This is a genomic window from Tsukamurella spumae (genome assembly GCF_012396015.1).
Lineage (GTDB): Bacteria > Actinomycetota > Actinomycetes > Mycobacteriales > Mycobacteriaceae > Tsukamurella > Tsukamurella spumae.
On record NZ_JAAXOQ010000015.1, the window covers coordinates 1 to 56,543 of the forward strand.

Here is a 56,543-nt window from a genome sequence, read left to right on the forward strand (position 1 = left end):
GGCCCCGGCGCGGCGAGCCCCGGCATCGCGAGGGCCGCGAGCTCCGGCACCGCGCCGACGCCCTCCTCGCTCTGGCCGGGGGACACCGTCGCCGTGGGCGTCGCGACGCCGGGGATCGGGACGCGCACGAGGACCCGGCCGATCCGGTCGAGCGATCCGAGCCGGGTCCACAGGTCGTCGGCGGACCACGGGGCGGCCGGCGAGACCAGCGCCCAGCGGCGCTCGCCCGCGGGGGCCGCGGCCAGCGACGCCCGGGCCTCCCCCAGGTACTCCGCGACCGCCTGGCCGGACTGCGGCCCGAGGCGGTCACCGTCGGGCCGCACGGACGGGTTCGGCGTGGCGGAGCCGAGCCAGAACGCGAGGCCCAGCGCGACCGCCACCAGCGCGACCCAGCCGGTCAGGGACCTGATCACGCGTCGCGCAGGACGTCCAGGGCGTGCTGCAGGTCGTCCGGGTAGGGCGAGGTGAACTCCACGTACTCCCCCTTGGTGGGGTGCGTGAAGCCCAGCGTGCGGGCGTGCAGCCACTGCCGGTCGAGCCCCAGCTTCTTCGCGAGCACGGGATCGGAGCCGTAGGTCTGGTCGCCGCAGCAGGGGTGGTGCAGCGCCGCGAAGTGCACCCGGATCTGGTGCGTGCGCCCCGTCTCGAGGTGCACGTCGAGCAGCGTCGCGGCCTGGAAGGCCTCGATCGTGTCGTAGTGCGTGATCGAGGGCTTACCGTCCTTGGTGACCGCGAACTTCCAGTCCGAGCTGCGGTGCCGGCCGATCGGGGCGTCGATGGTGCCGGACATCGGGTCGGGATGGCCCTGCACCAGCGCGTGGTACCGCTTGTCGACGGTGCGCTGCTTGAACGCCCGCTTGAGCACGGTGTACGCGCGCTCGGACACGGCCACCACCATCACGCCGGAGGTGCCCACGTCGAGGCGGTGCACGATCCCCTGCCGCTCGGGCGCGCCCGAGGTGGAGATCCGGAAGCCGGCGGCGGCGAGGCCGCCGATCACCGTCGGACCGGTCCAGCCGACGGAGGCGTGCGCGGCGACGCCCACGGGCTTGTCGACGACGACGATGTCCTCGTCCGAGTAGATGATGTTCATGCCGGGGACGGGCTCGGCCACGATCTCCAGCGGCCGCGCGGGCTCGGGCAGGGTCACGTCGAGGAGCGCGCCCGCGCGGAGCTTGTCGGACTTGCCGACGACGGCTCCGTCGAGCGTGACGGAGCCCTCGGCCACCAGATCGGTGACGACGGTGCGCGAGAGGCCCAGCAGGCGGGCGACGCCCGCGTCCACCCGGAGCCCATCGAGGCCGTCGGGGACGGGCATGGTGCGGGACTCACGCATCGCGGGTCTCCTCGCTGTGCGCGACCGACTCGGCGGCGGGGTCGCGCTCGGGACGCTTCTGGCCGAAGCCCTCGTACGGGTCCTTGCCGAACAGGGTCAGCGCGATCAGCAGCACCGCGGCGCAGCTGATCGCCGAATCGGCGGTGTTGAACACCGGGAACCAGTCGCCGACGGAGAGGAAGTCGATGACGTGGCCGCGGAAGACGCCGGGCGCGCGGAAGATCCGGTCGGAGAGGTTGCCGAGCGCGCCGCCCAGCACCAGCCCGAGGCCGATGGCCCACGGGATCGAGGTGAGCTTGCCGCCCATCCGCACGATCCACGCCACCACGCACACGGCGATGATCGTCAGGATCCACGTGTAGCCGGTGGCCATCGAGAAGGCGGCTCCCGGGTTCTTGACGAAGATCAGGCTGAAGGGCCCCAGGACCTCGATCTTCTCGCCGAGGCTCATGTTCCGCACGACCCAGGTCTTGGCGCCGAGATCGATGAGCAGCACTGCGACCGCGACCACCGCCAACAGGATGCGCGGGTTCCGATACCAGCTCGGCCGTGCGGTTGCGGGAGAATCCATGCCCTCCATCATCCACTACGGTGGCGGTGTGCATGGCAGACGGTTGCGGCTGGTCCCGGTGGTGTTGAGCTCGACGGTGGCGCTGGGCGCCGCGTTGGCGGGGTGCGGCGGCACCGATTCCGGGGGCGGCGCGGCGTCCTCGTCCGCCGCTGCCGCCCGGCAATCGATCGCCGCGCCGGCCACGACCGCCGGGTGCACGAACACCCCGCCGACGCTGCCGGGGACCGCAGTCACCGTCGACGTCCCGCAGGCGAGGGTCGTGCTCGGCGGGGCCGGTACGGGCGCACCGAGCGCGCTGACGGTGCGTCCCACGGCCGTCGCCCGGTACTCGCTGTTCACCAATTCGCTGCAGGTGTCGCAGGTGTCCGGCGAGCAGCCCTCGGGCGGCAACCGCGACGTGACGCTGCCGATGGTCGTGCAGCCCACGTGCGCCGACCCACTCGATGCCTATGTCTTCTTCGGGGCCCCGACCTCCACCGACCCCGCGACGACCAAGGCACTCGAGGTGGAGGCCGGCACCGTCGGACGGGTGCGGTTCGCGCCGAACGGCGAGGTGCGATCGTTCGTCATCGCGGCGCCGCCCGGGGTGTCCAACGACGCGCAGTCCGCCTTCGAGCAGGCCCTGCTGCAGACCTTCCTGCGCCTCGTCCCGCTCCCCGCCGAACCCGTGGGGATCGGCGCCACCTGGACGGCGACGAGGACCATCCGCGCCGACAGCAACCTCACCCAGACCATGACCGTGACGCTGGGCGGCACGCTCGAGCGGCCGGAGCTCAAGGCGAAGGTCGACGAGTCCCCCGACGATTCGGTGTTCCGCGTGCCCGACAGCGGCACCACGCTGACCGTCGAGAGCTACACCTCCGAGGGCAACGGCACGATGGTGCTCGATCCGGCCCGGGCGTTCGGCGCGGGCGGCGTGCAGTTGGAGGGCGGCCGGACGCTGGTCGGCGACGATCCCGCGAAGAAGCTGGTCCAGAAGACGGGCAGCGTGTACCGCTTCGACCCGAAGTAGTCGTCAGTGGCAGGAGGGCGAGTCGCGCCCGACCTGCGTGATCATCTGGCAGGCGTAGGACTTCTGCAGCTTCCACCGGCCGTCGTCGAAGACGAGCGTGGCGTAGGCCAGCTGGTTGGTGCCACCCATGAGCACGGAGAACTGGGCCTTCGCGACCCCCGGCTGCTCCAGCACCGGCTTGCTGATGTGCCAGCTGACGGTGGGATTGTCGGCCCGGAGCTTGACCAGCTCGTCGAACAGCGGGGCGTCCGCGGGCGCGGCACCCTGGACCAGCAGGATCTTCTGATCCAGCGGCACCTTCGGGTCGATCGCGCGGGAGAGCATCTCCTCCAGCTGCTGGGTCGACGGTGCGCGGTCCGGCGTGCTCGACGGTGCCTCGGTCACCTCGACCGAGGCGACCGACGGTCCGCTCGACCGCGATTCGGTGTTCTGCCCTCCGCACGCACCGCAGGCCAGGCCCACGAGTACCGCGACGGGGGCCATGAGGACCCGTTCGCGCATCGAGAAGTTCACCTCCGTTCGGCCGCTGCTTCGCCGCCTCCACTATGCCAAACGATGCGCGGTCCGGCGCCGCGCCCTGCGCGGAGCGTGCAATGCTGCAGGCATGCCTGACGTGATCGTGCTCGCCACGGGCGGCACCATCGCCAGCCGCCACGACGACTCCGGCGCCGCGGTCGCCGCCGACTCCGGTGCGGACCTGCTCTCCTCCGTGGGGCGGATCGCGGGCGTCACGGTGACGGTGCGCGACGTGGTCCGCGCCGACTCCTCGGCGCTGACGCTGGAACAGCTCGACGCCATCCGCGCGGGCGTCGCGGACGCGCTGGCCTCGCCCGACGTGGCCGGGGTCGTGGTGACCCACGGCACCGACACCATGGAGGAGACTTCCCTCCTGGTCGACCTCGCGCACGCGGACCCGCGGCCCGTGGTCTTCACGGGCGCACAGCACCCGGCGGACTCGCCGGACGCCGACGGTCCGTCGAACCTCGCGGGCGCGATCGCCGTGGCCGCCGACCCCGCCTACCGCGGCCTCGGGGTGCTGCTGTCCTTCGCCGGTCAGGTGCAGACGGTGCGCGGTCTCGCCAAGGTCTCGACGACGGCGCCCCAGCCCTTCTCCGGCGGCCTGCCCGTCGCGGAGCTGGCCGGGTCCGCGCCGCACCGACTGCTGGCCCGGAGCGCGCCGATCGCGGACGTGCGGGTCGACGTCGTCGCCTCCTATCCGGGCGCCGATGGTGCCCTGGTCGACGCGGCGGTCGACGCGGGCGCCCGGGGGATCGTGCTGGTGGGCACGGGCAGCGGCAACACGACGGTGGCACTCGCCGATGCCGTGCGTCGCGCGCTCGACGCCGGGGTCGTCGTGGTGGTGTCGACCAGGATCGTCGCCGGCCCCCTCGACGCGGCGTACGGCGGCGGTGGCGGCGCGGCGGACCTGGTGGCGGCCGGCGCGATCCTCTCCCGGCGGTTGCGACCGGGCCAGGCCCGGATCGTGTTGCTCGCCCTGCTCGCGAGCGGCGTGGCGCCGCGGTGGATCGAGGCGTACCTGGGGCGGTAGCGGGCACCGTCCGCACCCGCCACCGTGCGATCAGCGGAAGGCCGGGATCCCGGTCATCGTCTGGCCGATGACGAGGGTGTGCATCTCGACGGTGCCCTCGTAGGTGAGCACGGACTCCAGGTTGTTCATGTGCCGGATGACCGGGAACTCCAGGGAGATGCCGTTGGCGCCCAGGATCGTTCGCGCGGTGCGGCAGATCTCCAGGGCCTCGCGGACATTGTTCAGCTTGCCGAGGCTGACCTGCGACGGGTGCAGCGTGCCCGCGTCCTTGCGCCGGCCCAGGTGCAGCGCCAGGAGCAGCCCCTTCGTGTACTCGAGATTCATGTCCGCCAGCTTCTGCTGCGTCAGCTGGAATCCCGCGAGCGGGCGGCCGAACTGCTCCCGCTCGATCGAGTAGGTCAACGCGGCCTCCAGGCAGGAGCGCGCCGCGCCGAGCGCGCCCCAGATGATGCCGTAGCGCGCCTCGTTCAGGCAGCTGAGCGGCCCGCGCAGGCCGCGGACCTCCGGGAAGGCGAAGGCGTTCGGGACGCGGACATCGTCGAGGACGAGCTCGCTGGTGACCGAGGCGCGCAGCGAGAGCTTGTGCTTGATCTCGGGCGCGGAGAAGCCCGGTGTGTCCGTCGGGACGACGAAGCCGCGGATCCCCTCGTCGGTCTGGGCCCAGACGACGGCGACATCGGCGATGGAACCGTTGGTGATCCACATCTTCCGGCCCGTGATCACCCAGTCGTCGCCGTCGCGGCGGGCCCGGGTGCGCATGTTCGCGGGGTCCGAGCCGTGGTCGGGTTCGGTGAGTCCGAAACAGCCGATCGCCTCGCCGGCCGCCATCCGCGGCAGCCACTCCTGCTTGATCTCCTCGCTCGCCCAGCGCCAGAGGGCGAACATGGCGAGCGATCCCTGCACCGACACCATGGAGCGCAGCCCGGAGTCCACCGCCTCCAGTTCGAGGCAGGCGAGGCCGTAGTGGGTGGCGGACATGCCCGCGCAGCCGTAGCCCTCGAGGTGCATGCCGAGCACGCCCATCGAACCGAGATCCCGCATCAGGGCCCGCGGGTCGTCGATCGCGCCCGCCTCGAACCACTCGGCCACGTGCGGCAGGACGCGCTCGGTGCAGGCCCGCCGCACGGACGCGCGCACGGCCCTCTCGTCGTCGGACAGGAGGTCGTCGATGCCGGCCAGGTCGAGGGGTGCGGGCGTGCTCATCAGTGGTTCCTGCTCTCGTCGGGGTTCTGCAGTCGTGCGCGGACGGCGACGTTGTGCTCGCCGAGCGTCGGCGGCCGGCGGTAGTCGGTCACGGGCGTGCGCGAGAAGCCGATCGGGTTGCGCACCTGGTCTATCGCACCGTCGCCCATCGGGATCCGCGGGGCGAGTCCGAGCCCTTCGGCGAGCGCGAAACCGGACGCGATGTCGCCGACGGTGCCGGCGGGCACCCCCGCGGCGGTCAGCCGCCGGACCCACTCCTGCGCGTCCTCGGCCGCCAGGCGCTCCTCCAGGGCGCGGACCAGGTCCGCGCGGTACCGCACGCGCTCCGGGTTGGTCGCGAACCGGGGGTCCCGGGCCAGTCCGGCGGCTCCGACGGCGGCCGCGAGCCGACCGAACTGGCCGTCGTTCCCGCACGCCACGGCGAGCAGTCCGTCGCGGCAGCGCAGTGTCTCGTAGGGCGTGATCGACGGGTGCGTGTTGCCCAGCCGCGTCGGCGACTCTCCCGTCGCGAGGAAGTTCGCGCCCTGGTTCGCGAGCGAACCGAGCAGGGAGGACAGGAGATTGACCTCGACGTGTTGCCCGAGCCCCGACCGCTCACGCTCGTACAGGGCGGCGAGGATGCCCGCCACGGCGTCCTTCGCGGTGAGCACGTCGACCAGGGCGACGCCGACCTTCATCGGGTCGCCGTCGGGGGCGCCGGTGATGCTCATCAGGCCGCCCACGGCCTGCACCAGGAAGTCGTAGCCCGGCAGCGCCGCGCCACCGTCGGACCCGAAACCGGTCACCGAGCAGTAGACGAGGCGAGGGTTGAGCGCCGCGAGCTCGTCGTAGCCGAATCCCTTGGCGCCGAGGGCCCCGGTGCGGAAGTTCTCGACGAGGACATCGGCGCGGCGGACCAGTTCCCGGGCGGCGGCGCGGTCGTCCGGATCGTCCAGATCGAACTCGACGCTGCGCTTCGAGCGGTTCGCCGACTCGAAGTACGCGCTCGTCGACGCGGTCCACGGCGGGCCCCACCGGCGCGTGTCGTCCCCCGCGCCCGGTCGCTCGACCTTGATCACGTCCGCGCCGAGATCGGCCAGCATCACCGTGGCCAGCGGCCCCGCGAGCACACGGCTGAAGTCCGCTACCACGATGCCGTCGAGTATCGGTGCCGCTGTCATCGAGTCCCCATGCCTGCACGATATCCCCCGCGGTGTCCGGCTCGGGGCCGGACGTCAGCGGCCGGACGTCAGCGGGCGGCGGACCGTCGAGCGAGGATCGTCTGCAACACGACCACCACGGCGAGGAACCCACCCGACACGACCAACTGCACGGACGTGGTGAGCGAGCCGATCTGGTTGATCAGGTTCTGGATCACGCCGAGCAGCAGCACGCCCGCCAGGGTCCCGATCATGTTGCCGGCGCCGCCGGCGAGGAGGGTGCCGCCGATGACGACCGCCGAGATCACCGTCAGCTCCATGCCCACGCCCACGGTGGGCACGCCCGACGACGAGTACCACGCGCTCAGCGCGCCCGCGAGCCCGGCGCAGGTTCCGCTGAGCAGGTACACGCCGGCCTGCACGCGAGCGACCGGCACGCCCATCAGCGCGGCGGCGCTCTCCGACCCGCCGACGGCCAGCACCGACTGGCCCGCGCCCGTCCGGGTGACCGCGATCGCCCCCAGGACGAGGATCAGGACCGCCACCGCGGTCGCGAGCCGGAAGCCGAGCACGGTCTCCTGGCCGAGGGCGATCGTCAGCCGATCGGTGATGATGGGCGTCTTCCCGCCACCGTCGGTGATGGCGAGGACGATGCCGCGGGCGCCGAGGAGGCCGGCGAGCGTGACGATGAACGCCGGCATCCGCCCGTAGGCGATGAGAAAGCCCTGGAACAGCCCTATTCCGGCGCACACGATCACCGGCAGCAGCAGCGCCCCGGCGACGCCCCAGCGAGAGCCGTAGGCGGCCAGGACGCCGCCGAGCGCGAAGACGGATCCGACGGACAGGTCGATGCCGCCGGTCATGATCACGAAGGTCATGCCCACCGCGATGATGAGGAGGAAGGACGACTGGATCGCGATGTTCTGGAAGTTGCCGACCGAGGCGAAGGACGCGAACGCGAACGTGCCCACCACGACCACGACGAGCAGGACGATGGCAGCGCCGTAGCTCTGCACCGCGGAGGCCAGTCGCGCGGCGCCGCCGCCGCCGGGCCGGACGGATGCCGGTGCGCTCATCGGGCCCTCCCCCGCTGCAGGAACACCGCGATCAGGATGATCGCCGCCTGGGTGAGTTGGGCGTAGGCGTCCGGGACGTCGTGCATGACCAGAGTGGCCGTGATCAGTTGCAGCAGCAGCGCTCCGGCGATCGTGCCGAGCACCCGCACCCGGCCGCCGGTCAGCGGCGTACCGCCGATGACCACCGCGGTGATCGCGGAGAGCTCGATGAGATTGCCGAGCGTCGAGGGAACGGACGCCCCGAGCCGCGCGGTGCTGATCACTCCCGCCACGGCCGCCAGGACCGCCGACACCACGTAGACGGTGAACAACACCCGTCGGACCGGGAGACCCGCCAGGCGCGCGGCGGTACGGTTGCCGCCGACCGCAGCGAGTTGCTTGCCGAAGGTCGTCGTGTTGACCAGGACGAACACCCCCACCGCCAGGACGGCCGCGATCAGGACCGGCACGGGGATCCCGGCGATCGAGCCCTGCCCCAGCCGCAACAGGCCCGGATCCTCGATGGACGTGAGCTTCTCCCCGGACACGAGCAGGGCGATGCCGCGCCCGGCGACCATGAGCGAGAGCGTCGCGACGATCGCCTGGACGCCGACGAGCGCGACCATGGCGCCGTTCGCCGCGCCGACGAGGAGGCCGGCGGCGAGTGCGAATCCCACTGCGACAACGGGTCCGTAGCCGATGTAGAGAGGGATCACGGCCGCGGCGAGCGCCATCACCGCGCCCACGGACAGGTCGATGCCACCTGTGCCGATCACGATCGCCATGCCGAGCGCGACGAGAAGCACGGGCACCACCTGGATCAGCTGGGTCCGCAGGTTCCCCGTCGCGAAGAAGGCCGGCGTGAAGATCAGGTTGCCCAGGAGCAGTACGACGATCGCGAGGTACACGCCGTAGCTCTGCAGCCACGGCATGACCTTCTCCGCCCCGCGCCGCCGGGAGATCGCGACCGCTGCCGTCATGCGTCCGCCTCCAGATCGATCGCCAGCGCCGCCAGCACGGATTCCGTGGTGACCTCGGCACCGTCGAGCTCGGTGACGCGCCGGCCGTCCGCGAGGACGACGACCCGGTCGGCACCCTCGACGAGTTCCTCGAGCTCGGAGGACACCAGCACGATCGACAGGCCGTTCCCCGCGAGCTCGTCGACGAGCGCCTGGACCTCCGCCTTGGCTCCGACGTCGATGCCCCGGGTGGGCTCGTCGAGCAGCAGTACGGTGGGGCTCATCGCGAGCCACCGAGCGATCATCACCTTCTGCTGGTTGCCGCCGGAGAGCTCGGAGACGGGTTGATCGGGACTCGACGCCTTGATCCGCAGCCGCTCGACGAAGGTGCTCACGACCGCGTCCTGTCGTTTGCGGGAGGTGAAGCCGAAGCGGGAGAGCCGGGGCAGCGCGGCGAGGACGATGTTGTCGCGGACGGAGAGCTGCGGAATGATGCCCTCCACCTTGCGGTCCTCCGGCACCATGACGATGCCGGCACGGATGGCCCCCGGGACGGATCCCGTGGCGATCGGACGGCCCTCGAGCTCGACGGTGCCGCCGTCGAGCGGGAGCGCACCCGAGAGCGCCTGCAGAGTCTCGGACCTCCCCGCCCCGAGGAGGCCGGCGAGACCGAGGACCTCGCCGCGACGAAGGTCGACGTCGACCCCGGAGAGCCGGTGCCGGCGGGTCAGCCCCCGTGCGGCCAGCACCACCTCGTCCTGCGCCTCGTGCTCCCCGGCGAAGGCGGTCCGGCCGGCGCGCTCGACCTTCTCGACCGACCGCCCGAGCATGAGCGAGACCAGCTCGGCACGCTCCAGATCGGCGAGATCTCCCACATGGACCACCTTTCCGTCGCGGAGCACGGTGACGGACTCGCACACCCGGTAGATCTCATCCATCCGGTGGCTGACGTAGACGATCGCGATGCCCTGCTCCCGCAGCCGGCGAACGACGCCGAACAGGGTCTCCACCTCGCGCGCCTCGAGCGAGCTGGTCGGTTCGTCCATGATCACCACGCGGGCGTCGATGCTCACCGCCCGCGCGAGCGCGACCATCTGCTGCACGCCCATCGCGTAGGACTCGAGCGGCCGCGTCACGTCCACGTCGATGTCGTAGCCCGCGAGCAGGTCGGCGGCGGCGCCGTGCATCCGCCGCCGGTCGATCAGCCCGCCCCGGCGCGGTTCCCGGCCCAGGAACAGGTTCTGCGCCACCGACATCTTGGGGATCAGGTTCACCTCCTGGTAGATGGTGCTGACCCCCGAGCGCTGCGCATCGAGCGGGCGGGCGAAGGTGACCGGCTCACCGCCGACCAGGATCTCGCCGGCGTCCACACCGTGGACGCCGGTGAGCACCTTGATCAGCGTCGACTTTCCCGCACCGTTCTCGCCCATGAGCGCCATCGCCGCGCCGGCCGGCAGGCGGAAGTCCACCGCGTCGAGGGCCGTGACACCCGCGAAACGCTTGGTCACGCCGCGGGCCTCGAGGATGAAGGAAGGGTCCATGCGAATCCGATCTCCGGTCAGTAGGATTCGCCGAGCCTGCTCTGCGCGTTCGACTGGTCGTACTCGCCGTCCTCGATGACGACGGTCTGGGCGACCGGCTTACCGTCGAGGAAGCTCGACAGCGTCGAGAAGGCGAGCGGCCCGAACCGCGGATTCGATTCGACCACACCGTTGTAGCGGTTCTGCGCCACCTGGCTGACGGCGTTGCGGGTGCCGTCGACTGAGTAGAGCTGGATGTCCTTGCCGGGCTGCTTCCCCGACGCCACGATCGCGGCCTGCGCGCCGAGGCCCATCTCGTCGTTCTCGGCGTAGAAGGCCTTGAGGTCCGGATACTGCTGCAGCAACTGCTCGGCCACCGTCTGCCCCTTGCCCCGGGCGAACTCGCCGGTCTGCTGCGCCACGATCTGGATGCCGGGCGCCGATGCCTTGATCTCATCGACGAAGCCCTTGGTGCGGTCGGTGGTGACCGTGTTGCCCGAGGTGCCGAGCAGGATCGCGACCTTGCCGGTGCCACCCGTGCCCTTGATCAGCTGCTGCGCGGCGCGCTTGCCCTGTTCGACGAAGTCGGAGCCGAGGAAGGAGACGTAGTCCTTGCACGCCGCGGCATTGAGCTTGCGGTCGACGGTGAGGACCGGGATGTTCTTCTCCCGCGCCTGGCGGAGCGCGGGCTCCAGGCCATCGCTGTTGAGGGGCGCCACGACGAGCACGTTGGCGCCCTGGCTGATCAGGTCCTGGATGTCGCTGATCTGCTTGGAGAGCTGGCTCTGGGCGTTGGTCGCGATGAACCGCTTGACTCCGACCTTCTTCGCCTCCTCGGTGATCGACCGCGTCTCGGCGATACGGAAGGGGTTGTCCTCCTTCTCCGACTGGGAGAACCCGACGACCGCATCCTTGAGCGCGATCTTCTGGCCGCCGTACGCCGCGAGATCGCAGGTGGGTCCGTCCGATGCGCGGGCGCGCTGGGTGTTCTCGCTCGCCGACGACGCCGTATCCGTGGACCCGGTGTTCGTGCAGCCGGCGAGCGCGACCCCCACCGACATGACGGTCGCGGACAGGATGAGAACGGGCCGCGCGGGGACGGCTCCGGACCGTCGAATCGCCTGGTGAACGCGCATGATGATGAACCTCCTGGACGAGCTCGCGACCACCTCGGCCGCACGCTGAAACGAACAGTAACTCACATCTACGCACGCGATTGCACAGTTTGCGAAATCAGTGCTGTTCGAAAATGTGAACCGCCGGGCGCGCGGTCGCGTCGGGCCGCCCCGGCGCGGGCGATATCGCACAATCAGTCGATACAGGTGATATCACTAGAACATTCGCGTAGGATGAGGGGAGACGGAGGGAGGGGCCGATGGGTATCACCACCTGCACGGCAGCGGAGTACACCGCCGCCCTCGAATCCTTCGAACAAGCCGTCGGGATCCTCGCGTCCGCGGATCCGGTGCTACTCGATTCCGCTGCAGTGCTGGACTCGCTCGGCAGGCTCGAGACCGCGGCCCGGCAGGTGCCGTACCTCCAGCACACGCTCACGCGGGTCGCCGATGAGCAGGGACTGCCCGCGCAACTCGGCTACACCGGCATGCGCGAACTGCTCGTCCAGCGGCTGCGTCTCGGCGGATCGGAGGCGCGGGACCGGATCCACGGCGCCCGCGATCGCGCGCCCCGGCACGTACACGGGGAACCGCCCGAGCCGCGCTTCGCCCTGGTGGCCGAGGCACAACAAGAGGGCACGATCTCGGACCGGCACGCCTGCGTCATCGAGCGCATCTTCCAGAGCTGCCGCAGGACCATCAAGCCCGACGAGGCCGCCATCCTCGAGGACGTCCTGGTTACCGCCGCTGCAGACGTTCCGCCCGAGGATCTGCATGTGATCGGCAAACGCGCGCTCGCCCACCTCGATCCCGACGGTGCGGAGCCGAACAGCGAGGTCGTCTCCCGGGCCCGCGGGCTCACCGTGGGCAAGCAGGACGACGATCTGATGACGCCGCTCGACGGCGACCTCTCCCCCGAGTGCCGCGCGCTCCTGGACACGATTCTTGAGAAGCTCGCGCGGCCCGGCGTGAACAACCCCGAGGACGCCGACGCGCCGGTCGATCCCGCCGATCAGGAGGCCGTGCGAGCCGCGGCGAGGCGCGACACCCGCACCACGGCCCAACGCAACCACGACGCACTCGTCACCGCGCTGACGATCGCGATCAACTCCGGTGCGCTCGGACAACACCGGGGTGTCGCGTGCGTGCCGATCATCACCCTCACGATCGACCAGGTCGAGTCCGAGACCGGGATCGCCACCACGGCCACCGGCGGGCGCATGCCCGTCGAGGACGCGCTGCGCATGATGGGCGCGAACCCGCGGTACGTGCTCGTCCTGGACCTGCAATCGCGCCCGCTGTTCCTCGGCCGGGAGAAGCGTCTCGCCTCCGCCGATCAGCGGATCGCGCTCTACGGATCGGAGAAGGGGTGCACCGCACCGGGTTGCGATGCACCCGCCACCCGCTGCCAGGTGCATCACATCACCGAATGGGCCGACGGCGGCCCCACCGACATCACGTGCCTGACACTCGCCTGCGACGCCCACCACGGCAAGGTGGTCCCCGGGACCGGCGAGTTCCCCCGCGGCTGGGACACGATCACCGTCCGCGAGGGCGACTACGCCGGCCGTACCGGATGGCGCCGCACGGCGGACCCGTCCCACGAATACCGGGTCAATCACAAGCACCACGCGGACGAGCTGTACCGCCGGGCCCTGCAGCGCTGGCTGCGCCGCCGGGACGGGCTGATCAACCTCTGGCGCAGCGAGGAGCTCCGCGTGCAGTACCAGCGGTTCGTCGGCGCCATCGACCACGACATCGCCGACATCCTCGACGGTCCCCACGGCCCACACATCCTCGAATCACTTCTCTCGGAACACGACGCGGACGAGCCGTGGAACCGGGACATGCCCGCCGACCTGCGCCCCGCAGCCTGACGGCGCCGCTATCGAGGAAGCTCAGCCCTCCTCGTCGTCGTCGGTGCGCAGGTGCTCCGCGGGCCAGTCGAGGGAGTCGAGGGGGTCGGCCTCGCGGAGATCGGCATCGTCGACCTTGAAACTGCGCATGCGCCCCGGCCCGGAGGTACGGGTCTCGAACCGCACGCTGAGCACGCCGTGCCCGGTGCCCTGCACCCAGCCGTGCCCGAACTCGGGGTGCCGGACGTCCATGCCGGGGCGCCAGCCGATCAGGGCGGGCGCGTCGTCGATCGCAGGTCCGGAATCGGCGGTCTCCGCCTCCGGCGGCGCATCGGGAGCCTCGTCCCCGAACAACGTGAACTGCTCGATACTGCTCAGCCCCGTGAAACCCACGCCCACGAGGCGCAGGCCGCCGATCTCCATGGGGTCGAGGGCGAGGCGCTGCGCGGTCGCCGTGAGCACCGCACCATCGGTGGTGGCGGACGGGAGGGTCGCGGACCGAGTGAGCAGGGACATGTCCGACCGCTTCAACTTGAGCACGACGGTGCGCGCCCCTCGCCCGTCCCGCCGCAGCCGGCGCAGCGCGTGCTCGGCGCTGCGATCGATCTCCCGGCGCAGGGCGTTCATGGTGGTCACGTCGGTCTCAAGGGTGTGCTCGGCGCTGATGGACTTCGCCTCGCCGTTGACCGCCACCGGCCGGTCGTCCTCGCCCCGCGCGAGCCGGTGCAGCGCGGGCCCCAGCGTGACGCCGAGCACCGAGACCACCTCGACCTCGCTCATCGACGCGAATTGACCGATCGTGTCGACCCCCAAGCGGGACAGCCGCTCCCCCGCGACCGGGCCGATCCCCCAGAGCTTGCGGACGGGCAGCGGGTACAGCATCGACTCCTGCGCGGCGGGCGGGATGATGGACACCCCGTCGGGCTTCGCGAGCCCGGACGCGATCTTCGCGGCCTGCTTGCCCGCCCCCGCGCCGACCGACGCGACGAGGCCCGTCGCCTCCCGGATCCGGGACCGCAGCCGCTCGGCGAAGGCCACCACCTCGTCCGTCGACGCCCCGGCGAGCTCGACCGGCTCGCCGAAGGCCTCGTCGAAGGACAAGGTCTCGACGACGGGGATGAGCTCGCGCACCGCCCCGAAGACGCGCCGGCTGACCGTCCCGTACAGCGCCCCGCGCGGCGGCAGCACCACGGCGGACGCGCCGACGAGCCGACGCGCCTGGTGCATCGGCATCGCCGAGCGTGCGCCGAAGACCCGCGCCTCGTACGAGCAGCCGGCGACCACGCCGCGGCCGCCGAGCCCGCCCACCAGGACCGGGCGCCCGCGCAGGGTGGGCCGGGTCAGCTGCTCGCAGGACGCGAAGAAGGCGTCCATGTCGAAGTGCAGCACCCAGCGGCGGCTGCGATCGTCGGACACCGACTACACCGTGACGACGCGCAGGAGATCCTCGAGTCCCGCGAAGTCGTCCGGGTTGCGCGTGTAGACGTCCAGCCCGTGCGCGTGGGCGGTCGCGGCGATGAGCAGGTCGGCGAGGCGGCGACGGGGTGCTCTCCCGCGGCGGAACACCGCCGCGGCGACCAGGCCGTAGCTCGCGGCCGCGATGGCGTCGAACGGAATCGGCTCGAACACGGCGGTCACCTCCTGCAGCCGGAGCTGCCGGCGCGCCGCCTCCATCGGATCCGCGGTCAGGTGCGGTGCGGCGGCGAGCTCGGCCGCCGTGATCGCCGCGATCGCGGTGATCTCCGGTACCGCGTCGATCACCTCCGGCATCGCGATCAACACGGACGTGTCGAGCAGACCGGGTGCGCTCACCACGGCTCCTGCTCGGCCAGGGAATCCACGTCGGCGCGGAAGGCCTCGGCGTCGATGCGGACGCCCGCGCCGAGTGCGTTCCGCAGATCCGCCCGGCGCACGAACATCCGCCGCCCCGCGCCGACGGGGCGCAGCTCGGCGACCGGAGTTCCGTTACGGGTGACCACGAAGGTCTCCCCCGCCTCGACGGACTTCATCACCGCAGCGTTGTCGTTGCGGAGCTCGCGTTGCGCGATCACCCTGCCCATACGCCCACTGTAGCGCAGATCGCTACAGTGGGCTACGCACGTTCCCGCAGCTCAGGCCTTGGTGAGTCGGCCCCGGACGCCATCGCCCAGATCCACACTGTCGGGCGCCGCGGGGTCCAGAGCAGCGAACTCAAGCGACGTGGCCAGTACCTCACCCGCGATCAGGTCCCGGTGCTGTTCGGCAGCCGCCCGGTGCTCCTGCGGCACGTCGAGCACCAGCGCGATCCGATCGCTGACGTCGAGCCCCGCGGACCGTCGGGCCTCCTGCAGCTCGCGGATGCGATCCTTGGCCCAGCCCTCGGCCTCGAGCTCGGCGTCGACCGTCAGGTCGAGCACCACGAGCCCGCCGCCGTCGGGCAACTCCGCGGTGGAATCGGGCGCGGCGGCGACCAGCTTGCGCGTGTACTCGCCGTCCTGGAGCGGGATCCCGGCGGCGACCAGCGCACCGTCGACCACCTCGTAGTCCCCGGACTTCACGGCCTTGATCACCGTCTGCACGTCCTTGCCCAGGCGCGGGCCCGCCGCGCGGGCGTTGACCGCGATCTCGACCCGTCCGTACTGATCCGCGTCGGGCGAGACGGTGACCTCCCGGACGTTCACCTCGTCGGCGATGATCGAGGCGAAGGGCGCGAGCTTGTCCGCGTCGGGCCCGGCGACGGTCAGCGAGTGCAGCGGCAGCCGCACGCGCAGCTTGTTCGCCTTGCGCACCGACGACGCGACGGAGCACACGTCCCGGACCTCGTCCATCGCGGCGACCAGCTCCGGATCCGCGGGCAGGTCCGTCTCCGACGGCCAGTCGGTCAGGTGCACCGACTCGCCGCCGGTGAGGCCGCGCCACATCGCCTCGGTGGCCATCGGCAGCAGCGGCGCCGCGAGCCGGCAGACGGTCTCCAGCACGGTGTACAGGGTGTCGAAGGCACCGTCGTCCGCGCCGTCCCAGAACCGTGCCCGCGAGCGGCGCACGTACCAGTTGGTCAGCGCGTCGACGAACAGCCGCAGCTCCTCGCAGGCGTCGGCGATGTTGCAGGTGTCCAGTGCCTCCGTCATGGCGTCGCGGGTCTGCGCCAGCTTCGCGAGGATGTACCGGTCCAGCACGTCCTGCGAGTCCGTGCGCCAGGTGGCCGGCTTCTCCGCGTACAGCTGCAGGAACGAGTAGGCGTTCCACAGCGGCAGCAGCGTCTGCCGGACGCCGTCGCGGATGCCCTGCTCGGTGACCACGAGGTTGCCGCCGCGCAGGATGGGCGAGGCCATGAGGAACCAGCGCATCGCGTCGGAGCCGTCGCGGTTGAAGACCTCGTTGACGTCCGGGTAGTTCCGCTTCGACTTCGACATCTTGAGGCCGTCGTGGCCGAGGACGATGCCGTGCGCCGCGACCGTGCGGAAGGCGGCGCTGTCGAACAGCGCCGTCGCCAGCACGTGCAGGTTGTAGAACCAGCCTTTGGTCTGGCCGTTGTACTCGACGATGAAGTCGCCCGGGAAGTGACTGTCGAACCACTCCTGGTTCTCGAACGGGTAGTGCACCTGCGCGAAGGGCATGGAGCCCGATTCGAACCAGCAGTCCAGCACCTCGGGAACGCGGTGCATCGTCGACTTCCCGGTCGGGTCATCGGGATTCGGCCGGGTCAGCTCGTCGATGTACGGGCGGTGCAGGTTGTCCGGACGCACGCCGAAGTCGCGCTCCAGCTCGTCCAGCGAGCCGTAGACGTCCACCCGCGGGTACGCGGGATCGTCGGAGACCCACACCGGGATCGGTGCGCCCCAGTAGCGGTTGCGGCTGATGTTCCAGTCGCGCGCGCCCTCGACCCACTTGCCGAACTGGCCGTCGCGGATGTGCGCCGGGTTCCAGGTGATGTCCTGGTTCAGCTCCAGCATGCGCGGGATGATCTTGGTGACCTCGACGAACCACGACGGCACGGCCATGTAGATCAGCGGCTGGCCCGAGCGCCACGAGTGCGGGTAGCTGTGCTCGATGGTCTCGTGCCGCAGCAGCCGGCCCTTGGCCTTGAGGTCCTTGGCGATGACGGGGTTGGCGTCGAACACCTGGAGGCCCTCGTAGGGCGGCACCGCCGAGGTGAACTTCCCGCCCGGGTCCAGCGGCTGCACGACCTCGATGCCGTACTTCCCGGTGGCGAGGTCCATGTCCTCCTCGCCGAAAGCGGGCGCGAGGTGCACCACGCCGGTACCGGAATCGGTCGTCACGTAGTCCGCGAGGAGCGTCACGTGCGCCTTCGGGTGGCCGACGAAGAAGTCGAAGGGCGGCTCGTAGGCGGCGAACTCGAGCTCGCGGCCCTTGTACGTTCCCTTGATCTCCGGCGACTCGCCGAGCTCGCGGGCGTACTGGCCCAACCGCGCCTCGGCCAGCAGGTACTCGCGTCCCTCGAAAGCGGAGCCGTCCTGCGCCTTCACGTGCACGTAGTCGAGGTCCGGGTGCACCGCGATCGCGAGGTTCGAGGGCAGCGTCCACGGCGTGGTGGTCCAGATCAGCGCCTCGACACCGTCGAGGGCCTCCAGCGCAGTGCCCTTGGTGCGCAAGGGCATCCCGACGGTGACCGCCGGGTCCTGCCGCATCTTGTAGGCGTCGTCGAGCTTGGACTCCTGATTCGACAGCGGCGTCTGCTCGTACCAGGAGTACGGCAGCACGCGGTAGCCCTGGTAGATCAGGCCCTTGTCGTGGAGGGTCTTGAACGCCCACATGACGGACTCCATGAAGTCCAGGTCGAGCGTCTTGTAGTCGTTGTCGAAGTCCACCCAGCGCGCCTGGCGAGTGACGTACTGCCGCCACTCCTCCGTGTACTGCAGCACCGACGTGCGGCAGTAGTCGTTGAACTTCGCCACGCCCATGGTCTCGATCTCGGACTTGTCCTTGATCCCCAGCTGGCGCTCCGCCTCGAGCTCGGCGGGCAGGCCGTGGGTGTCCCAGCCGAACCGGCGGTCCACCTTCTTCCCGCGCATCGTCTGGTAGCGCGGGACGAGGTCCTTGACGTAGCCGGTCAGCAGGTGGCCGTAGTGCGGCAGGCCGTTCGCGAAGGGCGGACCGTCGTAGAAGACGAACTCCTCGGCCTCCGAACGGTTCGCGATGGACTTCCGGAAGGTGTCGTTCGCGGACCAGTACGCGAGGACGCGTTCCTCGAGGTCCGGGAACGACGGGGTGCCCGCCTTCGCGGGGGCGTCGTCGTCGCGGGTCATGTCCACCAGCGGATAGGGGCGCTTCTCACTCATCGTGACTCCTCGTGCCGTCTACTACCAGCACGGGGACGATGCCCGGCCTGTGGCCGGGCTCCGCGGTACCACCCCGCTTGCGCCGCCCGGGAAATCCCAGGGCGACACCACTTTCAACGCGGACTGTGACGGGCCCACCCGTCCGGTTCTACTGGGGCCCGCGAGCGGGCCCGTTCTTCCGGATGCTCCCCGGTGATGGCCGGATCGACGCAGTGCTACCCACAAGGATAGCGGTCAGTACAACATCATTTCGGGTCGGGATCTTCCGACTCGGGTTCCCGGGGCGGCGTCCACTCGGTGCCCCAGGCCTGATCGACCCGGATCTGCGGGATCTGGTCGGTCATGTCCGGGTCGTACGTCCCGGGCGCGAACAGCCCGCGGGTGCTCTCGTCGTCGGTGTCGGCCGGCGACTCGTGCTCCCACCCGGTGGGTCCGTTGAGCGGCCCCGCCACGAACTGGGCGGTCGGGCGCGCATCGTCGTCCGGGCCGTCGTGCCGCCCGAACTCCTCATGCCCGACGGTGCCGGCTTCCCGCGCCGCATCGTCCGCGGCAGTTGCCGCCGCAGAGCCGTCCTCGGGCTCACCCGCGTCGTCGGCCCGGTCCCCCGGGCTCCAGGCACCCTCGGACCCCTCATCGCCGCCCCGGTCGGGCGACTCGTCCGAGGCCTTACCCGCCTTGTCGCGATCGCCGCGGCGGTAGGTGAGGACGTCGCCGAGCAGGAGGACGACGCCGACCACCGAGACCACCACGCACGCGATGGCGAGCCAGAGATTGGCCGTGATCAGGGCGACGATCAGCAGAACGAACCCGATGACCGTCGCCCCCAGAGCTGCTAGCAGCATGAGAACTCCGCCTTAGTACCGGCCGGCTCCAGCCCTACTTGTACTGCTGGTTGCCGCCGGCATTGCCGGGATCGTTGAAGTCGCCGCCGCGTCCCTGGCCGTGGTCGACCGGGGCCGCGCTGCGCAGCGACTGCAGCTCCTCGAGCTGACCCTCGAGGTAGGTCTTGAGGCGGGTGCGGTACTCGCGCTCGTAGGTCTTGAGCTGCTCGATCCGACCCTCCAGCACGGTGCGCTGCTGGTTGATGGTGGTCATGATCTCGGTGTGCTTCTGCTCGGCCTCGGCCTGCAGGGAGTCGGACCGCTCCTGCGCCTGGCGCAGCTGGTTCTCCGACCGCGTCTGCGCATCGGCGAGCAGGGCGTCCGATCGCTGGCGCGCGTCGGACACCATGGCGTCGGCCTTCTGGCGCGCATCGGCGACCATGGCCTCCGACTGGGCACGCGCATCCGAGACGAGCTTCTCGGCCTCGGAACGCGAGTTGCTCGTGAGCCGGTCGGCGGTCTCCTGCGCGAGGCCGAGCACCTTGGCCGCGCGCATGTGCGCCTCCTCGGTGGTGGTCGGCGCAGCTGCGGCGGCGGCGGGAGCGACGGGCTCCTGCACGGCCGGGGCGCTCACCGCGGGCGCGGCGAAGGCGACCGTGTTACCTGCCGAGGGCTGCTCGCCGCCGGCGCGGGCCTCGCCGAGCTCGCGCTCGAGCTCGGAGTTGCGCTGCTGCAGATCGTTGTTCTCGTCGATCAGCCGAGCGAGCTCGGTCTCGACCAGATCGAGGAACTGATCCACCTCGTCCTCGTTGTAGCCGCGCTTTCCGATCGGCGGCTTGCTGAACGCCACGTTCCGCACGTCGGCGGGTGTCAGCTTCATAGGTCGTTTCCCCTCAATTCGGCTGCTCGACAGATCTCAAGTCACTCGGACCAACACTGTAACTAGTGCACATCCTGTCACACCAGACCCGTTTGTTCCTCATCACCTAACAATCATGCGATGAAATGTCCGATTCATCAGGCACTGATCACTCCGGCGGCATCTATGCGGCCAGACTGCTGACCACGCTCTGCGCGATCGCCACCAGGAGAAACAGCACGATGAAAGCGAGATCGAGCCGAACCGGACCGAGGGGCACCGTCGGAATGACTTTCCGGAGGCCCTTCAGCGGCGGATCCGTGACGGTGAACACCCCTTCGAGTGCGATCGCCACGATTCCCTTCGGATACCACTCCCGGGCGAAGGACTTCACCACTTCGATCACCAGGCGAACGATCAGGAGGGCCCAGAAGATCGAGAGGAGGATGAGGACGACGAGCCAGAATGCTTGCACCGGTACAGTCTGCCCGAATCCGTCAGCGGTTGTAGAAGCCGGTCTCCGCGATCCGCGCCCGATCCTCGGCCGTCACATCCACATCGGCGGTGGCCAGCATGAACACCTTGGTGGTGATGCGGTCGAAGGAGCCGTGCAATGCGAAGGTCAGGCCGGCGGCGAAGTCGACCAGACGCTTGGCATCGGCATTGTCCATGGCCGTCAGGTCCATGATCACCGGGATGCCGTCGCGGAACCGCTCACCGATCGTGCGCGCCTCCTCGTACGAGGTGGGACGGAGGGTGGTGATGCGGGACATCGGGTTCTCCTGGCTCAGCACGTCGGCACGGGTGTCCATCGCCAGCGCGCCCCGGGTGGACGTCGAGATGGAGCGCGAGCCGTCCCGCAGGGGCTCCAGGCGCGGCAGCCGGGCCTCGGCACGAGCGGGCTCGCGGTAGCCGCGGTCGTAGTCGTCGTACGCGGCGCCCCGGCCGGCGTAGCCCTCGTCGTACGCGGACTGGTAGCCGTCGTAGTCCTCGGAGCGGCGGCCGTCGTACGCGTAGCCGCGCTCGCCGCGGTAATCCGAGCGGTAGTCGTCGAACTCGTCGTCGAGGCCGCGCCGGCCGCGCGGCTGCGGCGTGCCCTCATCGACGTATCCGTCGTCGTACGCATCCAGCGGAACCATGCCGAAGTACGCCTTGACCTTGTGCAGAGTGCTCATCTTTGCCCTTCCTCGGCGCCTGCATGGGCTGGTGTGACGATTGTGACTGTCGTTATGGAAGTGAGATTAGTGGGCTGCACGCGCGAATCGCGGTTCCGACACGCACACACACCGATCCGAATTCCATCGATGTGATTCGCCGCCGCATCGTCGGCCTCAGGACCGGGCGTTCTCGTCGATCCAGATGACCGACGCCAGCCGTCCCGTGGGGGCGCCGCGCCGGTGCGAGAACAACGTGGGATCGGAGATCGTGTCGCGCGGATCCTGCGCGACCGCGTTCACCCCCAGGCCCTGCAACTGGCGCCGGATCCCGGCGCGCAGGTCCAGCCCGGCGGTCCCCTTGTCGGTGCGGCACCGGCTGCCGGGCAGGTGCGCCTCGACATCGGCCGCCATCGCGGCGGGCACCTCGTACGTCGCGCCGCTCGCCGCCGGGCCGAGGAAGGCACCGATCCGCTCGGGCCGCGCGCCCAGATCGCGCATGGTCTCGACGACCCTCGGGACGATGCCGATCCGCGCGCCCACGCGACCCGCGTGCACGGCCGCCAGCACGCCCGCCTCGTCGTCGGACAGCAGGATCGGCACGCAGTCCGCGGTCAGCACCGCCAGGGCCAGCCCGGGCACCGTCGTCACGATCGCGTCCGTCGCCTCGACCGGCTCGGCCCGCGGACCGTCGACGACGGTGACGGTCCGGCTGTGGATCTGCTCCATCCACACCACGTGCCCCGGCGCGACGCCGATCTCACGCTCGAGGCGGAGCCGGTTCGCAGCGACGGCCGCGGGATCGTCGCCGACGTGGTCGCCGAGGTTGAACGAGTCGTACGGGGCCTGCGAGACGCCGCCGGCACGGGTGGTGGTCACCCGCCGGACTCGGGCCGTGGTGACAGGAGCGGATCCGGGATCAGTCATGGCCCAAAGACTACTGACGGCGCCCCGAACGAATCGGGAGCGCCGTCAGTGGCGGTGAGGACGCGGCGGTCAGCGCCGGTTCTGCAGGAACGACGGGACGTCGAGGTCGAAGTCGTCGTCCGAGCGGGACTCACGGCCGCCGGGGGTCGCCGAGAACGGGTCGTTGGCGCGGGCCGGGCGGGCGCCGAACGGGTTGCCCCGACGTGCATCCTCAGGCTCCGCCACGGCCGACTGCTCGGGCGCCGTGTGCTGCCCGCCGATACGGGTCACGGGACGGCGCGCCGGAGCCCCGCCGTCGAAGCCCGCGGCGATCACGGTGATCCGCACCTCGTCGCCCAGGTTGTCGTCGATCACCGTGCCGAAGATGATGTTCGCGTCCTCGTGCGAGGCGCCCTGCACCAGCGAGGCGGCCTCGTTGATCTCGAACAGGCCGAGATCACTGCCGCCCGCGATGGACATGAGCACGCCGTGCGCGCCCTCCATCGAGGTCTCCAGCAAAGGCGAGTTCACGGCGGCCTCGGCCGCCTTGAGGGCGCGCCCCTCGCCGCGCGCCGAGCCGATGCCCATGAGGGCGCTGCCCGCACCGGACATGACGCTCTTGACGTCCGCGAAGTCGACGTTGATCAGGCCCGGCGTGGTGATCAGGTCGGTGATGCCCTGGACGCCGTTGAGGAGCACCTCGTCGGCGCTCCTGAAGGCGTCGAGCGCGGAGACGTTGACATCGCCCAGCTGCAGCAGCCGATCGTTCGGGATCACGATGAGCGTGTCGCACGACTCGCGCAGCGACGTGATGCCGGTCTCGGCCTGCTTGCCGCGGCGCGCCCCCTCGAAGGTGAAGGGCCGGGTCACGACGCCGACGGTGAGCGCGCCGAGCTTGCGCGCGATGCTCGCGACCACGGGCGCGCCGCCGGTACCGGTGCCGCCGCCCTCGCCCGCGGTGACGAAGACCATGTCGGCGCCCTTGAGGAGCTCCTCGATCTCGTCCTTCGCATCCTCGGCCGCCTTGCGACCCACCTCGGGATCGGCGCCGGCGCCGAGACCGCGGGTCGAGTCGCGACCCACGTCGAGCTTGACATCGGCGTCACTCATGATGAGCGCCTGGGCATCGGTGTTGATCGCGATGAACTCGACGCCCTTGAGCCCCTGCTCGATCATGCGGTTGACGGCATTGACGCCGCCGCCGCCGATGCCGACGACCTTGATGACGGCGAGGTAGTTGTGCGCGGCGGTCATGTTTCGCCTTCCCCTGGGTGTGAAGTCTGTGCTTCGAGACGAACCCTAAACCTCAACAAAAGGCTTAAAGTTATGTCAAGTAGTTGGTCTGAAACCAAGGTAGAGGGCGGTACGGCACTTGACGGGTAACCGCGTGGGCGTGTCGGGGAAAAACGTTGGCGGTGAGCGGAGAACCGCACTCAGCGGGTGGTCGGCATGTCCGGATCGATCACGGTGAACTCGCGCCCGGGACGGGTCAGCACGATGCGCAGCGCCGCGGCCTTGGCATCGGCGCGCTCGTCGTCGCCCCAGTACACGATCCGCTTGTCGCGCAACACGAACCGGACGTTCGCGGGCGAGTTCGCGCCGATCTCGACGACCTGCCCGTGCAGGTCCGGCGGCAGCGCCTTGAGCACGGCGATCGCCGCCGTGGTGGACGGGTCGTCGGAGCGCAGATCGTCGACGGTGAGCTTGGGCGTGAGGATGGGGGGCTCCCCCACCTTGATGAAGGGCACCCCCTTGGCGTCCACGAGCACCGTGCCGGAGGGCCGCTGGGCGTAGGCGACGACCTCGCGCTCCGTGACCTCGACGACCAGCGTCGACGGATACGACACCGTCACCGTGGCACGGTCGATCCACGGGCTGACGCCGATCACCCGCGTGGCGTAGTCGTCGCGCTGGGCGGAGGTGATCTGCAGCAGCGGGCGACCCTTGAGCGGGTCCACCACCTTCGCGATCTCGTCGGCAGGCGCATGGGTGGCACCGGTGACCGAGACATCGCGGGCCGACAGGAGCGGCGAGAAGTACGCGGCGGCCACCAGGCCGCCCACGACCACCAGCGCGAGCAGGATCAGCAGCAGCCGCCGCAATCCCGGTACGCGCCTGCGCGTCGCGACATCACTCACGCGCCCGCCTCAGCGCCGCGCTGCGCGAGCGCGGTCAGGATCGACGGTGCCTGCATCGTCACGTCACCGGCGCCCATGGTGATCACCACGTCGCCCGGGCGCGCGAGACCGGCGATCACGTCCGCGACATCGGCCTGCCGCGGCACGTACCGCACCGAGGCCGTGACCCGCTCGGCGATCCGAGCGCCCGTGACGCCGGGCAGCGGATCCTCGCGGGCACCGTAGACATCGAGCACCACCACCTCGTCCGCCAGACTGAGCGCCTCCGCGAACTCGGCGGCGAACTGCTCGGTGCGCGAGTACAGGTGCGGCTGGAAGGCGACGATGACGCGGCCCGGCTCGGCCTGCTTGGTCACCATCTCCGCCGCCGCCGTGAGGACGGCCCGCACCTCGGTCGGGTGGTGCGCGTAGTCGTCGAACACGCGGACGCCGCCGCTCGTGCCACGCAATTGGAACCGGCGGTGCACGCCGCCGAAGGCCTCGATGCCCTCGATCACCGTGGCGGCGGGGTATCCCATGCTCACCACCGCGATGGTGGCGGCGATCGCGTTGAGCGCCATGTGCCGCCCGGGCACGGACAGCAGCAGCGCCCGCTCGACGATGCGGCGGTTCTCGTCCGAGAAGCGGACCTTGAGCATCCCGCCCTCGGCGCGCGGCTTGTAGTCCAGCAGCTCCGCGATGAGCGTCACGTCCGGCGCCAGGTCTCGGTGGGTGCCCTCGCCGTATCCGAGCACGCGCACGCCGCGGGCGCGCAGGATCGCGTGCGTGCGCTGCGCGAGCGCCGCCGCGCCCGGGTCGTCCAGACAGACGACCAGCGTGCCGCCGGGACGGATCCGCTCGGTGAAGGCGTCGAAGACCGCGACGTACTTCTCCTCGGAACCGAAGAAGTCCAGGTGGTCCGCCTCGACATTGGTGATCACCACGACATCGGGCGCGTACTGCAGCAGCGAGCCGTCGGACTCGTCCGCCTCGGCGACGAACACGTCGCCGGTGCCGTGGAAGGCGTTCGTCCCGGACTCGTTGAGCTCTCCGCCGACGGCGAACGACGGATTGGCGCCGCAGTGCTGCAGCCCCACGACCGCCATCGAGGTCGTGGAGGTCTTGCCGTGCGTGCCGCTCACCAGCAGCGTGCGGTAGCCGTCCATGAGGTCGGCGAGGACCTCGGGCCGCAGGATCACGGGGATGCCGCGACGGGCCGCCTCGACGAGCTCGGGGTTGTCCTTGGGGATCGCGGCGTGGGTGGTCACCACCACCGTCGGGCCGCCGGGCAGCAGGTCGAGCGCCTCGGGGCTGTGCCCCACCTGGACCTGCGCGCCGCGGGCGCGCAGCGCGATCACGCCCCGCGACTCCTTGGCGTCGGACCCCGACACCCGGCCGCCGCGCGAGAGCAGGATCCGCGCGACGCCGGACATGCCGGCCCCGCCGATGCCCACCATGTGGACGCGCTCCAGACGCGCGGGCAGTGCCCCGGTGGTCTCGCTCACGACTTCCGCCTCTCCTGTGCAAGTGCGATCGCCGCGGCGGCGACGGTGCCCGCGGCGTCCCGGTGACCGAGCCCGGCCGCCGCCGCGCCCATCGCGGCGATCCGCTCGCCGTCGACCGCGAGCGGGATCACCGTCTCGCGCACCAGTTCCGGGGTGAACGCGGCATCGTCGACGAGCAGTCCCCCGCCCGCCTCGACGACCGGCCTCGCATTGAGCGCCTGCTCGCCGTTGCCGTGCGCGAGCGGAACGTACACCGCGGGCAGGCCGACGGCGGCGACCTCGGCGACCGTCATCGCCCCGGACCGGCACACGGCCAGATCCGCCGCGGCGTACGCGAGGTCCATGCGGGACAGGTAGGGCACGGCGACGTACCCGGGTACGCCGTCCGGCCCGAGGTCCAGGGAGTTCTTGGGGCCGTAGGCGTGCAGCACCCCGACGCCGGCGGCGGCCAGGTCCCGGGCCGCGCCGGAGACACCGTCGTTGAGCCGGACCGCGCCCTGGCTACCGCCGAAGACCAGGACGACGGGGCCGTCGGCCGGCAGCCCGAAGTGGGCCCGGGCCTGCGCCCGCAGGGCGGTGCGATCGAGGCCGGTGATGGACGCACGGACGGGCATGCCGACGACCTCGGCCTCGACGCCCGACCCGGGGACGGCGGCGAAGACGGTGGTCGCGAGCTTCGCTCCCACCTTGTTGGCGACGCCGGCGCTGGCATTGGCCTCGTGGATGACGATCGGCAGCCGCAGGGTGCGCGCGGCGAGGTAGGCGGGCAGCGCGACATAGCCGCCGAAGCCGACGACGACCTCGGCCCCGGTCGCGCGCAGCACCTTCCGCGTGCGACGGACGGCGCCGGCGAGCCGGAAGGGCAACTTGGCCAGGTCTGCGCCGGGCTTGCGCGGCAGCGGCACCGGCGGGATCATCTCGAGCGGGTAGCCGCGCTCGGGGACGAGGCGGCCCTCGAGCCCCTTGGGCGTACCGAGGGCGGTCACGACGGCGTCGGGCTGCTGGGCGCGCACCGCATCGGCGACCGCCAGGGCGGGTTCGATGTGTCCTGCGGTGCCACCTCCGGCCACCACCACCGAGACCGCTCGAGTATTCACCACGCCCGTCTGCCCTTTTCCTGTCCTCGGCGCCGCCGCTGCGGCGCGTTCCGATCCCGCCCGGCGCGATCGCCGCGCCACGGCTCCGTCGTCCGGCCCTGCGACCGGACCGGCGGAAGCTCCCGCCGCGGCCCCTGGCGCCGGCTCAGATTCTCATCACCGTACGGATGTCGATCGTACGGCGACGGTGCCGCCGGTTGCGAAGGCCCACGTCGGGTGGGCGCCGGACGCCCCTGACGGGGGGCCGGACCGCGTCCGGCGGGTCGCGCCGGGGCCGAGCGATCGGGGCGCGGCGGGAGGTACGGCAGCGGCCGGGGCAGGCGGAGCAGCCGGCCCGTCCGGCCCTCGCGGCCACCCGCGAGGGCGGCGATGGCCTCGGGCTCGTGCCGTGCCGCGTTGGCGAGCAGGCCCATCATGAACAGCACGAGGATCACCGAGTTGCCGCCCGCCGACAACAGCGGCAGCTGGATGCCGGTGACGGGGAGCAGGCCGACGACGTAGCCCATGTTGATGATCGCCTGCAGTGCGATCAGCGTGGTGATCGTGGCCGCCATCAGTCGCAGGAAGGGATCCGCCACGCGGCTCGCGATCCGCATGCCGACCCAAGTGAGCACGCCGAACATGAGGATGACCACGCCCGCGCCGAGGTAGCCCAGTTCTTCGCCGATGATGGCGAAGATGAAGTCGTTGTGCGCGTTCGGGAGGTAGCTCCACTTGGCGGTGGAGTTGCCCAGCCCCACCCCGAACAGCCCACCGTCCGCGAGGGAGTAGCGGGCCTGATTGGACTGGTAGCTGGCGCCGAGCGCGTCGTCGGTGCGGCCGAGCCACGCCGCGACGCGGGCGGAGCGGTAGCCCTCGGCGAGGGCGAAGAACACGCCGAGCAGCGTGAACACGACGACGAGAGACGCGATCAGCTTCGACGACAGGCCGGCGTAGAACAGCAGCATCGCGCCCACGGCGACGATGATCATGGCGGTCGACTGGTTGGGCTCGGCGACCACCAGCGCGGCCATGAGCACCACGACCGGCCCGAGCGGCAGCAGCAGTTCCTTGATGTTGCCCTTGCGCCCGCGGTCGGCGAGCAGGTGGGCGCCCCACAGGATCAGCGCGACCTTCGCGATCTCCGAGGGCTGCAACGTGAAGCCGCCCACGTCGATCCAGCGGCGCGCGCCGCCGACCTTCGAGCCGACGCCGGGCACGAGCACCGCGACGAGCAGTCCGATCGAGATGAGGACGCTACCGAGAGCCACGCGGCGCAGCAGCGCCGGACGCAGGTACAGCGCGAACAGGAAGGCGACGACGCCGAGGCCGACGTAGATGAGCTGGCTGGTGAACTTGCTGTACGGCGAGCCCGTGGCGCTGATGTCCTCCACCGAGGACGCCGAGAGCACCATCGTCAGGCCCATCACCGTGAGCACCGCCGTCAGGCCGAGCACCAGGTGGAAGGACGCCAGCGGGCGGTGCAGCGCCGTCGCGAAGCCGATCGCCGCGTTCCGCAGGACCGACGCGCCGCCGCGTGCGACGTCCGCCCCGGTCCGCGCCGCGGCGGCCCCGCGGGCGCCGGCCGCCCCGAGCGTGCTCGTCGCCGCGGCGCTCTCCTGGGGCTGCGCGTCGAACTCGGTGCTCTCGGGGGCGTTGAGCGCGCCGGGCGCGAGGTCGGCGTCTGCATCGGAGCTGGTGGCGGCCTTACCGGCCCCGCTCACGATGCCGTCCCGAGCGCCCGGGCAGAGGCGGCGAAGGCGTCGCCGCGGTGGCCGTAGGAGGTGAACATGTCGAGCGACGCCGCCGCCGGGGCGAGCAGCACGACGGGCGCGGCACCGTCGTGCGCTGCGGACTCGGCGATCCGGGCGGCCTCGGCGACGACCGCGGCCATCACCGCATCCGCATCGCCGGACACTCGCACATCGACTGCACCAGACGTCCCTACAGAACGACTTGCATCATTAGTCACAGGAGACACACGAACATCGTCGCCTGAAGACACCCGAACCACGGGGACATCCGGCGCGTGTCGCGCGAGTGAACCCGCGATTTCGTCACGGTCCACGCCGAGCAGCACCACTCCCACGAGCCGCGGCGCCACCCGCGCCACGAGCGGCGCGATGTCCGCGCCCTTGAGCTGCCCGCCCGCGACCCACACGACCCGCTCGTGCGCCTCGATCGAATTGAGCGCGGCGTGCGGGTTAGTCGCCTTGGAGTCGTCGACGTAGGTCACGCCCCGCACCTGCGCCACGGGCTCCGCGCGGTGCGCGCCCACCCGGAACGCCGCGAGGGCCCGCCCGGCCTGCGCCGCCGTCACCCCGACGGCCTGCGCCAGCGCCGTCGCCGCGAGAGCGTCCGCGATGCCCGCGGGCCCGGGCGGCGAGAGCGCCGCGGCGGGCAGGATCGCGAGCCCGGCACCGTCGACCAGGCTCCCGGCGCGCACGCCGTACTGCCCGGGCCCCGGCTCACCGGTGGTGAAGCCGACGGCGCCGGCCCCGCCCAGGCCCGAGGCGACCGGGTCGTCGAGGCCGATCACGGCGAGCTCGCCGGACAGGGCGCGCGCCTTGTCCGCCGTGTACGCGGCCATCGAGCCGTGCCAGTCGAGGTGATCCTCCGCGACGTTGAGCACGACGCCCGCCCGCGGGCGCACCGACGGCGCCCAGTGCAACTGGAAGGACGAGAGCTCGACGGCGAGCACCCGCGGGTCCGCGGGATCGCCGATCGCATCGATCACGGGGCGCCCGATGTTGCCGCAGGCGACCGCCCGCAGCCCGGCGTGCAGCAGGATCGACTCGAGCATCTGGGTGGTGGTCGTCTTGCCGTTGGTGCCGGTGACGACGAGCCAGTCCCGCGGCGCCCCGAACACGCCCGCGCGATCGATCCGCCAGGCCAGCTCGACATCGCCGATCACGGGAACCCCCGCGGCCTCCGCGGCCACGACCACGGGCGCGGTGGGCCGGAAGCCGGGCGCGACGACGACCAGGTCGTAGCCGGACGGGTCGTGGCCGTCGAGATCGGCGACGAGGATGCCCGGCACCTGCGCCGCGATCTTCTCCCGCGCGGCGGGCTTGCCGTCGGCGACGGTGACGGTGGCGCCGAGCCGGAGCAGGGCCCGGGCGACGGCCGGGCCGGTGACACCCCCGCCCGCGACGAGGACGTGCGCGCCGGGGCCGGGGATCTCCGCCATCTAGCCGACCGCGCCGGAGCCGAGGAACTCGGCGTAGAACAGCACCAGCCCGAGGCCGCAGGCGATGGCGGTGAGCAGCCAGAACCGGATGATCACCGTGGTCTCGGCCCAGCCGGACAGTTCGAAGTGATGGTGGAAGGGCGCCATCCGGAACACGCGACGCCCCGTCGACCGGAAGACCGCGATCTGGACGACCACCGACACCATCTCCGCGACGAAGAGCGCGCCGAGGACGACGGCCAGCAGCTCGGTGCGGGTGGTGATCGACAGGCCGGCGAGCAGTCCGCCCAGCATGAGCGAGCCGGTGTCGCCCATGAAGATCTTGGCGGGCGCCGCGTTCCACCAGAGGAAACCGAGGCACGCGCCGCCCGCGGCGACCGCGATGAGCGCGAGGTCGAGCGGGTCGCGCACGTCGTAGCAGCCGGCGACCTGCTTCGTCTCGCACGCGTAGCGGTACTGCCAGAAGCTGATGAGCACGTAGCTGCCGAGCACCATCGCCATCGAGCCGGCGGCGAGGCCGTCCAGGCCGTCGGTGAAGTTCACCGCGTTCGACCACGCCGCCACGACGAACCAGCAGAAGACGACGAACACGATCGCGTACATCGAGATCGTGTTGATGTCGCGGGTGTAGCTGAGGAACTCACTGGCCGGGCGCACGCCGTTCGCGTTGGGGAACTGCAGCACCAGCACGCCGAAGATCACCGCGGCGATGGTCTGGCCGACGGTCTTCGCCGTCTTGTTCAGGCCCAGGTTGCGCTGCTTGCGGACCTTGATGAAGTCGTCCAGGAAGCCGACGATCGCCAGCGAGGTCGCCAGGCCGAGCACCAGCATGCCCGACGCGCTCGGGCCCGGGCCCGACCGCCACCCCAGCAGGTGCGCGCCGAGGTAGCCGGCCCACAGCGCGACGACGATCGCGACGCCGCCCATCGACGGCGTGCCGCGCTTCTTCTGGTGGCTCTGCGGCCCCTCGACACGGATCTCCTGACCGAAGCCCTGCCGGGAGAAGACCCGGATCAGTACGGGTGTGAGCAGGATCGCCACGGCCAGCGAGATGCCGCCCGCGAACAGGATCTGGATCACTTCGGTGACTCCCCGTTCTCGTGTTCTTCGACTCGGTGTTCATCGGTGCGCGGGCCGGCCGTGCCCAGCTGCTCGGCGACCTCCCACATCTTCTCGGACTTCGACGCCTTCACCAAAACCAGGTCGCCCGGTTGCAGCTCGGCGCGCAGCAGCTCCACGGCCTCGTCGCGGGTGTCGACGCGGATCGCCTCGCTCCCCCACGAGCCCTCCATGATCGCGCCCTGCCACAGGGCGCGGACGGCGCGCGAGGCGCCGACACAGATCGTCCTGGTGATGTCCAGCCGCACCAGGAAGCGACCGAGGCCGTCGTGCTCGACGATCGAGTCGTCGCCGAGCTCGCCCATCTCGCCGAGCACCGCGAAGGTGCGGCGCCGCTCGCGGCCGGGCAGCCGGGCGCCGGCCTCGTCGTGCTCGGACATCAGCACGAGGCTGCGCAGCGCGGCCCGCATCGCGTCCGGGTTGGCGTTGTAGGTGTCGTTGACCACGGTCACGCCCGAGGCGGTGGTGAAGACGTCCATGCGGCGCGGCGACGCGGCCTCGGCGCCGGAGAGCGCCGCGGCGACCTGCTCGACGCTCGCGCCGCACTCGAGGCCGACGGCGGCGGCGGCCAGCGCGTTGTGCACCTGGTGCTCGCCGTGCACCCGGAGCGCCACGGGCGCGGAGCCGCCGGGGGTGCGCAGGGTGAACGACGCCCGGGCGGCACCGTCGAGACAGACGCCCTCCGCGGCGACGTCGACATCCGCGGCGTGGGATTCGCCGCCCGCCGCGGTCCCGTACCGCACGACGCGCGCGCTCGTCCGGGAGGCCATCGCGGCCACCGCGGAATCGTCGGCGTTGAGGACGGCGACCCCGCCCTCCCCCGGGACCGCCGAACCCGCGGGCAGCGCCTCGACCAGCTCGCCCTTCGCCTGCGCGATGGCCTCGCGGCTGCCGAACTCGCCGAGATGCGCTGTGCCGACGTTGAGTTCGACGCCGATCCGCGGCGGCGCGACCCGCGCCAGCGCGGCGACGTGGCCGATCCCGCGGGCCGACATCTCCAGCACCAGGAACCGCGTCGACGCGGTCGCGCGCAGGGCGGTCCACGGATGACCGATCTCGTTGTTGAAGGAGCCGGGCGGCGCGACCGTCTCGCCGAGCGGGCGCAGCACGGCCGCGATGAGGTCCTTGGTGGAGGTCTTGCCGGCGGAGCCGGTGACCCCCACGACGGTGAGCCCGTCGGCCGCGAGAGTCCTCGTGCAGTGGGCGGCGAGGTCGCCGAGCGCCTTGAGCACCGCGGCACCGGCGCCGTCGACGTCGTTCTCCAGCGCCATCACCCGGTTGTCGGTCTCGCCCGAGACGGGGACGACGATCGCGGGGACGCCGACCGGGCGCGCGCCGAGCACGGCGACGGCGCCCTTCTCGACCGCCCGCGCGGCGAACTCGTGGCCGTCCACCCGGGCGCCGGGCAGCGCGAGGAACAGGCCGCCGGGCCCGATCTCGCGGGAATCGAATTCGACGGTGCCGGTGACCAGCACCTCCGGATCGGGTACGTCGTGCAGGGTGCCGCCGACGATGTCGGCGATCTGCCGCAGGGTCAGCTCGATCATGCGCGCTCCCCCGCGGCCCGGGCCTCGAGCGCGGCCGCGACCTCGTCGCGGTCGTCGAACGGGTGCTTGACCCCGTTGATCTCCTGGCCCGCCTCGTGGCCCTTGCCCGCGACCAGGACGACGTCTCCGGTGCGGGCCCGGTTCACGGCCAGGGCGATCGCGGCGCGACGGTCCCCCACCTCGAGCACCTCGCCGCCACCGGGCACGGCGCGCGCGCCCGCCAGCACTGCTGCACGGATCGCGGCCGGGTCCTCGGTGCGCGGGTTGTCGTCGGTGACGATCACCAGCTCGGCGGCGCGCGCGGCGGCCTCGCCCATGAGCGGGCGCTTGCCGCGGTCGCGGTCGCCACCGGCCCCGACGACCACCACGATGCGACCGGCGGTCTGCCCGCGCAGCGTCGCGATGACCGCATCGAGCGCGGCGGGCTTGTGGGCGTAGTCGACCACCGCGAGGAAGTCCTGGCCGCGGTCGATGCGCTGCACCCGACCCGGGACGGCGACAGCGCCGATCCCGCGGATCGCGTCGGCGAGCGGCACGCCGGCCTCGTGGGCGATGACCAGCGCCAGCGCGGCGTTGGCGACGTTGTAGGCGCCGGGCAGCCCCACCACCGCGGAGTGGCTCCGCCCGTCCGGGCCGGTGAGGGTGAACCGCTGCGTGCCGTCCGGGTTCGCGGCGACCTCGCCGGCCGTCCAGTCTGCGGGACCGGTGGTGGCGACGGTGACCAGGGGCAGGCCCGCCGCGCGGCGCAGCTCGGCCATCCGTACGCCCCACTCGTCGTCCACGCAGATCACGGCGCGCTCGCACGCCTGCGGGCCGACGAACAGCAGCGACTTCGCCGCGAAGTAGTCCTCCATGGTGGGGTGGTAGTCGAGGTGGTCCTGGCTGAGGTTGGTGAACGCGCCCACCGCGAACCGGCTCCCGCCGGCCCGGTTCTGCGCGAGCGCGTGCGAGCTGACCTCCATCACCGCCGCGGTCACGCCGCGCTCGACCATGGACGCGAACAGACCCTGCAGCGCGGTGCCCTCGGGCGTGGTCAGCGAGCTCGGGACGTCGACGCCGCCGATCCGCGTGCCGACGGTGCCGATCAGCCCCGTCGGGTTGCCGCCCGCGGCGAGCGCGGCCTCGACCAGGAAGCTCGTGGTCGTCTTCCCGGACGTGCCGGTGATACCGATGAGCGTCATCCGGCTCGACGGTGCGCCGTACACCACCGCGGCGACCGGCCCGAGGACGGTCCGCGGATCGTCGTGCAGCAGCACGGGCACGTCGATGCCCTCCTGCGCGAGGAGGACGGCACCGTCGGGATCGGTGAGGACCGCGACCGCACCCGCCTCGATCGCCCCGGCGGCGAACCGCGCTCCGTGCGTGGCGGTGCCGGGCACCGCGCAGAACAGGTCACCCGGCCGGGCGTCCTGTGCGCGGACCGTCGCCCCGGTCAGGCGCACGCCGGCGGCGTCGCGCGCGCCGGAGCTGACGCCCGCGACCTGCTGGGCGACCTCCGCGGGCGTCGCTCCGCGCGGGTGGTCGGGACGCGTGAGACTCGATTCGGGCACCGGTAGATCCTACCCGCCGGTCGGCTACTGACCGGCCACCAGCGTCAGCGGCTTCGCCGCCGGCGAGAGCGGGATGCCGTACTTCTGCAACATGAAAGTCGCGATGTCGTGGAACAGCGGCGCCGCCGACTGACCACCCGAGCCGTCGGAACTGCGCGTCGGCGCGTCCATCATGATCCCGACGACGAACCGCGGGTCGTTGGTCGGGGCGACGCCCGCGAAGGTGATGTTGTACAGCGAGTTCGAGTAGGCGTGCGTGACCGGATCGACCTGCTGCGCCGTGCCGGTCTTACCGCTGATCTGGTAGCCGTCGACCGCGCCCGGCGCACCGGTGCCCTGCTGGTACCCCATCGGGTCGCGCTGGAGCGCGGCGCGGAACATGTCCAGCACCGTACGGGCCGTCTCGGGGGTCATGACCCGGACCGGCTCGCCGGCGGGTGCCGGGTCGGCGGCACCGTCGACCTCCTTGATGATGCGCGGCGGGATTCGGACCCCGTCGTTGGCGAGCGCCTGGTACATGCCGGCCAACTGCAGCACCGTCATCGACAGGCCCTGGCCGATCGGCAGGTTGGCGAAGGTGCCGCCCGACCACTGATTGCGCGCGGGGACCTCGCCGCCGGACTCGCCGGGCAGTCCCACCCCGGTCGCGACGCCGAGGCCGAACCGGTTCACGTAGTCGGCGAAGGCGTCCTCGCCGACCCGCTGCGCCAGCATCAGGGTGCCGACATTGGACGACTTACCGAACACGCCGGTCGTCGTATAGGGCTCCACGCCGTGCGCCCAGGCGTCCTTGACCGTGACGCCGGCCATCCGGATCTGACCGGGAACCTGCAGGACCTCGCCGGGCGTGGTCTTGCCGCCGTCGATCGCGGCCACCGCAGTGATCAACTTGTTCACCGAACCGGGCTCGAAGGGGGTGGTCACCGCGAGGTTGCCGGTGCGCGCCGACTTCGGGTTGTTGTTCACCCCCAGGGACGGATTGAAGGTGTTGTCCACGCCCATCGCCAGCACCTGGCCGGTCTTCGCGTCGAGCACCACGGCCTGCACGTTCTTCGCACCGGACTTGGCCTTGGCCTGCGCCACCGCCTGCTGCACGAAGAACTGCACGTCGTTGTCGAGCGTCAACACGACGCGGGCGCCGTTCGCCGCGGGGTGGACATCGCGCGTGCTCCCGGGGATGACGGCGTTGTCCGAACCGCGGTCGTAGGTCCGCGATCCGTCGGTGCCCGCGAGGATCGAGTCCAGCGAGGACTCGAGGCCGATGAGCCCCTGGCCCTCGAAACCGGTGGTGCCCACGATGTTCGCCGCGAGCGAGCCGCCGGGGTAGTTGCGGATCGACTGCCGCTCGGCGCCGACCTCGGCGTACTCGTCGGTGATCGCCGATGCCTTGGCGGGATCGACGCCGCGGGCGAGGTAGACGAAGGTGTCGTTGCTGCGCATCTGCTCGAGCAGCTTCTGCTCGTTCACCGAATCGCCCAGTACCGAGACGATCTTCTTGGCGATCTGCTGCAGCCGGTCGTCGACGGTGACGGGCTCGTCGCCCTTCGCGGCGTCGCCGCCCGCCTTCCTCGCCTCGACGGCCTTGTCGTACTTCTCCTGGATCTGCTTGCGGACGATCACCGGCTGGAAGGTGAGCGACTTCGCCTCCATGGTGAAGGCGATCGGCTGCCCCTCACGGTCGGTGATGGACCCGCGGACCGCCGGCAGCACCTCCTTGACCTGGCGCTGGCTCGCGGCCTTCGCCGAGAGCGTCGGCGCCTGCACGAACTGGACGACGCCCAGCCACACGGCGATCACGGCGAACACGGCCACGATCACCCAGCCGCCGATCCGGTTGCGGCTGAGGAAGGTCGTGGACACCTCGGGGGTGCGGCCGCCCTTGACGCGGGCGCGCGCCGACTGGTGTCCGGCCTTCGGGGCCGCCGCCGCGCGCGGCGTGCCGGTGCGGGCCGCGGGCCGCGTCTTCGTCGGCGGGCGCTGGGCGCGGGTCACCGCGGCGTCCCCTGGGCCGGCGTCTGCGGAGCCGGCGACGGTGCGTTCGCGACGGTCGGGCTCCCGGAGTTCATGGTCACCAATTGTTCCCCGCCGGCGGGTGCGGGCCCGGGATTCCCGGCGACCGGCGTGCCGGATCCGTTGGACGTGGCGCCGCTCGGATCGCTCGTAGCCGGTGCCGGCGGGTTCAGCGCGGGCTTGGCCACGCCGGTGGCGGGCGCCGGCTTGCCGACCACGACGACCTTGCCGTCCGGCTGCCCGACGAGCACCGGCACGCTACCCGCCGGCACCATGCCGAGGGCGGTGGCCCGCTCCGCCAGGCCGGGCGCACTCTGCCCCGACTTCACGTCGCGCTCGAGCGCGGCCTTCTTCTCCGCGAGCGTGTTGTTGACGGCCTCGCGCTTGCTGAGGTCGTAGGAGTTCTCGGCGCTGCCGGTCGAGAGCCACAGCGTCAGAACGAGTCCCGCGCAGACGAGGGCGATCACCGCCAGCACGAAGGGCACGCGGCGCACGAGCACGCGCGGCGTGGGCAGCTTCGACCTCAGCCCCGCCGGGTCCGCGCCGTCGCGGTGCCGCCGCAGCGCCCGCTCGGCCGGGGTCTCCCGGAGAGTGCCCCCGGCGTCGAGGACCGCACGCTGCTGATCGAGCCGCTTCTGCCGCCGGTCGAGCGCCCGCTGCGCCGAGCTCGACCGCGGCCGCGAGGTGTCGCGGTCCTCCCTGCGCGCCGGGGCGCGGCGGGTCCGGGCGTCCGGGGTCGACGGTGCCTGGGTCGCGTTCGGTGCGGTCATCGCGCGCTCCTCGTACTGCGGTTCCGGTTCTCGGGCGTATCGAGGCGGCGCGCGGCGCGCAAGCGCACGGGTGCCGCCCGTTGGTTCTCGGCGATCTCGTCGTCGGTGGCACGCTCGGCGCCGCGCGTGAGCAACTCGAAGGTCGCGCCGGTGCCGGGCAGGTCCATCGGCAGCCCCGCCGGGGTCGTCGAGCGAATGCGGTCGGCCAGCGCCGATTTGACGATGCGGTCCTCGAGCGACTGGTAGCTCAGGAAGACGATGCGGCCCCCCGGGGCGAGCGCGTCGAGCGCCTGCGGCACCGCGGCCTCGAGGGAGGCGAGCTCGGCGTTCACCTCGATCCGCAGGGCCTGGAAGGTGCGCTTGGCGGGATGGCCGCCGGTGCGGCGCGCGGGCGCGGGAATCGTCGCGTAGAGCAGCTCGACGAGGCGCCCGCTGGTGGTGAAGGGCTCCTTCTCGCGCTCCTTGAGGACGGCGGAGGCGATCTTGCCCGCGAACCGCTCGTCGCCGTAGCGCTGCAGGATCCGGGCGAGATCGCCGTGCGAGTAGGTGTTGAGCACGTCCGCCGCGGTGAGCGGATCCTCGGCGTTCATCCGCATGTCCAGCGGCGCATCGACCGAGTACGCGAAGCCGCGCTCCACCCGGTCGAGCTGCATGGAGGACACGCCCAGGTCGAACAGGATCGCCTGGACACCGGGGCGGCCCGGGCCGCTCATGCTGAGCTCGTCGAGCGCGTCGGCCATGCCGTCGTAGCGGGTGTGGACCGGGACGAACCGGTCGCCGAACCGCGCGAGGCGATCGCCGGCGATGGTGTGCGCGTCGGTGTCCCGGTCGAGGCCGACGACGCGGACCTTCGGGAAGGACTCGAGCATGAGCTCGGAATGGCCGCCGGCGCCGAGCGTGGCGTCGACGTAGACGGCACCGTCGTGCTGCAGGGCCGGAGCGAGCAGCTCGCGCACCCGGGTCGCCAGGACCGGTACGTGACCGAAATCGGGCATGGCTCCTCCAGAGCACGACGGGGATTGGCGATGGGCGGTGCTGTGGCGACGACCTTCCGGCGGATGAAGCGGGGTCCCCGCCCGACCCGTACCTGGCGTTGGGGAAGTACGTCAGGGCCGATTCGGGCGCAGGCCTCGGTCCACCTCGTCGCGGACGTGCGCTGCGGTACTGCGCGGCTTAGAAGATCGCCTTGAGCGATTCGGACTGCGGCTGCGCGTAGTCGTCTTCGTGCTGTGCCTGGTAGTGCTCCCACGCCTCCGCGTCCCAGATCTCCAGGAACCTCCGCGATCCGACGACGACGCATTCCTTGGTGAGGCCTGCGTAGCGGCGGTGATCGGCCGAGAGCGAGATCCGACCCTGGGAGTCGGGACGCTGATCGTCCGAGCTGGCGAAGAAGTTGCGGTAGAAGGCGCGTCCCGCGGGGTCGGTCCATTCGATGGCATCGGCTTTCTCGGCGATGCGCTCGAACTCCGCCTTCGGGTACACCGTGAGGCTTCGATCCTGTCCTTTCGTGATCGTGAGCCCACCCGCCAGTTCCTCGCGGTACTTCGCGGGGAGGGTGAGCCGTCCCTTGTCGTCGAGCTTCGGCGTGTAGGTACCCGTGAACATCACGGCCACCTCCCGCCTCCCCCGTCGGGGTTGTCACTGGATCGAGACTTCAGACTAGCGCGTCTTTCTCCAGTGCGCCCCACATTACCCCACCATCCGCCACTTTCAACCACCTCGCGCCGCGTTTCGCGGCGAATTCTCAGAGTTCACGCAGGTCATAGCCGTGGCGCGAAGTGGGGGAAGCGACGCGTCCGGGCGCGGCGGACTTCGTCACATCCGTCCACAGGCCGCAACCACAGCGATCGATGTGATTGCTGAGGCACGATTGATTTCGGTAGGACCGCCCGTGGGGAGAAGTGGGGAAACCGGGTGGGGAGAAGTGGGGAGGCTCGGTCCGACCAGCCTCAGGTCGGCACGGGACCGGCGGCAGGAGGCGGGCGCGGATGCCGTCCTCGGACGCGGTCGTCCCCCACGCGGCGGTTCATCCCCCACGCCGGGGTTCGTCCCCCACCCGACGCCGGTCGTTTCCTGGGGGAGGCGTCGTCCCCCACGCCACGCCGTCGTCCCCCACGCGGTGAATCCACGGCGGGGCCCGCTCCGGGCAGGCGACGCTCGTTTCGCTCAGGGCGCAACGAAAAAGCCGCCGACCATCAGGTCGGCGGCTTGTTCAGCTCTGCGAACTCAGGGGAAGCGGCGGCGGAAGCGCTCCTCCATGCGGGCGACGAAGGACTGCCCGGAGGCGCGCGCGCCTCCGGTGCCGCGTCCGCGGCCCGAGCGGGTGCGCACGGAACCGTCCTCACCGACGGTGCCGCGCGGCCCCTTGCTGGACGGCCCGGACCACAGGGCGTAGATCACGGAGCCGAACATCAGCAGGAAGCCGATGAGGCCGACGATCACGCCGATCTGCAGATTGCCGACGCTCAGTGTCATACCTGCGATGAGCAGCATCAGTCCGACCGCGAAGCCGATCGCGGCGAACACCCGACGCTTGCCCGTAGCGCCGCCGAACCGGCCGCCGCGTACGTTCGACGCGAACTTCGGGTCCTCGGCATAGAGCGCGCTCTCGATCTGGTCGAGCATGCGCTGTTCGTGCTCGGAGAGTGGCACGTTCCCCTCCTTCAGCACTCATGGGGTCCAACTCCTGGCTTCCATGATACGAGGCTTGCGAGCACACGACCACCATCCACCGAACAATTAGCGCCCACTGTGAGATTTATGCGGCGCGACTCAGGTCCGACTCGACGGAATTCAGGAAGCTCTGCACGCGGCCGTGCAGCACGGCCACCTCCTCGGCACTGACGGTGCGCGCCGTGGTCTCCAGCGCGGCGACCACACCGGACACCGAGGTGAAGTAGGCGACCCACTCCGCGTACCCCGGAGCGGCCTTCGCGAGCCGCAGCCACGCGTTGCGCGTGGGGCGCCGCACGCCCGTCTCCCGCTCCGCCAGGAGCGCGGCCGCGCCGCGCAGCGCGGCGTGGTAGATCTCACGGTACTGATCGGCGGGTGCCGGCGAGCCGCCGGCGCGGGCGAGGAACTGGTCCGCGCGGTCCAGGATCCGGGCAGCGCCCGACTCCCCGACACGGCGGCGGGACCCGATGTGATCGATCCGCGCCTTCGATTCGACCATGACCTTCCTCCTGCTCCGTGGAACTTCTCGCTCTTACCGCTGTGTTGTACCGGACGGGACTGACACGTAACGCTTCCCTCGTTCCGCGCCAGCCCCGCCGGAAGGACCGGGACCGACGTACCCGCCCCGGCGCCAGAACATGCGCGCCAATCCGATGGTCCGTGATCGAACAATCATTCGATCACTTCTAATATAGCGTGAGTGTCCGACACGTCAAGGGAAAGGTCGATCCGTGAGCGCAGTGATCCCGCAGGCCCCGCGGATCCACGCCCTCTCCCCCCACGACGCCACGTTGTGGCTGCCCGCGGCCCTGCAGATCTACGTGGCGGCCATGGACTACCCGGCGGGGACGGAGGCGCACCGTCTGCCGATGTGGCGCGAGCACCTGAACCGCCCCGGGTACGCCGCGTTCGGGGCCGTCCAGGCACTCCCGGCGGCGGACGGACGCCCCGTCGACCATCTGGTGGGCATCGCGTACGGCTACAGCGGCGCGGGCGATCAGTGGTGGAACCGTCAGCTCCGCGTGGGGCTGCGCCAGCGCGGCCTGTCCCCCGCCGCGATCGACACCGTGGCCGGCGACTACTTCGAGCTGACCGAACTGCACGTGCACCCCGCGGCTCAGGGCCACGGGGTGGGCAACGCGCTGCTCACCGCCCTCCTCGCGGACCGCCCCGAGCCTCGGGTCCTGCTCTCCACCCCGGAGGTCGCCGCCGAGCAGAACCGGGCGTGGAAGCTCTACCGCCGCACCGGCTTCTACGACGTGCTGCGCGACTTCCGGTTCTCCGGCGACCCCCGCCCGTTCGCGGTCCTCGGCCACGACCTGCCCTTCGTCGCTCCCCCGCCCTTCACCCCACCCGCACGATGACCGCTCAGGTCGACGTCGCCGTCGTCGGCTCCGGCCACAACGCGCTGGTCGGCGCCGCGTACCTGGCGGCGCAGGGCCGCTCCGTCGCGGTCTTCGAAGCCGACGCGGTGCCGGGCGGCGCGGTCAGCACCGTCGAGCGGTTCCCCGGCTACCGCGTGGATCGCGGCTCGTCGGCGCACCTGATGTTCCGGCACACCGGGATCGCCGAGGAACTCGACCTCGCGGCGCACGGCCTGCACTACCTCGACTGCGACCCCTGGGCGTTCGCGCCCACCCCGCCGGGGTCCGACGCGCCGCCGATCGTGTTCCGCACGGACCTGGACGCGACCGCGGCGTCGATCGCCGCGGCGTGCGGCGACCGGGAGGCGGCGGCGTACCGTCGGTTCGTCGCGGACTGGACGCCCCGCGCGCGAGCGACCATGGCGGCGTTCGGCGCATCCCCCACCGCGCCCCGACTCGGCCGCGCGTTCTGGCCCACCAAGGGCCGCATGAGCATCACGCAGCTCTCCCGCACCTACCTCACCTCCGGCGACCAGCTGCTGGACGAGTACTTCGACGACGAGCGGCTCAAGGCCGCGCTCGCCTGGTTCGGCGCGCAGTCCGGGCCGGCGATGAGCGAGCCCGGTACCGCCCCGATGGTCGGCTTCGCCGCCCTCCTGCACACGCTCCCGCCCGGCCGCGCCGTCGGCGGCAGCGGCGCGCTCACCCGGGCCCTGCTCGCCCGCCTGGCGTCCGACGGTGGCACCGTCGCGCTGGGCACGCCCGTCACCGCCCTGCGCCGCACGGGCACGCAGTGGGAGGTCACCGTCGCCGGACCCGACGGTGCGCGCACCCTCCGGGCCCGCACCGTGCTCGCCGGCTGCCACGTCCTGACCACGCTGGACCTGCTGGACCGCGGCGGCTACGACGCCGCCCGGATCGCGGCGTGGCGCAGGAGCATCCAGGTCGGGCCCGGCGTCGGGATGGTGCTGCGGCTCGGCACGACCGCGCCACCCGGGTTCGACGGGGTGCCGCTCGCCGATCAGGCCGGGCTCGGCCTGCTCACCGCGGACCGCGGCCACCTGGCCCGCGCCCGCGGCGACATGCTGGCCGGGGACGCGCCCCGTCGGCCCGCGGTACTGGCGATGACCTTCTCGGGCCTGGACCCGTCGATCGCGCCCCCGGGCCGGCACAACACCACGCTGTGGGCCCAGTGGTACCCCTACGCGCTGGGCGGTGGTGGCGACTGGGCCGCCGTCGCCGACGCGGAGGCCGACCGGATCGTCGCGGAGACGGAGCGCTGGGCGCCCGGGTTCGCGGCCACGATCGAGCACCGGCACGTGCAGACCCCGGCGAGCCTGGAGAGCGAGCTGGGGCTGCGCGGCGGGAACGTCATGCACGTGGAGATGGCGCTGCACAACATGCTGCTCTTCCGGCCGGTCCCGGAGCTCGCCGGCGGCCGGGTCCCCGGGGCGCCGGGCCTCGCGCTGGCCGGCGCGTCGATGCATCCCGGCGGCGGCGTGAACGGATCCAGCGGGCGGATCGCGGCGCGGCTTCTCGCCCGCGACCTGGGGCACCTGGCACGATGGCGTCCGTGACTCTCCGAAGGATGCTCGCGGCGCTGGCGGTACTGCTGCTCGTCGCCGCCCCAGCCGCGTGCTCGAGCCCGGGCCCCGGCGACCGGATGTCGGGCAAGATCGTCGCCGCGCAGACCCCGGCGTCGAGCGCCGAGGGGCCGCAGCTGGCCGCGCCGGGCGAGCTGCGCGGCCTCGCGGAGGTCAAGGCGTACGACTCGAACGGCAAAGTCGGCACCCAGATGATCTTCACGACCGTCACCTTCGGTCAGTTCAACCAGCTGGGCGAGGTGGTCTCGCAGGCCTTCGACACCTCGGCCGCCTCCATCAAGATGCGGGTGCAGCGCACGGGCGGCACCGTCGTCCTCTCCGGCACGGCGGACCTGTCGTCGCTGGCCCCGAACTCCGCGGTGATCGTGGTCCAGCTGCAGTTCCCGGGCCCCGTCACCGCCACGAACGGCCAGCAGGACGCCGACGACCTGGTGACCTGGACCCTCAATGCCGGCACCTCCGCGTCCTTGACCGCCGAGGCCGAGTACGCGGATCCCTCGATCGCGTCGTTCACCACGTGGGCGTGGATCACCGCACTGGTCGCCTTCCTCGCGGCCGCGATCACGGCCGCGGCGGCCTACGTCCGCCGCGATCGCAGCCCCAAGCCGGGGCAGGAGTCGGCCGAGCCCGAGTCGCTCATCGAACTGCCGCAGTGGCTGCGGGAGAAGCTGAACCGCTAGGCCGGATCGCATCCGACCCGAACCGGGACCGGGAGTTACACGCCGACCGGCAGCATCGAGAGGTTCTCCAGGACCTCCGAGGTGGCCTTGGCGAAGTTCAGGGTGCAGAAGTGCAGCGCCGGCGCGCCCTCGGCGATGAGCCGCTCCCCCATCCGGGTGGCGATCTCGATGCCGGCGGCACGCACCGCGGCGCGGTTCTCCTCCGGGCCGTCGCCGGCAGCCGCGCGCAGCTCGGCGCGCATGGCCTCCGGGATCTTCGCGTTGGACAGCTCCGCCATGCGTGAGACCGACTTCAGCGAGGTGATCGGCATGATGCCCGGGATCAACGGCTTGACACCCTGCTCCGGGTCGAAGTCCGTCACCGCGTCCCGCAGCCGCAGGTAGTCGTCCACGTCGAAGAACATCTGGGTGATCGAGTAGTCCGCGCCGGCCCGCAGCTTGTTCGCGAAGTACCGCACGTCGCTGTCCTGGTCCGGCGACCGGTGGTGCCCCTCGGGGAACGCGGCCACGCCCACGTGGAAGTCGCCCAGCTCGCGCACCAGCTCGACGACCTCACTGGCGTACTTCAGGCCCTGCGGGTGCCGCACCCAGCGCCCCAGCGGGTCGCCGGGCGGGTCGCCGCGGAGCACGAGCACATTGCGCACGTCCCGATCCGCGTACGCACCCATGAGCGCGCGCAGCTCCGAGATGCTGTGGTTCACGGCGGTCAGGTGCGCCACGGGCAGCAGCGTCGTCGTCTCGGCGATCTCTCCGGTCACCCGCACCGTGCGATCACGCGTCGAGCCGCCCGCGCCGTAGGTCATGGACACGAACGCCGGGTCCATCCGCTCGAAGGTCCGGACCGCGCGCCACAGCCGGGCCTCGCCCTCGGCGTCCCGCGGCGGCATGAACTCGACCGAGAACGGCATTCGCCCGCTCGCGCGCACGGCGTCGAGGCGGTCGAGTACGGTCCGGCTTTGTTCGGTCACGCCTCTAAGAATAGGTTTGCGGGTATGACGCTGCCCGTCGCCCCGCCCCGGACCGCTCTCGCCGATATTGCGGCGGCCGTGCAGCCGCAGCTCGAAAGCTTCCTCGAAGAGCGTCGTGACCTGGTCGAACCCGTCGGTCCGGTGTTCGCGGAGGCCACCGCCGGCCTGGCCCGCTTCGTTTTGCGCGGCGGTAAGCGTATTCGCCCCGCCTTCGCCTGGACGGGGTGGCTGGCGGGCGGCGGGCAGCCCGACGGAGCCGTGGCCGAGGCGGCCCTGCGGGCCTGCTCCTCCCTGGAGTTCGTGCAGGCGTGCGCACTCATCCACGACGACATCATCGACGCCTCGCTCACCCGCCGCGGCCACCCCACGACCCACCGCGAGTTCGCGCAGCTGCACGCCGCGCGCGGCTGGTCGGGATCGTCGGAGAAGTTCGGGGAGGCGACGGCGATCCTGCTCGGCGACCTGGCCTTGGCGTGGGCCGACGACATGTTCCTCGGGGCCGGCCTCGAGCCGGAGCGGTACCTGCGCGCCGCGCGCGCCTGGGCCGCGATGCGCACCGAGGTGCTCGGTGGCCAGCTGCTCGACATCGTGGGCGAGGCCGCCCGCGACGAGTCGGCCGACGCGGCGGAGCGCGTGGTGCGGTTCAAGACCGCGGGCTACACCGTCGAGCGGCCGTTGCACGTGGGTGCGGCGCTCGCGGGCGCGTCCGACGAGGCGATCTCCGCACTGCGCGCGATCGGCGTCGACCTCGGCGTGGCCTTCCAGCTGCGCGACGATCTGCTGGGCGCCTTCGGCGACCCCGCGGTCACCGGCAAGCCCTCGGGCGACGACCTGCGGTCCGGCAAGCACACGCCGATGCTCGCGCACGCCCTGGCCTGCGGGGGCGACGCGGCCACCGAGCTGCGCGCGCTGGTCGGTACCGACCTCGACGACGCGGGCGTCGAACGCGCCCGCGCCGCGCTCCGGGCGACGGGGGCACCGTCGGCCATGCAGGCGCGGGTCGAGGAGCTGACGGCCCGGGCCACCTCCGCCCTCGCGCAGGCTCCCATCGCCGACGATGCGCGGCCGGTCCTGGCCCGCCTCGCCGCGGTGCTGGTGGACCGGTCGGCCTGACCGCGACGCGCACCACGATCTTTGCTTAGGCAATCCTAGGTACATGCAGTAGAGTTGCTTCGCGATGTGATTGTCCATCGTTTAACAGTTCTTTGCCGAAGGAGTCTTTGCATGTTCACCCGCTCCCGCAAGGCCGCGCCCGTCGCGGCCGCGCTGATGGCCGCGAGCCTCGTGTTCGCCGGCTGCTCCACCACCGGCGCCGACGATGACAAGCCCGCCGCATCCGGCGAGAAGATCACCGTCAGCACCAACAAGGGTGACGTCCAGGTCCCGAAGAACCCCAAGCGCGTGGTCGTCCTCGACAACACCAGCGCGGAGACCGTCAAGGCCTTCGGCATCACCCCCGTCGCGATCCCCAAGGGCCTGTTCGCCAAGAGCGTTCTGGGCGAATGGATCTCGAACCAGGAGATCAAGGACACCGGAACCCACGCGGAGCCGAAGTTCGACGTGATCGAGGACGTCAAGCCCGACCTGATCATCGGAGGCTACCGATTCGCCAAGTCCGAGGGCGATATCAAGAAGATCGCCGAGAAGACCGGTGCCGCCTTCATCGACATCGCCGCGGAGGACGGCGCGCCGAAGGGCCGCGTCGAGACCATGCGGGATTCGACCATCACCTTGGGCAAGATCTTCGGCAAGGACGAGCAGGCCAAGCAGATCGTCGCCGATTTCGACAAGCACCTCGAGGCGGCGAAGGCGCAGGCCACCGGCCAGAGTGTGTTCCTCTCGGTCGTCAGCGGCGGCAAGATCGACAACGGCGCCAAGCGGATGCAGCCCTTCGTCGCGCCGCTGAACCTCAAGGACGTCTTCGCCGGCCAGGGCGGCGATACGCACACCAACTCCGGCCTGTCGCCCGAGGCGATCGCCCAGGCGAACCCGCAGTGGGTCATCGTGATGGACCGGGACGCGGCGGTGCCGCCCAAGGACGGCGGCAAGCCCCGGACGGCCGCCGAGGTCTTCCGCGCGCAGGACGCCTTCGCCGGAGTCGAGTTCGCGCAGAAGGACCGCATCTTCTACCTGGACAACGACTTCTACCTGCGCGAGGGCATCCAGGACTACGGCGAGAACTACGCCAAGCTGGCCGAGGCCGTCGCCGCGAAGAAGTGACGACGACCGCGACCTCCGCACCACCCCAGGCGGGCCCCCACGAGGGGGCCCGCCTGGGGCGTGTCGCACTCCCCCTTCTCGCGCTCGCCTGCGTGGCACTGCTCTTCGCCTCCCTGATGACGGGCGAGTACCACATCACCCTCGCCGGCCTCCTGGCCGGCGACGAGCAGATGTGGCGCATGTTCTTCATCTCCCGCGTGCCCCGCACCGCCGCGCTGGTCTTCGCGGGCCTGGCCATGAGCTTCTCCGGCGTGATCATGCAGCGGCTCACGCAGAACCGGTTCGTCGAGCCCACCACCGCCGGCACCGCCGAATGGGCGGGGCTGGGCGTGCTGCTCTGCATGCTCTACCTCCCGGGCGCGACGCCCTTGGTCCGGATGGTCGTCGCGACCGCGACCGCCTTCCTCGGCACGATGATCTTCCTCGGCTTCATCTCCCGGATCCGCGCCCGGCGCTCGGCCATCGTGCCGCTGGTGGGCCTCATGCTGGGCGCCGTGGTCAGCGCCATCACCACCTATCTGGCGATCGGCGCCAATCTGCTGCAGGCCGTGGTGAGTTGGCGCTCCGGGGGTTTCGCGCACATCGTGCGCGGTTTCTACGAGCCGCTGTGGGCGGTCGCGATCATCGCCGTGGCGACCTTCCTGATGGCGAACTACTTCACCATCGCCGGGCTGGGTAAGGACGTCGCGACCTCGCTCGGCCTGCGCTACGGGCTGACGATGGGCATCGGCATCACCATGGTCGCACTGGCCTCCGGCGTGACCAGCGTGGTCGTCGGCTTCATCCCGTTCCTGGGCCTGGTGGTCCCGAACATCATCAGCGCGTTGCGCGGCGACGACGTGCGCAGCGGGCTCCCCTGGGTCGCCGTACTCGCGACCGTCCTCATCGTGGGCTGCGACCTGATCGGCCGGGTCGTGGTGCGCCCCATGGAGATCCCCGTGTCCGTGATCATGGGCGTGATCGGCGCCGTCACCTTCCTGGCGATCGTGCTCTCGAGGAGGAACCGTGTCGCTCTCTGAAGCAGCGGCGGCGCCGTCCCTCGACGGGCGCGCGAGCCGCATCGGGTGGCGCGCCCGGATCGCGATCGCCGCGACCCTGGCGACGACCTGCCTGGCCGGGTACCTCCTGATGCGCACGGGCGCGGACGACGTGCTGCGCTGGGACTTCCAGTTCGGTCTGTCCTTCGAGCGGCGCCTGCGCACCGCCACCGCGATCCTCATCGCCGCCTTCTGCGCGGCGGTGTCGACGGTCCTCTTCCACACCGTGACCCACAACCGGATCCTGACACCGTCCATCATCGGACTGGACTCGCTGTACGTGCTGATCCAGACCGTGGGGGTCTATCTCGTGGGCGGCAGGTTCGTCGACAACGGGGACTCGGTGCCGCAGTTCGTCGCCCAGACCGCGGCCATGGTGATGTTCGCCGCCGTGCTCTACGGCTGGCTGTTCTCGGGCCGCTTCGCGAGCCTGTTCCTCCTGCTGCTCGCGGGCGTCGTGCTGGGCCTGTCCTTCCGCGCGTTCGCCGAGTTCCTGCAGCGCCTGCTCGCCCCCACCGAATTCGACGCGCTCTCGATCAAGCTCTACGGCCGGCTCACCGCGGTGAACGCCGATCTACTGCCCATCGCGGGCATCGCCTGCGTCGTGGTGGGCGTCATCGTGTGGCGACGACACCGCGTGCTCGACGTGCTGCTGCTCGGCCGCGACCCCGCGACCGGACTCGGCGTGAACCACCAGCGCGAGCTCACCGTCGCACTGGTCATGATCGCCGTGCTCGTCTCGATCAGCACCGCGCTCGTCGGCCCGATGATGTTCTACGGCTTCATCATCGCCACGCTCGCCTACCAGCTCGCCGGCGACTGGCGACACCGCGCGACGCTGCCGATGGCCTTCCTGATCGGCGTGGTCACGCTGGCTGGCGGGCAGTTCATCCTGAACAACATCTTCTACGCCAACGGGATGCTCACCGTGATCATCGAGTTCGTCGGCGGAATCCTGTTCCTCGCCATGCTGTTCCGCCGAAGGGGGACGATGTGACCACCGAAGACACGCGAACCGCCGAGCCGACCACCGGCACCGCGATCGCCTTCACCGACCTCACCAAGTCGTACGCCGAGACCGTGGTACTCGGCCCCGTGTCCGGGGAGTTCGCCCGTGGCGGGGTCACTGCGCTCGTCGGGCCGAACGGCGCGGGCAAGTCGACGCTGCTGACCATCCTCGGGCGGCTCCTGACCCAGGACTCGGGTACGGCGCTGCTCGAGGGCGTCGACATCCGCACGATGAAGCCGACGCAGGTCGCGCGCCGACTCGCGATCCTCCGGCAGGAGAACGGCGTCAACGCCCGTCTGACGGTGCGCGACCTGGTCTCGTTCGGCCGCTTCCCGCACAGCCGCGGGCGGCTGACCGCCGAAGACGTCCGGCACGTCGACGAGGCCCTGGGCTTCCTCGGCCTGACGGAACTCTCCGACCGGTTCCTCGACGAGCTCTCGGGCGGCCAGCGCCAGCGGGCCTACGTCGCCATGACCGTGGCGCAGGACACCGACGTGATCCTGCTCGACGAGCCGCTCAACAACCTCGACATGCGGCACCAGGTCAGCATGATGCGGCGGCTGCGGCGCGCGGCGGACGAGCTGGGCAAGACGATCATCCTGGTGGTGCACGACCTGAACTTCGCCGCCGCCTACTCGGACCGCATCGTCGCCCTGAAGAACGGCACGATCGCGGCGGCGGGCGCACCGTCGGACATCATGACCGCGGAGCTGCTCACCGCGATCTTCGAGACCCCCGTCGCCGTGCACGTCCTGGAGTGCGGCCCGGTCGCCGTCTATGCGGGCCTGGCCTGAGGGGCGCGCCGCAACAGGCCTGCTCACCTGCGAATTCGACCAGGTTTCCTTACGTGCACGGCGCGGGCCGTACATTGAGTTCCATGACTGAAGCCGACTCGACGCACCGCGCGACACCGCCGGCCATCGTCGTCGTCGACGACGGGTTCGGTACGCCGCTCGCCGCCGAGATGGACGGCCGCTACGGTCACGACTACGACGTGCGGATCATCGACCGTGATGCGCTGCGCGGGGCCGTGGACCGGTGGACGAGCGCCGACCGCATCGCCCTGGCGATCATCGCGGCGAGGCCCGACGGCGACATCACGGAGGATCTCGCGGCGTTCGATCACCTGCACGCCGCGACGCCCACCACGCGGCGCGTCCTGGCCGTCCCCATGGCGGCGCTCGAGATCTCCTCGTCACAGGCGCAGCAGGCCGTCCTGCAGAGCTCGATCGACACCTTCCTCACGATCCCCGAAGGGGAACGCGACGAGGAGTTCCACACGGCGATCGTCGAGTACCTCTCCGACTGGGGCTGGTCCGTGGCGCGGCCGGACGTGCACGCGGTGACCGTGGTGACCGACGACATCCCCGCCACCGCGCCGATCCTCGACTACCTCGACCGGATGGGCATGCCCTTCGGCCTGTACGCGCCGGACGCTCCGGAGGCGGCCCGGATCCGGGCCGAGCTGCCCCCCGACGCCGGGCTGCCGATCGTGGTGTGGCGCGGGCGACCCGCGCTCGTCGCGCCGACGATGCAGGAGGTCGCGCGCGGATGGTGGGGCTCGGCCGGCGAGGTACCGGAACTCGAGATCGCCGATGTCGCCATCATCGGGGCCGGCCCGGCGGGCCTGGCGGCATCCGTGTACGCCGCCTCGGAGGGCCTCAAGACCGTGGTGATCGAGGCCGAGGCCGTCGGCGGCCAGGCCGGTACCAGCTCGATGATCCGCAACTACCTCGGCTTCCCGCGCGGCATCTCCGGCATGCGCCTGACCCAGCGGGCGCTCGCCCAGGCCCAGCGCTTCGGTGTCGTCTTCCACACCGGGTACACGGTCACGGGCCTCGAACAGGGCGACGTGCACCACCACGTCCTCGTCGACGACCGCCGCCTGTGCGCACGCGCGATCATCGTGGCATCCGGGGTGTCCTACCGACGGCTCGCGGTCCAGTCGGTGGAGGACCGCATCGGGGCCGGTGTCTACTACGGCGCCGCGACGGGCGTGGCCAGGGAACTGACCGACAGGAACGCGGTCGTCGTCGGTGGCGGGAACTCCGCCGGTCAGGCCGCCGTGCATCTGTCCAAGTTCGCGCGCGAGGTCTCGATCGTCATTCGGCGCTCATCGCTCGCGGCCACCATGTCCGACTACCTGATCCGGGAGATCGACACCATCCCCAACATCACGGTGATCGGCGGCACCGAGGTCGTCGGTGCCCACGGCGCACCGCACCTCGAGCAGCTGGATCTGCGGGACAACGCGACGGGCACGGTGCGCACCGTCGACGCGGCCGGCCTGTTCCTGCTCCTCGGCGCCGATCCGAACACCTCCTGGGCACCGTCGTCGGTGGTGCGCGACGATCACGGCTTCCTTCTCACCGGGCGCGACGTGCCGCCCGAGGCGTGGGGCTCGCCGGTGCCGCCCGCGGCGCTGGAGACGTCGATCCGCGGCGTCTTCGCCACCGGCGACATCCGCGCCAACTCGATGAAGCGCGTCGCGTCGGCGACCGGTGAGGGCGCCTCGGTGGTCCCGCTCGTGCACGCGTGGCTCGAGGAACTCGACGAGCGCACCGCCGGGTCGACGTAGCGTCCCGGCACGAGTACAGCCCCATCACCAGTGAAAGGATCCACACCATGGCAGATCTACGCAGCCTCCCGCGTGAGCAGGAACTGCACTTCAACAATCGCAACATCGCGGAGTTCCGGGACAACGGAGGCCGCGTGGGCGGCGCCTTCGACGGGTTCCCGCTCCTGCTGCTGACCTCGGTGGGCGCCAAGTCGGGGGTGGAACGCACCTCACCGATGGCCGCGTTCACGGTCGACGGACACACCTACGTGGTGGGGTCCGCCGCCGGACGGGACGCGGATCCCGCCTGGGTGCACAACATCCGCAAGACTCCCGCCGTCACCGTCGAGCTCGGCAGCACGAGCTACCGCGCGACCGCGGTCGAACTGGAGCGCGCCGAGCGCGACCGGATCTTCGCGGTGGTCAGCGCCCAGGCGCCCGGATTCGCCGAGTACCAGCGACTCACCGAGCGGGTCATCCCGGTCTTCGAGATCGTGCCGTCCACGACTGAGGGGAACTGACATGAAGGTGATCTGCATCGAGGAGCACGTCTCCGACGAGGCCGTCGAGACCGCGGCGCGCGCGGACTTCGGAAAGGTCGCGTCGTTCCTGAGCTCGATCAGCGACGAGGTGACCGCCGGGGACGGCACGCGACCCCAGATCCTCTCCCTCACCAGTGCGGCGCAGGGCGCCGCCGATATCGGCGACGCGCGCCTGCAGCAGATGGACGACCACGGGATCGACGTGCAGGTCCTCGCGCTGGGCAACACCGGCGCGACCCAGTTCCTCCCCGCCGACTCGGCCGCTCAGACATGCACCGACTCCAACAACCGACTCGCCGACCTGATCGCCGTGCACCCGAATCGCTTCCGCGCATTCGCGGCGCTGCCGTGGTCCGATCCCGAGGCTGCGGCGAGCGAGCTCCGGCGGACCGTCAGCGACCTCGGATTCGTCGGCGCCATGCTGTGCGGAAACGTGGGCAACGCCTTCCTCGACGATTCCCGGTTCGACGTCCTCCTGGCGGCCTTCGCCGAGACCCGGGTTCCGCTGTACCTGCATCCCAATGCTCCCATCCCCGCCGTCCGGGAGAAGTACTACGACGGGCTGGGCGACGAGGTCAGCGCTCGCCTCTCGGCGTTCGGATGGGGCTGGCACAACGAAGCGGGCATCCACGCCATCCGGCTGATCCTCTCCGGCGCATTCGACCGTCACCCGGACCTGCAGGTGATCAGTGGCCACTGGGGCGAGATGGTCCCGTTCTTCCTCCAGCGCATCGACGATGCCATCCCGCTGTCGGTGTCCGGCCTCAGCCGCACCGTCACCCAGACCTACCGCGAGCACTTCTACGTCACCCCCAGCGGCATGGTCGGCGACCCCTATCAGCCCCACTTCCGGTTCATCTACGACATGCTCGGCCCCGAGCGGATCATGTACTCGGTCGACTACCCGTACGTCTCGATGTCCGGTGCGAGCGAGTTCCTCCTCGGCCTCGACATCCCGGACCGCGATCGCGACCTGATCGCGCACGGCAACGCGGAACGACTGCTCAGGCTGTGAGCGGGACAGGCGCGGCGCGAGGTCGCCCGCACGCTTGCGCCTAAGCTGGCGGAGATGTCCGGATCACTTCAGGCCGCCCTGCGCGGCTACAGCGAGTTCCTGCGCTCGGCTGACGGCCGGCCCGCCCTGCTCGGGCTGGCCGGTGCCGTCGTGACCACGCTCGGCAGCTTCGGCGCGGGCGCGATCCGCGTGCACGACACGACGCTCGAGGCGACCCACCTGTCGTGGTTGCGATTCGGGCACGGGCTGGTGCTCAGCTCGGTGCTGTTCTGGACGGGCATCGCGCTGCTCGTGATCGCCTGGATCCGGCTGGGGCGCGCCGCGATCGCCGGGCGGCTCGAGGCCCGGGACGTGGCGGGCACCGTCGCCCTGTGGATCGTGCCGCTCCTGGTGGCCGTGCCCCTGTACTCGCGGGACGCGTACTCCTATCTCGCGCAGGGCGCGCTGCTGCGCGACGGCTTCGACCCGTACGTCGACGGTCCCGTGGTCAACCCGAACGGCCTCCTCGACGACGTGAGCGGCATCTGGACCACCACGACCGCGCCCTACGGTCCCCTGTTCATTCTCATCGCGCGCGCGATCACGACGGTGCTCGGCGACAACGTGCCCGGCGGCGTGATCGCGCTGCGGGTGGTCATGCTGCCGGGGATCGCGCTGTCGGTGTGGGGCGTGGCGAAGCTGGCGCGGCATTTCGGGGCGCGGCCCGCGATGTCGCTGTGGCTGGGGGTGCTCAACCCACTGGTCATCGTGCACCTGGTGGGCGGCGTGCACAACGAGGCGCTCATGGTCGGGCTGATGGTCGCCGGGATCGCGCTGGTACTCGACGGGCGGCACTGGTTCGGCGTCGCGGTGATCGTGACGGGGGTGGCGGTCAAGGGCACCGCCGCGATCGCGCTGCCCTTCGTGGTGTGGATCTGGTTCCACCACCGGCGCGCGGCGAACCCGCAGGAGTCGGCGCCGCGGGCCTTCGGCGCGGTGCTGGCCGCATCCGTCGGGATCTTCGTCGCACTGTTCGCGGCGCTCTCGCTCATCGCGGGGGTGGGCCTCGGCTGGACCACCGCGCTGGCGGGATCGATCAAGATCATCAACTACATCACGCTGCCGACGGCGATCGCGCAGATCACGGCCTTCGTGGCCGCCCCCTTCACCGATCTGCACCTCGCGCCGATCCTCATCGTCACGCGCGCGCTGGGCATCGCGGCGCTCGCGATCTCCCTGGTCGTGCTGTGGTGGCGGTTCCGGCAGGACGAGCGGCGCAACGTGATGGGCATCCTGCTCGGGCTGCTGGCGGTGTGCGTGCTCTCCCCCGCATCGCTGCCCTGGTACTACACCTGGCCGCTCGCGGTGGCCGGGGCGTTCACCTGGTCGCGGCGCACACTGGCGATCATCGCGGGCCTGTCGGTGTGGTTGATGGTCGTGTTCATGCCCACCGGCTCGATCGGCCTGTACTCGCTGTGGAACGTGGCGCTCGCGGTGGCGTTGGGCGCCCTGGCCGGATGGTCACTGCTGCGGCCGGACCCCCTGGGAGTGCGACCACGGCTGGGCCTGGCGCCCGCGGTCTAGAACGCCATCGACTGGGCGCGCCGGATCATCTCGCGCGCCGAGTCGGTGTGCAACAGCTCCGCGGGCGCACCGTCGAGATCCTCCTGCGGCTCGAACAGCCAGCGCATGATCTCGTCGTCGCGGAAGCCACCGTCGTGCAGAACGCTCAGCAGGCCGGTGAAGTGCTTGGCGATGGAGAACCGTCCGTCGACCTCGCCGAAGAACAGCCGCGGAATGTGGATGTCGCCACCGCGCCGCACGGCGATCAGCTGGTGATCGCGCAGCAGCTGCAGCACCTTGGACTGCGACACGCCGAGCCCCTTGGCGACCGTGGCGGTGTTGTAGGTTGCGGTGCCCTCGGGCAGCAGATCGTCGCTGACGAACGGGATGGAGCTCACCGACACAGGGTACCGAGCGGGCATCGGCTCCCGACCGGCAGGCGTGCCACGCGGACGATTCGGAGCTTTCCATCCCGGGGTCGCTAGGCTGAACTGTCGGCACCGCCCGAGATCGAGAGGACACGAAGACGGTGAACACTCCGCGCGACCGCCTGATCGGCGCCCGCATCGAGGGGCGCTACCGCATCGATGCGGTGATCGCGCGTGGCGGCATGTCCACCGTCTACATGGGCCTCGACCTGCGGCTCGACCGTCCGATCGCCATCAAGGTGATGGACCCGAAGTACGCCGCCGACGCCCAGTTCGTCTCCCGCTTCGAGTTCGAGGCCCGCGCCGTCGCCAAGCTCAAGGACCCGGGCCTGGTGGCCGTGTACGACCAGGGCGTCGACGGCGAGCTGGCCTTCCTCGTGATGGAGCTCGTCACCGGCGGCACGCTGCGCGAGCTGCTCGGCGAGCGCGGCCCCATGCCCCCGCACGCCGTGGCGGCGGTCATGGGCCCGGTCCTCACGGCACTGGGCACCGCGCACCGCGCCGGCCTCGTGCACCGCGACGTGAAGCCGGAGAACGTGCTCATCTCGGACGGCGGCGAGGTCAAGGTCGCCGATTTCGGTCTGGTCCGGGCCATCGCCGCCGCGTCGGTGACCAGTTCGTCGGTGATCCTCGGCACAGCGGCGTACCTGTCCCCCGAGCAGGTGGAGTCGGGCAACGCCGACGCCCGCTCCGACGTGTACTCGAGCGGCATCCTGGCCTACGAGCTGCTCACCGGGCAGGTGCCCTTCACCGGCGACACGGCGATCTCGCTCGCCTACCAGCGCCTGCACAACGACGTCCCGCCGCCCAGCGCCGCGATCGCCGGTGTGCCGCCGGAGTTCGACGAGTTCGTGGCCCGGGCCACCGACCGCGATCCGTCGCGTCGGTACGCGGACGGTTTCGCGATGGCCGACGCGCTGAGCGCGATCGCCGAGGATCTCGACCTGCCGCCGTTCACCGTGCCTGCGCCGCAGTCCAGCGCGGAGCAGCGCGCCGCCGCCGCGATGTACGACGCGCAGCGCGGCCAGCCGCTCATCCCCGCCGCCGCGGAACCGACCGGCGCGTTGATGCCGGGAGCCCCGCTGCCCGGGCCCGTGCCGCCCGTCGCGCCGCCGCGCACCGTCGCCCAGCCCCTGCCGCAGGGCCCCCACCCCACGCGCGCCGAGACGATGCACGAGCCGCTGCCGTCCGAGTCCGCGCCGCCCGAGCGGGTCGGCCCGCCGAGGAAGGGCCGCGCGAAATCCTGGGTGATCGTCGCGATCATCGCGGTGGTCTCGCTGCTGCTCGCGGTCGGCGGCTGGTGGCTGGCCTCGGGGCAGTACACCTCGGTCCCGAACGTGACCGGCATGGACCGCCCCGCCGCCGAGAAGGCGATCAAGGACGCGGGGCTCGACGTGGCCCTGGACGGCTCCTTCAGCAACGACGTCACCGAGAACACCGTCACCGGCGTCGATCCCTCCGCGGGCAGCCGGATCAGCCGGTTCGGCACCGTCACCGTCAAGTACTCGCGCGGCCGGCCCGTGGTCCCGCAGTTCCGCGCCGGTGACAGTCCGGAGAACGTCGAGAAGCTGTTGCGCGACAACGGCCTCGTCGCCAAGAGCGGCCCCGCGCAGTTCAGCCGCGACATCCCGCAGGGCGGCGTCATCGGCCTCTCGCCCACGCCGGGCACGCGCGTGTCCGTCGGTT

At 71.2% G+C, this 56,543-nt stretch carries 51 protein-coding genes and 1 pseudogene (1 of these 52 running past the window's edge); 16 read left to right on the plus strand and 36 right to left on the minus strand.

What is annotated here, in order from left to right:
• The 3 genes and pseudogenes from HF999_RS12250 to lspA all read right to left on the minus strand — a co-directional run.
• Positions 1-413: pseudogene (locus HF999_RS12250) on the minus strand (hypothetical protein); the annotation flags it as partial.
• On the minus strand, positions 410-1,336 hold the full coding sequence (locus HF999_RS12255; protein ID WP_168546152.1) for an RluA family pseudouridine synthase: 927 nt from the start codon (positions 1,334-1,336) through the stop codon (positions 410-412). The gene HF999_RS12255 and the pseudogene HF999_RS12250, both read right to left, overlap by 4 nt.
• Positions 1,329-1,907: a signal peptidase II gene (gene lspA, locus HF999_RS12260; RefSeq protein ID WP_210733755.1), complete on the minus strand. Its 579-nt coding sequence runs from the start codon at positions 1,905-1,907 to the stop codon at positions 1,329-1,331. Before lspA ends, HF999_RS12255 begins: the two co-directional genes overlap by 8 nt.
• Between lspA and HF999_RS12265 the strand changes: the two genes are divergently transcribed.
• Positions 1,906-2,919, plus strand: coding sequence for a hypothetical protein (locus HF999_RS12265; RefSeq protein ID WP_168546154.1), 1,014 nt, complete (start codon positions 1,906-1,908; stop codon positions 2,917-2,919). The genes lspA and HF999_RS12265 overlap by 2 nt on opposite strands.
• A gap of 3 nt (positions 2,920-2,922) precedes the next feature.
• On the opposite strand, the gene HF999_RS12270 is transcribed toward HF999_RS12265, so the two are convergent.
• The gene (locus HF999_RS12270) at positions 2,923-3,420 is read right to left on the minus strand and encodes a WKL family lipoprotein (protein WP_168546155.1); all 498 of its coding nucleotides are present in this window, start codon (positions 3,418-3,420) and stop codon (positions 2,923-2,925) included.
• Positions 3,421-3,523: 103 nt separating this feature from the next.
• On the opposite strand from HF999_RS12270, the gene HF999_RS12275 reads away from it, so the two are divergent.
• Positions 3,524-4,468, plus strand: coding sequence for an asparaginase (locus HF999_RS12275; RefSeq protein WP_168546156.1), 945 nt, complete (start codon positions 3,524-3,526; stop codon positions 4,466-4,468).
• Positions 4,469-4,498: 30 nt separating this feature from the next.
• Here HF999_RS12275 and HF999_RS12280 read toward each other — a convergent pair whose 3' ends face one another.
• From HF999_RS12280 to HF999_RS12305, 6 genes are all read right to left on the minus strand, one after another.
• Positions 4,499-5,671 (minus strand): acyl-CoA dehydrogenase family protein, encoded by a 1,173-nt coding sequence (locus tag HF999_RS12280; RefSeq protein ID WP_168546157.1) that lies wholly within the window; start codon positions 5,669-5,671, stop codon positions 4,499-4,501.
• Positions 5,671-6,831 (minus strand): CaiB/BaiF CoA transferase family protein, encoded by a 1,161-nt coding sequence (locus tag HF999_RS12285; RefSeq protein ID WP_168546158.1) that lies wholly within the window; start codon positions 6,829-6,831, stop codon positions 5,671-5,673. Before HF999_RS12285 ends, HF999_RS12280 begins: the two co-directional genes overlap by 1 nt.
• 68 nt (positions 6,832-6,899) lie before the next feature.
• A complete protein-coding gene (locus HF999_RS12290) occupies positions 6,900-7,886 on the minus strand; it encodes an ABC transporter permease (RefSeq protein ID WP_168546159.1) in 987 nt (328 codons plus the stop codon).
• Positions 7,883-8,845: an ABC transporter permease gene (locus tag HF999_RS12295; RefSeq protein WP_168546160.1), complete on the minus strand. Its 963-nt coding sequence runs from the start codon at positions 8,843-8,845 to the stop codon at positions 7,883-7,885. Before HF999_RS12295 ends, HF999_RS12290 begins: the two co-directional genes overlap by 4 nt.
• Positions 8,842-10,365, minus strand: a complete 1,524-nt coding sequence (locus HF999_RS12300) for a sugar ABC transporter ATP-binding protein (RefSeq protein ID WP_168546161.1) — start codon at positions 10,363-10,365, stop codon at positions 8,842-8,844. Before HF999_RS12300 ends, HF999_RS12295 begins: the two co-directional genes overlap by 4 nt.
• Positions 10,366-10,382: 17 nt before the next feature.
• On the minus strand, positions 10,383-11,480 hold the full coding sequence (locus tag HF999_RS12305) for an ABC transporter substrate-binding protein (RefSeq protein WP_246207719.1): 1,098 nt from the start codon (positions 11,478-11,480) through the stop codon (positions 10,383-10,385).
• Between the two features lie 239 nt (positions 11,481-11,719).
• On the opposite strand from HF999_RS12305, the gene HF999_RS12310 reads away from it, so the two are divergent.
• A complete protein-coding gene (locus HF999_RS12310; protein ID WP_168546162.1) occupies positions 11,720-13,336 on the plus strand; it encodes an HNH endonuclease signature motif containing protein in 1,617 nt (538 codons plus the stop codon).
• 21 nt (positions 13,337-13,357) lie between these two features.
• On the opposite strand, the gene HF999_RS12315 is transcribed toward HF999_RS12310, so the two are convergent.
• The 24 genes from HF999_RS12315 to HF999_RS12430 form a co-directional block, all read right to left on the minus strand.
• Positions 13,358-14,689: a DNA polymerase IV gene (locus tag HF999_RS12315; protein ID WP_210733758.1), complete on the minus strand. Its 1,332-nt coding sequence runs from the start codon at positions 14,687-14,689 to the stop codon at positions 13,358-13,360.
• Between the two features lie 45 nt (positions 14,690-14,734).
• Positions 14,735-15,127, minus strand: coding sequence for a PIN domain-containing protein (locus tag HF999_RS12320; RefSeq protein ID WP_312854122.1), 393 nt, complete (start codon positions 15,125-15,127; stop codon positions 14,735-14,737).
• Positions 15,124-15,375, minus strand: coding sequence for a type II toxin-antitoxin system Phd/YefM family antitoxin (locus HF999_RS12325; RefSeq protein ID WP_168546164.1), 252 nt, complete (start codon positions 15,373-15,375; stop codon positions 15,124-15,126). Before HF999_RS12325 ends, HF999_RS12320 begins: the two co-directional genes overlap by 4 nt.
• Before the next feature lie 51 nt (positions 15,376-15,426).
• Complete coding sequence (gene ileS, locus HF999_RS12330) at positions 15,427-18,594, minus strand: isoleucine--tRNA ligase (RefSeq protein WP_210733756.1); 3,168 nt, start codon at positions 18,592-18,594, stop codon at positions 15,427-15,429.
• A 245-nt stretch (positions 18,595-18,839) separates the two neighbouring features.
• Entirely contained in the window at positions 18,840-19,436 is a 597-nt protein-coding gene (locus tag HF999_RS12335) for a hypothetical protein (RefSeq protein WP_168546165.1), read from the minus strand.
• Positions 19,437-19,470: 34 nt separating this feature from the next.
• Complete coding sequence (wag31, locus tag HF999_RS12340) at positions 19,471-20,295, minus strand: DivIVA-like cell division protein Wag31 (protein WP_168546166.1); 825 nt, start codon at positions 20,293-20,295, stop codon at positions 19,471-19,473.
• 163 nt (positions 20,296-20,458) lie between these two features.
• A complete protein-coding gene (locus HF999_RS12345) occupies positions 20,459-20,749 on the minus strand; it encodes a YggT family protein (RefSeq protein WP_168546167.1) in 291 nt (96 codons plus the stop codon).
• A 22-nt stretch (positions 20,750-20,771) separates the two neighbouring features.
• Positions 20,772-21,449 carry a cell division protein SepF gene (locus tag HF999_RS12350; protein WP_168546168.1) on the minus strand — a complete coding sequence of 226 codons (678 nt, stop codon included), beginning with the start codon at positions 21,447-21,449 and terminating at the stop codon, positions 20,772-20,774.
• 156 nt (positions 21,450-21,605) lie between these two features.
• A complete protein-coding gene (pgeF, locus tag HF999_RS12355) occupies positions 21,606-22,355 on the minus strand; it encodes a peptidoglycan editing factor PgeF (protein WP_168546169.1) in 750 nt (249 codons plus the stop codon).
• Between the two features lie 69 nt (positions 22,356-22,424).
• Complete coding sequence (ftsZ, locus tag HF999_RS12360; RefSeq protein ID WP_168546170.1) at positions 22,425-23,588, minus strand: cell division protein FtsZ; 1,164 nt, start codon at positions 23,586-23,588, stop codon at positions 22,425-22,427.
• A gap of 179 nt (positions 23,589-23,767) precedes the next feature.
• Positions 23,768-24,472, minus strand: coding sequence for a cell division protein FtsQ/DivIB (locus HF999_RS12365; protein ID WP_168546171.1), 705 nt, complete (start codon positions 24,470-24,472; stop codon positions 23,768-23,770).
• Positions 24,469-25,908, minus strand: coding sequence for a UDP-N-acetylmuramate--L-alanine ligase (gene murC, locus HF999_RS12370; protein ID WP_210733760.1), 1,440 nt, complete (start codon positions 25,906-25,908; stop codon positions 24,469-24,471). Before murC ends, HF999_RS12365 begins: the two co-directional genes overlap by 4 nt.
• Positions 25,909-25,952: 44 nt before the next feature.
• Complete coding sequence (gene murG / locus HF999_RS12375; RefSeq protein WP_376766490.1) at positions 25,953-27,056, minus strand: undecaprenyldiphospho-muramoylpentapeptide beta-N-acetylglucosaminyltransferase; 1,104 nt, start codon at positions 27,054-27,056, stop codon at positions 25,953-25,955.
• Positions 27,050-28,756 carry a putative lipid II flippase FtsW gene (ftsW, locus tag HF999_RS12380; RefSeq protein WP_168546173.1) on the minus strand — a complete coding sequence of 569 codons (1,707 nt, stop codon included), beginning with the start codon at positions 28,754-28,756 and terminating at the stop codon, positions 27,050-27,052. Before ftsW ends, murG begins: the two co-directional genes overlap by 7 nt.
• Positions 28,753-30,222, minus strand: coding sequence for a UDP-N-acetylmuramoyl-L-alanine--D-glutamate ligase (gene murD, locus HF999_RS12385; protein ID WP_168546174.1), 1,470 nt, complete (start codon positions 30,220-30,222; stop codon positions 28,753-28,755). The genes ftsW and murD overlap by 4 nt, the downstream gene beginning before the upstream one ends.
• The gene (mraY, locus tag HF999_RS12390; RefSeq protein ID WP_168546175.1) at positions 30,223-31,302 is read right to left on the minus strand and encodes a phospho-N-acetylmuramoyl-pentapeptide-transferase; all 1,080 of its coding nucleotides are present in this window, start codon (positions 31,300-31,302) and stop codon (positions 30,223-30,225) included. It lies immediately after the preceding gene.
• Positions 31,299-32,888 carry a UDP-N-acetylmuramoyl-tripeptide--D-alanyl-D-alanine ligase gene (locus HF999_RS12395; RefSeq protein WP_168546176.1) on the minus strand — a complete coding sequence of 530 codons (1,590 nt, stop codon included), beginning with the start codon at positions 32,886-32,888 and terminating at the stop codon, positions 31,299-31,301. Before HF999_RS12395 ends, mraY begins: the two co-directional genes overlap by 4 nt.
• A complete protein-coding gene (locus HF999_RS12400; RefSeq protein ID WP_168546177.1) occupies positions 32,885-34,438 on the minus strand; it encodes a UDP-N-acetylmuramoyl-L-alanyl-D-glutamate--2,6-diaminopimelate ligase in 1,554 nt (517 codons plus the stop codon). The genes HF999_RS12395 and HF999_RS12400 overlap by 4 nt, the downstream gene beginning before the upstream one ends.
• A gap of 24 nt (positions 34,439-34,462) precedes the next feature.
• Positions 34,463-36,298: a peptidoglycan D,D-transpeptidase FtsI family protein gene (locus HF999_RS12405; protein WP_168546233.1), complete on the minus strand. Its 1,836-nt coding sequence runs from the start codon at positions 36,296-36,298 to the stop codon at positions 34,463-34,465.
• Between the two features lie 128 nt (positions 36,299-36,426).
• Positions 36,427-37,218 (minus strand): cell division protein FtsL, encoded by a 792-nt coding sequence (gene ftsL / locus HF999_RS12410; protein WP_168546178.1) that lies wholly within the window; start codon positions 37,216-37,218, stop codon positions 36,427-36,429.
• Positions 37,215-38,213, minus strand: coding sequence for a 16S rRNA (cytosine(1402)-N(4))-methyltransferase RsmH (gene rsmH / locus HF999_RS12415; protein WP_168546179.1), 999 nt, complete (start codon positions 38,211-38,213; stop codon positions 37,215-37,217). Before rsmH ends, ftsL begins: the two co-directional genes overlap by 4 nt.
• Positions 38,214-38,391: 178 nt before the next feature.
• Positions 38,392-38,823 (minus strand): division/cell wall cluster transcriptional repressor MraZ, encoded by a 432-nt coding sequence (gene mraZ / locus HF999_RS12420; RefSeq protein WP_068523171.1) that lies wholly within the window; start codon positions 38,821-38,823, stop codon positions 38,392-38,394.
• Between the two features lie 621 nt (positions 38,824-39,444).
• Positions 39,445-39,870, minus strand: coding sequence for an SCO2097 family morphological protein (locus HF999_RS12425; protein ID WP_168546180.1), 426 nt, complete (start codon positions 39,868-39,870; stop codon positions 39,445-39,447).
• A gap of 106 nt (positions 39,871-39,976) precedes the next feature.
• Positions 39,977-40,390, minus strand: coding sequence for an SAV_6107 family HEPN domain-containing protein (locus HF999_RS12430; protein WP_168546181.1), 414 nt, complete (start codon positions 40,388-40,390; stop codon positions 39,977-39,979).
• Positions 40,391-40,622: 232 nt separating this feature from the next.
• Between HF999_RS12430 and HF999_RS12435 the strand changes: the two genes are divergently transcribed.
• From HF999_RS12435 to HF999_RS12445, 3 genes are read left to right on the plus strand one after another with little or no spacing between them, the layout of a single operon-like run.
• Positions 40,623-41,255, plus strand: a complete 633-nt coding sequence (locus tag HF999_RS12435) for a GNAT family N-acetyltransferase (RefSeq protein WP_168546182.1) — start codon at positions 40,623-40,625, stop codon at positions 41,253-41,255.
• Positions 41,252-42,832, plus strand: a complete 1,581-nt coding sequence (locus tag HF999_RS12440) for a phytoene desaturase family protein (RefSeq protein ID WP_168546183.1) — start codon at positions 41,252-41,254, stop codon at positions 42,830-42,832. Before HF999_RS12435 ends, HF999_RS12440 begins: the two co-directional genes overlap by 4 nt.
• Positions 42,829-43,539: an LppM family (lipo)protein gene (locus tag HF999_RS12445; protein ID WP_168546184.1), complete on the plus strand. Its 711-nt coding sequence runs from the start codon at positions 42,829-42,831 to the stop codon at positions 43,537-43,539. The genes HF999_RS12440 and HF999_RS12445 overlap by 4 nt, the downstream gene beginning before the upstream one ends.
• Positions 43,540-43,574: 35 nt before the next feature.
• Here the strand turns inward: HF999_RS12445 and metF are convergent, their stop codons facing one another.
• Positions 43,575-44,447: a methylenetetrahydrofolate reductase [NAD(P)H] gene (gene metF, locus HF999_RS12450; RefSeq protein ID WP_210733766.1), complete on the minus strand. Its 873-nt coding sequence runs from the start codon at positions 44,445-44,447 to the stop codon at positions 43,575-43,577.
• Positions 44,448-44,531: 84 nt separating this feature from the next.
• Here metF and HF999_RS12455 point away from each other — a divergent pair, with 84 nt between their 5' ends.
• From HF999_RS12455 to HF999_RS12495, 9 genes are all read left to right on the plus strand, one after another.
• Positions 44,532-45,620: a polyprenyl synthetase family protein gene (locus tag HF999_RS12455; RefSeq protein ID WP_168546185.1), complete on the plus strand. Its 1,089-nt coding sequence runs from the start codon at positions 44,532-44,534 to the stop codon at positions 45,618-45,620.
• A gap of 111 nt (positions 45,621-45,731) precedes the next feature.
• Positions 45,732-46,727, plus strand: coding sequence for an ABC transporter substrate-binding protein (locus tag HF999_RS12460; RefSeq protein ID WP_168546186.1), 996 nt, complete (start codon positions 45,732-45,734; stop codon positions 46,725-46,727).
• 116 nt (positions 46,728-46,843) lie between these two features.
• Positions 46,844-47,746 carry an ABC transporter permease gene (locus tag HF999_RS12465; protein WP_210733767.1) on the plus strand — a complete coding sequence of 301 codons (903 nt, stop codon included), beginning with the start codon at positions 46,844-46,846 and terminating at the stop codon, positions 47,744-47,746.
• Positions 47,733-48,761, plus strand: coding sequence for an iron chelate uptake ABC transporter family permease subunit (locus HF999_RS12470; protein WP_312854125.1), 1,029 nt, complete (start codon positions 47,733-47,735; stop codon positions 48,759-48,761). The genes HF999_RS12465 and HF999_RS12470 overlap by 14 nt, the downstream gene beginning before the upstream one ends.
• Positions 48,758-49,567: an iron ABC transporter ATP-binding protein gene (locus tag HF999_RS12475; RefSeq protein WP_312854126.1), complete on the plus strand. Its 810-nt coding sequence runs from the start codon at positions 48,758-48,760 to the stop codon at positions 49,565-49,567. The genes HF999_RS12470 and HF999_RS12475 overlap by 4 nt, the downstream gene beginning before the upstream one ends.
• An 83-nt stretch (positions 49,568-49,650) precedes the next feature.
• Positions 49,651-51,351 carry an NAD(P)/FAD-dependent oxidoreductase gene (locus HF999_RS12480; RefSeq protein ID WP_168546187.1) on the plus strand — a complete coding sequence of 567 codons (1,701 nt, stop codon included), beginning with the start codon at positions 49,651-49,653 and terminating at the stop codon, positions 51,349-51,351.
• A 47-nt stretch (positions 51,352-51,398) separates the two neighbouring features.
• Positions 51,399-51,851 (plus strand): nitroreductase/quinone reductase family protein, encoded by a 453-nt coding sequence (locus HF999_RS12485; protein ID WP_168546188.1) that lies wholly within the window; start codon positions 51,399-51,401, stop codon positions 51,849-51,851.
• 1 nt (position 51,852) lies between these two features.
• Positions 51,853-52,887: an amidohydrolase family protein gene (locus HF999_RS12490; protein ID WP_168546189.1), complete on the plus strand. Its 1,035-nt coding sequence runs from the start codon at positions 51,853-51,855 to the stop codon at positions 52,885-52,887.
• Positions 52,888-52,941: 54 nt separating this feature from the next.
• The gene (locus tag HF999_RS12495; RefSeq protein WP_168546190.1) at positions 52,942-54,450 is read left to right on the plus strand and encodes an alpha-(1->6)-mannopyranosyltransferase A; all 1,509 of its coding nucleotides are present in this window, start codon (positions 52,942-52,944) and stop codon (positions 54,448-54,450) included.
• On the opposite strand, the gene HF999_RS12500 is transcribed toward HF999_RS12495, so the two are convergent.
• On the minus strand, positions 54,447-54,827 hold the full coding sequence (locus tag HF999_RS12500; protein WP_168546191.1) for an Rv2175c family DNA-binding protein: 381 nt from the start codon (positions 54,825-54,827) through the stop codon (positions 54,447-54,449). The genes HF999_RS12495 and HF999_RS12500 overlap by 4 nt on opposite strands.
• Before the next feature lie 131 nt (positions 54,828-54,958).
• Between HF999_RS12500 and pknB the strand changes: the two genes are divergently transcribed.
• A protein-coding gene (gene pknB / locus HF999_RS12505; RefSeq protein WP_312854127.1) for a Stk1 family PASTA domain-containing Ser/Thr kinase crosses the window boundary here: on the plus strand, positions 54,959-56,543 show its 5' portion. Its footprint extends 599 nt past the window's final position; the window shows 1,585 of its 2,184 coding nt (coding positions 1-1,585); it begins with the start codon at positions 54,959-54,961; the stop codon falls past the right edge of the window.

What these genes read in the sequence shown, in the direction of transcription:
- HF999_RS12255 (WP_168546152.1), bottom strand. Translation starts at nt 1,336, where the DNA reads ATGCGTGAGTCCCGCACCATGCCCGTCCCCGACGGCCTCGATGGGCTC.
- HF999_RS12265 (WP_168546154.1), top strand. Translation starts at nt 1,906, where the DNA reads ATGCCCTCCATCATCCACTACGGTGGCGGTGTGCATGGCAGACGGTTG.
- lspA (WP_210733755.1), bottom strand. Translation starts at nt 1,907, where the DNA reads ATGGATTCTCCCGCAACCGCACGGCCGAGCTGGTATCGGAACCCGCGC.
- HF999_RS12270 (WP_168546155.1), bottom strand. Translation starts at nt 3,420, where the DNA reads ATGCGCGAACGGGTCCTCATGGCCCCCGTCGCGGTACTCGTGGGCCTG.
- HF999_RS12275 (WP_168546156.1), top strand. Translation starts at nt 3,524, where the DNA reads ATGCCTGACGTGATCGTGCTCGCCACGGGCGGCACCATCGCCAGCCGC.
- HF999_RS12280 (WP_168546157.1), bottom strand. Translation starts at nt 5,671, where the DNA reads ATGAGCACGCCCGCACCCCTCGACCTGGCCGGCATCGACGACCTCCTG.
- HF999_RS12285 (WP_168546158.1), bottom strand. Translation starts at nt 6,831, where the DNA reads ATGACAGCGGCACCGATACTCGACGGCATCGTGGTAGCGGACTTCAGC.
- HF999_RS12290 (WP_168546159.1), bottom strand. Translation starts at nt 7,886, where the DNA reads ATGAGCGCACCGGCATCCGTCCGGCCCGGCGGCGGCGGCGCCGCGCGA.
- HF999_RS12295 (WP_168546160.1), bottom strand. Translation starts at nt 8,845, where the DNA reads ATGACGGCAGCGGTCGCGATCTCCCGGCGGCGCGGGGCGGAGAAGGTC.
- HF999_RS12300 (WP_168546161.1), bottom strand. Translation starts at nt 10,365, where the DNA reads ATGGACCCTTCCTTCATCCTCGAGGCCCGCGGCGTGACCAAGCGTTTC.
- HF999_RS12305 (WP_246207719.1), bottom strand. Translation starts at nt 11,480, where the DNA reads ATGCGCGTTCACCAGGCGATTCGACGGTCCGGAGCCGTCCCCGCGCGG.
- HF999_RS12310 (WP_168546162.1), top strand. Translation starts at nt 11,720, where the DNA reads ATGGGTATCACCACCTGCACGGCAGCGGAGTACACCGCCGCCCTCGAA.
- HF999_RS12315 (WP_210733758.1), bottom strand. Translation starts at nt 14,689, where the DNA reads ATGGACGCCTTCTTCGCGTCCTGCGAGCAGCTGACCCGGCCCACCCTG.
- HF999_RS12325 (WP_168546164.1), bottom strand. Translation starts at nt 15,375, where the DNA reads ATGGGCAGGGTGATCGCGCAACGCGAGCTCCGCAACGACAACGCTGCG.
- ileS (WP_210733756.1), bottom strand. Translation starts at nt 18,594, where the DNA reads ATGAGTGAGAAGCGCCCCTATCCGCTGGTGGACATGACCCGCGACGAC.
- HF999_RS12335 (WP_168546165.1), bottom strand. Translation starts at nt 19,436, where the DNA reads ATGCTGCTAGCAGCTCTGGGGGCGACGGTCATCGGGTTCGTTCTGCTG.
- wag31 (WP_168546166.1), bottom strand. Translation starts at nt 20,295, where the DNA reads ATGAAGCTGACACCCGCCGACGTGCGGAACGTGGCGTTCAGCAAGCCG.
- HF999_RS12350 (WP_168546168.1), bottom strand. Translation starts at nt 21,449, where the DNA reads ATGAGCACTCTGCACAAGGTCAAGGCGTACTTCGGCATGGTTCCGCTG.
- pgeF (WP_168546169.1), bottom strand. Translation starts at nt 22,355, where the DNA reads ATGACTGATCCCGGATCCGCTCCTGTCACCACGGCCCGAGTCCGGCGG.
- ftsZ (WP_168546170.1), bottom strand. Translation starts at nt 23,588, where the DNA reads ATGACCGCCGCGCACAACTACCTCGCCGTCATCAAGGTCGTCGGCATC.
- murC (WP_210733760.1), bottom strand. Translation starts at nt 25,908, where the DNA reads ATGGTGGGCATCGGCGGGGCCGGCATGTCCGGCGTCGCGCGGATCCTG.
- murD (WP_168546174.1), bottom strand. Translation starts at nt 30,222, where the DNA reads ATGGCGGAGATCCCCGGCCCCGGCGCGCACGTCCTCGTCGCGGGCGGG.
- HF999_RS12395 (WP_168546176.1), bottom strand. Translation starts at nt 32,888, where the DNA reads ATGATCGAGCTGACCCTGCGGCAGATCGCCGACATCGTCGGCGGCACC.
- ftsL (WP_168546178.1), bottom strand. Translation starts at nt 37,218, where the DNA reads ATGACCGCACCGAACGCGACCCAGGCACCGTCGACCCCGGACGCCCGG.
- rsmH (WP_168546179.1), bottom strand. Translation starts at nt 38,213, where the DNA reads ATGCCCGATTTCGGTCACGTACCGGTCCTGGCGACCCGGGTGCGCGAG.
- mraZ (WP_068523171.1), bottom strand. Translation starts at nt 38,823, where the DNA reads ATGTTCACGGGTACCTACACGCCGAAGCTCGACGACAAGGGACGGCTC.
- HF999_RS12430 (WP_168546181.1), bottom strand. Translation starts at nt 40,390, where the DNA reads ATGGTCGAATCGAAGGCGCGGATCGATCACATCGGGTCCCGCCGCCGT.
- HF999_RS12440 (WP_168546183.1), top strand. Translation starts at nt 41,252, where the DNA reads ATGACCGCTCAGGTCGACGTCGCCGTCGTCGGCTCCGGCCACAACGCG.
- metF (WP_210733766.1), bottom strand. Translation starts at nt 44,447, where the DNA reads ATGCCGTTCTCGGTCGAGTTCATGCCGCCGCGGGACGCCGAGGGCGAG.
- HF999_RS12455 (WP_168546185.1), top strand. Translation starts at nt 44,532, where the DNA reads ATGACGCTGCCCGTCGCCCCGCCCCGGACCGCTCTCGCCGATATTGCG.
- HF999_RS12460 (WP_168546186.1), top strand. Translation starts at nt 45,732, where the DNA reads ATGTTCACCCGCTCCCGCAAGGCCGCGCCCGTCGCGGCCGCGCTGATG.
- HF999_RS12465 (WP_210733767.1), top strand. Translation starts at nt 46,844, where the DNA reads ATGACGGGCGAGTACCACATCACCCTCGCCGGCCTCCTGGCCGGCGAC.
- HF999_RS12480 (WP_168546187.1), top strand. Translation starts at nt 49,651, where the DNA reads ATGACTGAAGCCGACTCGACGCACCGCGCGACACCGCCGGCCATCGTC.
- HF999_RS12485 (WP_168546188.1), top strand. Translation starts at nt 51,399, where the DNA reads ATGGCAGATCTACGCAGCCTCCCGCGTGAGCAGGAACTGCACTTCAAC.
- HF999_RS12490 (WP_168546189.1), top strand. Translation starts at nt 51,853, where the DNA reads ATGAAGGTGATCTGCATCGAGGAGCACGTCTCCGACGAGGCCGTCGAG.
- HF999_RS12495 (WP_168546190.1), top strand. Translation starts at nt 52,942, where the DNA reads ATGTCCGGATCACTTCAGGCCGCCCTGCGCGGCTACAGCGAGTTCCTG.